At 41.4% G+C, this 50,746-nt stretch carries 43 protein-coding genes and 2 riboswitches; of the genes, 35 read left to right on the top strand and 8 right to left on the bottom strand.

The features are described from left to right. From TY15_RS14420 to TY15_RS14405, 4 genes are all read left to right on the top strand, one after another. A partial coding sequence (locus tag TY15_RS14420) for a carbohydrate ABC transporter permease (RefSeq protein ID WP_042374905.1) occupies window positions 1-614 on the top strand: 614 nt, incomplete at its 5' end. Between the two features lie 12 nt (window positions 615-626). Beyond that, entirely contained in the window at window positions 627-1,463 is an 837-nt protein-coding gene (locus TY15_RS14415; RefSeq protein ID WP_040205212.1) for a carbohydrate ABC transporter permease, read from the top strand. Between the two features lie 36 nt (window positions 1,464-1,499). Then, entirely contained in the window at window positions 1,500-1,907 is a 408-nt protein-coding gene (locus tag TY15_RS14410; RefSeq protein ID WP_040205211.1) for a hypothetical protein, read from the top strand. Window positions 1,908-1,960: 53 nt separating this feature from the next. Then, window positions 1,961-3,766: a glycoside hydrolase family 2 protein gene (locus TY15_RS14405; RefSeq protein ID WP_040205210.1), complete on the top strand. Its 1,806-nt coding sequence runs from the start codon at window positions 1,961-1,963 to the stop codon at window positions 3,764-3,766. 135 nt (window positions 3,767-3,901) lie between these two features. On the opposite strand, the gene TY15_RS14400 is transcribed toward TY15_RS14405, so the two are convergent. Then, complete coding sequence (locus tag TY15_RS14400; RefSeq protein ID WP_040205208.1) at window positions 3,902-5,092, bottom strand: ROK family transcriptional regulator; 1,191 nt, start codon at window positions 5,090-5,092, stop codon at window positions 3,902-3,904. 317 nt (window positions 5,093-5,409) lie between these two features. Between TY15_RS14400 and lacZ the strand changes: the two genes are divergently transcribed. The 20 genes from lacZ to TY15_RS14300 all read left to right on the top strand — a co-directional run bounded on the left by lacZ (window position 5,410) and on the right by TY15_RS14300 (window position 34,526). Beyond that, window positions 5,410-8,469, top strand: a complete 3,060-nt coding sequence (lacZ, locus tag TY15_RS14395) for a beta-galactosidase, LacZ type (protein ID WP_455326434.1) — start codon at window positions 5,410-5,412, stop codon at window positions 8,467-8,469. 165 nt (window positions 8,470-8,634) lie between these two features. Beyond that, complete coding sequence (locus TY15_RS14390; protein ID WP_040205206.1) at window positions 8,635-9,807, top strand: galactokinase; 1,173 nt, start codon at window positions 8,635-8,637, stop codon at window positions 9,805-9,807. A 40-nt stretch (window positions 9,808-9,847) separates the two neighbouring features. Continuing rightward, on the top strand, window positions 9,848-11,335 hold the full coding sequence (gene galT, locus TY15_RS14385; protein ID WP_040205204.1) for a UDP-glucose--hexose-1-phosphate uridylyltransferase: 1,488 nt from the start codon (window positions 9,848-9,850) through the stop codon (window positions 11,333-11,335). Between the two features lie 33 nt (window positions 11,336-11,368). After that, window positions 11,369-12,427 (top strand): aldose epimerase family protein, encoded by a 1,059-nt coding sequence (locus TY15_RS14380; RefSeq protein WP_040205202.1) that lies wholly within the window; start codon window positions 11,369-11,371, stop codon window positions 12,425-12,427. Between the two features lie 3 nt (window positions 12,428-12,430). Beyond that, entirely contained in the window at window positions 12,431-13,420 is a 990-nt protein-coding gene (locus TY15_RS14375; RefSeq protein ID WP_040205199.1) for a LacI family DNA-binding transcriptional regulator, read from the top strand. Between the two features lie 225 nt (window positions 13,421-13,645). Further along, entirely contained in the window at window positions 13,646-14,647 is a 1,002-nt protein-coding gene (locus tag TY15_RS14370) for a sugar-binding protein (RefSeq protein WP_040205196.1), read from the top strand. Further along, a complete protein-coding gene (locus TY15_RS14365; protein ID WP_040205193.1) occupies window positions 14,647-16,128 on the top strand; it encodes a sensor histidine kinase in 1,482 nt (493 codons plus the stop codon). Before TY15_RS14370 ends, TY15_RS14365 begins: the two co-directional genes overlap by 1 nt. After that, the gene (locus TY15_RS14360; RefSeq protein WP_040205190.1) at window positions 16,103-17,698 is read left to right on the top strand and encodes a response regulator; all 1,596 of its coding nucleotides are present in this window, start codon (window positions 16,103-16,105) and stop codon (window positions 17,696-17,698) included. The genes TY15_RS14365 and TY15_RS14360 overlap by 26 nt, the downstream gene beginning before the upstream one ends. Window positions 17,699-18,041: 343 nt before the next feature. Continuing rightward, window positions 18,042-19,106 carry a galactose/glucose ABC transporter substrate-binding protein MglB gene (gene mglB / locus TY15_RS14355; protein WP_040205465.1) on the top strand — a complete coding sequence of 355 codons (1,065 nt, stop codon included), beginning with the start codon at window positions 18,042-18,044 and terminating at the stop codon, window positions 19,104-19,106. Window positions 19,107-19,316: 210 nt separating this feature from the next. Further along, window positions 19,317-20,822, top strand: coding sequence for a galactose/methyl galactoside ABC transporter ATP-binding protein MglA (gene mglA / locus TY15_RS14350; RefSeq protein WP_040205189.1), 1,506 nt, complete (start codon window positions 19,317-19,319; stop codon window positions 20,820-20,822). 12 nt (window positions 20,823-20,834) lie between these two features. After that, complete coding sequence (gene mglC / locus TY15_RS14345) at window positions 20,835-21,857, top strand: galactose/methyl galactoside ABC transporter permease MglC (protein WP_040205187.1); 1,023 nt, start codon at window positions 20,835-20,837, stop codon at window positions 21,855-21,857. A gap of 331 nt (window positions 21,858-22,188) precedes the next feature. After that, window positions 22,189-23,364 carry an ABC transporter substrate-binding protein gene (locus TY15_RS14340; RefSeq protein ID WP_040205185.1) on the top strand — a complete coding sequence of 392 codons (1,176 nt, stop codon included), beginning with the start codon at window positions 22,189-22,191 and terminating at the stop codon, window positions 23,362-23,364. A 257-nt stretch (window positions 23,365-23,621) separates the two neighbouring features. Next, entirely contained in the window at window positions 23,622-24,854 is a 1,233-nt protein-coding gene (locus TY15_RS14335) for a Zn-dependent hydrolase (RefSeq protein ID WP_040205182.1), read from the top strand. A 375-nt stretch (window positions 24,855-25,229) separates the two neighbouring features. Beyond that, window positions 25,230-26,669, top strand: coding sequence for a GntP family permease (locus TY15_RS14330; RefSeq protein ID WP_040205179.1), 1,440 nt, complete (start codon window positions 25,230-25,232; stop codon window positions 26,667-26,669). 47 nt (window positions 26,670-26,716) lie between these two features. Then, a complete protein-coding gene (locus tag TY15_RS14325) occupies window positions 26,717-27,502 on the top strand; it encodes a 3-hydroxybutyrate dehydrogenase (protein WP_040205178.1) in 786 nt (261 codons plus the stop codon). Window positions 27,503-27,639: 137 nt separating this feature from the next. Further along, window positions 27,640-29,052 carry a sigma-54 interaction domain-containing protein gene (locus TY15_RS14320; RefSeq protein ID WP_040205176.1) on the top strand — a complete coding sequence of 471 codons (1,413 nt, stop codon included), beginning with the start codon at window positions 27,640-27,642 and terminating at the stop codon, window positions 29,050-29,052. Between the two features lie 177 nt (window positions 29,053-29,229). Continuing rightward, entirely contained in the window at window positions 29,230-30,855 is a 1,626-nt protein-coding gene (locus TY15_RS14315) for an ATP-binding protein (RefSeq protein WP_040205172.1), read from the top strand. A 178-nt stretch (window positions 30,856-31,033) separates the two neighbouring features. Next, complete coding sequence (locus TY15_RS14310; protein WP_040205169.1) at window positions 31,034-32,788, top strand: ABC transporter ATP-binding protein; 1,755 nt, start codon at window positions 31,034-31,036, stop codon at window positions 32,786-32,788. Between the two features lie 17 nt (window positions 32,789-32,805). Next, a complete protein-coding gene (locus TY15_RS14305; RefSeq protein ID WP_040205166.1) occupies window positions 32,806-33,480 on the top strand; it encodes a response regulator transcription factor in 675 nt (224 codons plus the stop codon). Next, window positions 33,477-34,526: a sensor histidine kinase gene (locus TY15_RS14300; RefSeq protein ID WP_040205165.1), complete on the top strand. Its 1,050-nt coding sequence runs from the start codon at window positions 33,477-33,479 to the stop codon at window positions 34,524-34,526. The genes TY15_RS14305 and TY15_RS14300 overlap by 4 nt, the downstream gene beginning before the upstream one ends. A gap of 81 nt (window positions 34,527-34,607) precedes the next feature. Here the strand turns inward: TY15_RS14300 and TY15_RS14295 are convergent, their stop codons facing one another. The 5 genes from TY15_RS14295 to TY15_RS23690 form a co-directional block, all read right to left on the bottom strand. Next, window positions 34,608-35,750 (bottom strand): glycosyltransferase family 4 protein, encoded by a 1,143-nt coding sequence (locus TY15_RS14295; RefSeq protein WP_040205163.1) that lies wholly within the window; start codon window positions 35,748-35,750, stop codon window positions 34,608-34,610. Between the two features lie 21 nt (window positions 35,751-35,771). Next, on the bottom strand, window positions 35,772-36,302 hold the full coding sequence (locus TY15_RS14290; protein WP_081799422.1) for a phosphatase PAP2 family protein: 531 nt from the start codon (window positions 36,300-36,302) through the stop codon (window positions 35,772-35,774). Further along, window positions 36,286-37,632, bottom strand: a complete 1,347-nt coding sequence (locus tag TY15_RS14285) for a UDP-glucose dehydrogenase family protein (RefSeq protein WP_040205160.1) — start codon at window positions 37,630-37,632, stop codon at window positions 36,286-36,288. The genes TY15_RS14290 and TY15_RS14285 overlap by 17 nt, the downstream gene beginning before the upstream one ends. A 197-nt stretch (window positions 37,633-37,829) precedes the next feature. Next, the gene (locus TY15_RS14280) at window positions 37,830-38,063 is read right to left on the bottom strand and encodes a hypothetical protein (protein ID WP_040205159.1); all 234 of its coding nucleotides are present in this window, start codon (window positions 38,061-38,063) and stop codon (window positions 37,830-37,832) included. Between the two features lie 114 nt (window positions 38,064-38,177). Then, a complete protein-coding gene (locus TY15_RS23690; RefSeq protein WP_074432815.1) occupies window positions 38,178-38,336 on the bottom strand; it encodes a DUF3934 domain-containing protein in 159 nt (52 codons plus the stop codon). A gap of 288 nt (window positions 38,337-38,624) precedes the next feature. Between TY15_RS23690 and TY15_RS14275 the strand changes: the two genes are divergently transcribed. The 4 genes from TY15_RS14275 (at window position 38,625) to TY15_RS14265 (ending at window position 42,303) form a co-directional block, all read left to right on the top strand. Continuing rightward, entirely contained in the window at window positions 38,625-39,200 is a 576-nt protein-coding gene (locus TY15_RS14275) for a LemA family protein (protein ID WP_040205158.1), read from the top strand. Then, window positions 39,178-39,276, top strand: a complete 99-nt coding sequence (locus TY15_RS25350) for a hypothetical protein (protein ID WP_420835602.1) — start codon at window positions 39,178-39,180, stop codon at window positions 39,274-39,276. Before TY15_RS14275 ends, TY15_RS25350 begins: the two co-directional genes overlap by 23 nt. Next, the gene (locus TY15_RS14270; protein ID WP_420835603.1) at window positions 39,233-39,952 is read left to right on the top strand and encodes a TPM domain-containing protein; all 720 of its coding nucleotides are present in this window, start codon (window positions 39,233-39,235) and stop codon (window positions 39,950-39,952) included. Before TY15_RS25350 ends, TY15_RS14270 begins: the two co-directional genes overlap by 44 nt. A 131-nt stretch (window positions 39,953-40,083) precedes the next feature. Further along, window positions 40,084-42,303, top strand: a complete 2,220-nt coding sequence (locus TY15_RS14265; RefSeq protein ID WP_040205156.1) for an alpha-galactosidase — start codon at window positions 40,084-40,086, stop codon at window positions 42,301-42,303. A 61-nt stretch (window positions 42,304-42,364) separates the two neighbouring features. On the opposite strand, the gene TY15_RS14260 is transcribed toward TY15_RS14265, so the two are convergent. Further along, on the bottom strand, window positions 42,365-43,207 hold the full coding sequence (locus tag TY15_RS14260) for an aldo/keto reductase (protein ID WP_040205155.1): 843 nt from the start codon (window positions 43,205-43,207) through the stop codon (window positions 42,365-42,367). A gap of 131 nt (window positions 43,208-43,338) precedes the next feature. Continuing rightward, on the bottom strand, window positions 43,339-44,538 hold the full coding sequence (locus TY15_RS14255; protein WP_040205153.1) for an MFS transporter: 1,200 nt from the start codon (window positions 44,536-44,538) through the stop codon (window positions 43,339-43,341). Between the two features lie 199 nt (window positions 44,539-44,737). Here TY15_RS14255 and TY15_RS14250 point away from each other — a divergent pair, with 199 nt between their 5' ends. From TY15_RS14250 to TY15_RS14225, 7 genes are all read left to right on the top strand, one after another. Next, entirely contained in the window at window positions 44,738-45,109 is a 372-nt protein-coding gene (locus TY15_RS14250) for a winged helix-turn-helix transcriptional regulator (RefSeq protein ID WP_040205152.1), read from the top strand. Between the two features lie 172 nt (window positions 45,110-45,281). Continuing rightward, window positions 45,282-45,328: riboswitch (PreQ1 riboswitch) on the top strand. A 125-nt stretch (window positions 45,329-45,453) separates the two neighbouring features. Beyond that, the gene (queF, locus tag TY15_RS14245; protein ID WP_040205150.1) at window positions 45,454-45,954 is read left to right on the top strand and encodes a preQ(1) synthase; all 501 of its coding nucleotides are present in this window, start codon (window positions 45,454-45,456) and stop codon (window positions 45,952-45,954) included. Window positions 45,955-46,013: 59 nt separating this feature from the next. Continuing rightward, window positions 46,014-46,113, top strand: a riboswitch (purine riboswitch). Window positions 46,114-46,265: 152 nt separating this feature from the next. Continuing rightward, window positions 46,266-47,273 carry an adenosine deaminase gene (add, locus tag TY15_RS14240; protein ID WP_040205149.1) on the top strand — a complete coding sequence of 336 codons (1,008 nt, stop codon included), beginning with the start codon at window positions 46,266-46,268 and terminating at the stop codon, window positions 47,271-47,273. 184 nt (window positions 47,274-47,457) lie between these two features. Next, entirely contained in the window at window positions 47,458-48,432 is a 975-nt protein-coding gene (locus TY15_RS14235; RefSeq protein ID WP_040205148.1) for an efflux RND transporter periplasmic adaptor subunit, read from the top strand. Then, entirely contained in the window at window positions 48,432-48,602 is a 171-nt protein-coding gene (locus TY15_RS24305) for a hypothetical protein (protein WP_157042262.1), read from the top strand. The genes TY15_RS14235 and TY15_RS24305 overlap by 1 nt, the downstream gene beginning before the upstream one ends. Further along, a complete protein-coding gene (locus tag TY15_RS14230) occupies window positions 48,580-49,746 on the top strand; it encodes an ABC transporter permease (protein ID WP_081799421.1) in 1,167 nt (388 codons plus the stop codon). The genes TY15_RS24305 and TY15_RS14230 overlap by 23 nt, the downstream gene beginning before the upstream one ends. 48 nt (window positions 49,747-49,794) lie before the next feature. Then, complete coding sequence (locus TY15_RS14225) at window positions 49,795-50,361, top strand: PepSY-associated TM helix domain-containing protein (protein WP_040205146.1); 567 nt, start codon at window positions 49,795-49,797, stop codon at window positions 50,359-50,361. Window positions 50,362-50,746 lie beyond the last annotated feature (385 nt).

The following is a 50,746-nucleotide window of genomic DNA, read 5'->3' as shown; positions in this document are numbered from 1 at the left end:
TTATAGTCCCACTATTAGTAGCTACTGCCTTAGCCGCAAAACCAAAAATGAATCGTCTATTTCAATCAGTATTTTACTTACCTTCTTTATTTGCAATTTCGGCTGTCATGATTATCTGGCAATTTCTTTTGAGTGTTTCTTACGGTCCACTTGAAAATTACTTTGATATCTCAACCAATATGCTAGATAATCAGCCGCATGCATGGATATCACTGGTCATTGTCACAGTATGGTGGACAATCGGCGGCAACATGGTTATTTATTTGGCGGCATTAAATGGCGTTCCGAAAGATTTAATCGAAGCGGCTGAATTGGACGGAGCAGGTGTTATGAGTAAGTTTTTTAGAGTAACACTCCCGAGTATCAAATATCAAATTCTATTTACCACAGTCATGACAACGATTGCCCAATTTAATGTCTATGGACAGCCATTAATGCTGACAGGTGGTGGTCCAAGTGATTCAACCCATGTACTCCTCATGTACATTCAGGAAAATGCCTTTGGATCAGGGCTATCCATTGCTGGTATCTCCTCCGCAATGGCCGTGATGTTGGGTGTCTGTATCATGGTTGTCTCAGCTATTCAATTTTTCTTATTACGGGATAAGGATTAGAGGTGAGTAAAGATGAAACAAAGTAAATCTACAAAAATAGTAGCTTTCATTTTTTTACTGTTGATGGCTATTATCTGGGTATTTCCACTTATCTGGGGAATCTTTACCTCTTTTAAATCGTCTGAAGAAATTCAATCAGCAGCGGTGAGTTTTTTACCGATTCATTGGACCTTAAGCAATTATAGCGATTTGCTGTTTAATAATGCCTCCAGCCCCGTTATCAAATGGTTCATGAATTCTTTGATCATCTCGGTCAGTCATACAGCATTGGTTCTAGTGGTTGTCTCATTAGCTGCTTATGGCTACACCCGTTTACAGTTCAAAGGGCGTGACCTTTTGTTTGGAATTTTGCTGGGATCGATGATGTTCCCAGGAATCGTCAACTTAATTCCATTATATAGCATCATGGATAAGCTAGGATGGGTAAATAATTTGCTGGCTGTCATTGTTCCCGGTGCTGCTGGAGTTTTTAATATTTTTCTTGTCCGCCAGTTCGTTTTAGGTATACCAAAAACCTTTGATGAATCTGCCAGAATAGATGGGGCGAATGAATTCCAAATATTTTACTTAATCATTCTGCCACTCATTCGCCCTGTTTTAACTGTAGTTGCATTATTTAGTTTTACAGGATCATGGAATGACTTCTTATGGCCGTCCATTGTCCTTAATGATATTGATAAGCTGCCGATTACACCTGGACTACAGTTACTCCAAGGTCAGTACCTTACTTATCCGGAAATTGGGACAGCTGGAGCTTTGATTGCCTTAATACCAACCTTCCTACTCTACTTGTTTGCCCAAAAATATTTTATGCAGTCCATGTCGTTGTCATCTGGTGTAAAAGGATAAACCTACACAGAGAAATCGTCAGGAAGGAGTGGAAATATGAGCAGATCCTTTGAACGTAAACTGATTTATATAGCGAGTGGATGGCAATTCATAACCGGTTTAATCACCATGTTTTACTATTCACTTTATATAAAAAAACAAGGGGTAGACGTAGCGAACGTATCATTACTTGAACAAAAGGGGCTCCAATCCCTGTTCGACAGTCTGTATAGCTTCACTGTCACCTATGGCCTCCTATTTATTGTTATTGCAGGTCTGAACATTATCTTTGTCAAAAGGCTATTGAAGGATGATACGCTGCAGTACAAGCTTCCAATTTATTGGATCCTCTTAGCTGCTGCATTCTACTTTTTAGCGGATTTTATCAGTTTGACTCTCTGCTTGGCAGCAGCTGTTATGGCATTAGCAAAAAATAAACCGATAAAAGCTGCATTAGGCTTATAAAGGTATTGCATTTTTAAAATATGATATCTGTCACTTATTAAGGAGAGAGAAATATGAATTTTAGACCAGAATATCCAAGACCTCAATTGGTTAGAAAACCATGGCTAAATTTAAACGGCGAATGGGATTTCGCTTTTGATGATAACAATGCAGGCGTGAAGGAAAAATGGTTTCAACAAGCTGCATCATTTGATAAAAAAATCAATGTACCGTTTGCCTATCAATCAGAGCTCAGTGGAATTAATGATCCAACCTTCCATGATCATGTTTGGTATGCCCGAGAATTTACCGTCCCAGAGGATTGGACCGATCAGCGCGTCATCCTTCATTTTGGCGCGGTAGATTATCGTGCATGGATTTATGTGAATGGACAATATACCGGTTTCCATGAAGGCGGCCACGTTTCGTTCTCCCTAGATATTTCCGATCATTTAACAGGGGAGAATGAGCGAATCGTGGTTAGAGTAGAAGATCCCTCGACGGATGAAACAATCCCTAGAGGAAAGCAATTTTGGATGGAAAAGTCTGATGCGATTTGGTACACCAGAACGACAGGTATATGGCAAACAGTCTGGCTAGAGCCAGTAAGTCCGACAAGTATATCTAAAGTAAGATTTACTCCAGACATTGATTATGGAGATGTTACGATTGAATTTGATGTCTTAGGTGACTATCTTCACAAGAAAGTAGACATTGAGATTGATTTTCAGGGTGAAATGGTAGCAAAGGATACGATCGAGTTATATGAATCCTATAATAAGCGCTCCATTAACCTATATAACCGACAGATTTTCAGAACTTCATTTCATCACATTGGCTGGAATTGGTCACCAGAGAATCCCAATTTATTTGATATCAAGATCACTTTAAGAGATGAAAAAAATCAAATGAATTTAGATGAAGTTGACTCTTATTTCGGGATGAGAAAGGTTCATATTGAAAATGGGATGGTTTATTTAAATAACAAGCCATATTATCAAAAATTAGTTCTCGATCAGGGCTATTGGCCGCAAGGGTTATTAACGGCTCCAACGGATGAAGATTTTAAGAAGGATATTGAATTAGCATTACAAATGGGCTTTAACGGATGCAGAAAGCATCAAAAGGTTGAAGATCCGCGCTTCCTTTATTGGGCTGATCGATTAGGTTTCTTAGTATGGGGGGAATGTGCAGCATTTCCTTCCTATAGCGAGGATGCGGCTTCCAGGTTAACAAAAGAATGGCTTGAAATTATCAACCGGGATTATAACCACCCATCCATAGTTGCTTGGGTTCCGGTCAACGAGAGCTGGGGCGTGCCTTATATTAAAGGAAACAAACAACAACAGCACCATTCTTTAGCCATGTACCATCTCATCCATTCACTTGATACAAGCCGCTTAGTGATATCTAATGATGGCTGGGAGCTTACAGAAACGGATATTTGCGCCATCCACAATTATAATCATGGTTCAAACGATGAAAAGGCAAAATATGAAGCCTTCAAGGAATCCTTATCAACAAAGGAGTCGCTCCTTAGCTCGAAACCGGCTAATCGTGGAATTTATGCCGATGGGTTTGAACACAGAGGGGAACCCATATTATTAACAGAGTTTGGCGGAATCGGATTTAAAGTCGGTGCAGATAGCGGCTGGGGTTATACATCTGTGAAAAATGAAGATGAGTTTATTGAAGATTATCGTCGAGTAATGGAGGCGGTATATGCTTCTAAAGGTTTGCATGGTTTTTGTTATACACAGTTAACAGACGTAGAACAAGAGATCAACGGATTATTATCCTATAATAGAGAACCAAAATGTGAACTGACAAAAATAAGAGAAATTAATGATATGTGGCATTCAACTATCGTGAAGTTCTAAGTTGAACTGCATTACAGAAGGTGAAGGTTTTTATTAAAAAGTGTATTACCCCCTTTTATATAGTGATTCAAAATAAGCGAACGGTGTCAGGCACCGTTCGCTTTTAGCGTTTATTCCTCCTCAGTCAGGAGTCGTTTATAAGCATTCATCAGTTTTAAACATTTTTTGTAAAACCAAGGTTACAGCTCCTAATAACATACCGGTTTTTCCTAGGTTGGAACAAACAACAGAAATGTCCTCATGAGGACTTTTAAAAGTATACTTCTCGATCATTTCTTTGAGTGGAGATAAAACAAACTCTCCCTCTTCGAAGATAGTCCCTTCCACTATCAATTTTGAGGGCTTTAGAAGATTAATCATATTGGCTGCTGCTAATCCAAGAGATTGACCGGCTTCTTCCAAAATCAATGCGGTAAATTGATCCCCTGCCTTAGCAGCCTCAAATAGCATTTTTATTGAGAGTTCATTCTCACCATTCTTCAACCATGTATGAAGAATGGTGTCATGATTATTTTTCATTCCACTTCTTACGCGGCTTAGAATGGCTACTTCAGATGAATAGGCCTCTAAACAACCATTGTTCCCGCACTGGCATGTTGGACCGTTTACATCTAAGATGGTATGTCCAATTTCTCCTGCCGTATTAAATGAACTCTTATAAATTTCATTATTAATAAAGATTCCTGAACCAATCCCACGGGCAACACTAAGGCAGATAAAATCAGTAACCCCTTGACCTTGTCCAAACCAACTTTCCGCAATCGCTAAAGCCCTTACATCATTTTCGATAATAACAGGGATATTGAATTCTGTTTCGAGGCTTTCTTTAATTGGTATGTTCTCTAAATGTAAATGCGGAGAAAAAATAGCCAAGCCTTTATCTGGGTCTACTAGCCCGTGCATGGCAAAACCAATCCCAAGGATTATATCTCTTTTTATTTGTGTATTATTTAGGACTTGGTGGATACTCTCTTTGATCATGCTCATAAATTCCGTTTTAGAAGGGAGCTCAGAAATATCTTCACTAAAATCGGATACAATCTTTCCGTCCATTGAAGTCAAGACAACTCGGATGACCTCCGCTGCCGCATAGACACCAATGATATAATGGGCGGAATAATTAATTCGAAGCATGATTGGTTTTCTTCCGCCTGAAGTTGAGCTGGTAGATTGCTCTTCTGTAATAAGATTTTTTTCAATCAGCTCAGCAACTAGGGAACTTACTGTCGGTGGAGTCAGCTTTGTTAATTTAGCGATTTCTGCTCTTGATATGGGTTCTTTTAAACGAATCATATTTAATACGGTTGATTGATTTAATGATTTCATTCTTTCGAAACTTCCGGTTTTACTATCGTAGCTCAAATACCATCACGCCTTTTTCTAATTAGCTTTTATATTATGAGGAAACGTTTTCTTTGGGGGTGGTTTAGTCTGTTCGTGCTATGGAAAAATACATTAATATTATATTAATAATAGCACATACAATGTTTTAAACATACCAGCGATTACTTTCAATGTGATGTTGGATACTTGGTGACTTCTAACTAATTTGCCCGCCTTTTTTGATACTGCAAAAACATTTTGTTGCAGGGATGATGGGGTCTGTGAAATAGTAGAAATAAAAAGTTGCTAGGAGTGAACAGATGATGACAATGATCCAGAATAAAATGAAAACGGTCCCAACCCTTGATTGGTTATCCGATCTAAGTGTATTTGCTGTTAATCGTCTTCCTGCCCATTCTGATCACCATTATTATGAAACGATGGTGGAGGCAAAAAATGCCGGAGCAATGAAGTGGCGCCATGAATTGAACGGGAATTGGAAGTTCACCTATAGTGTAAATCCTTTCAATCGCCCAGCTCATTTTTTTCAGTCGGAATTTGATTGTTCGGGCTGGGGAGATATCTTGGTTCCCGGCCATATTCAACTCCAAGGCTACGGAAAACCACAGTATGTCAATACGATGTATCCGTGGGATGGTCACAACGATATCAGGCCTCCAGAAATTCCCGCTGATCACAATCCTGTTGGCAGCTATGTAAAGATGTTTACGGTACCTGCACATATGCAAGATAAACCCTTGTTTATTTCTTTTCAAGGGGTAGAGTCTGCTTTTTATGTCTGGTTAAATGGGGAGTTCATTGGCTACAGTGAAGATTCCTTCACTCCATCAGAATTTGAACTCACTCCGTACTTACAAAAAGGTGAGAATAAACTTGCCGTGGAGGTGTATCAAAGGAGTACAGGCAGTTGGCTGGAGGATCAGGATTTTTGGCGGCTTTCCGGCATTTTTCGTGATGTCTACCTTTATACAGTACCAGAAATTCATGTGGTTGATGCGCATATTCATGCAGATTTAGACACTGCCTTTACTAAAGGGACACTTCAAGTAGATCTAAAGCTTTTGTCAGTAGATAGGTCCCCTGCAAGGATTGCTTTGGTGCTGCACGATGCGAAAGGCAACTTAATTGCTGGAAGTAATGGCGTTTCAAGTGAAGGGAAGGGAACCATTTCTGTTCTGGTCGACCAGCCAGAACTTTGGAGTGCAGAAAATCCCTATTTATATCAGTTATTTATTCAAGTTTATAATGAGTCCGGTAGTTTACTAGAGGTGGTTCCACAAAAGGTTGGCTTCAGACGGTTTGAGTTGGTCGATAAGGTAATGCGCCTCAATGGAGAACGGATTGTCTTCAAAGGTGTGAATCGCCATGAATTCAATTGTCGAACGGGACGTGCCATAAACAAGGAAGATATGATCTGGGATATTAAAATGATGAAACGTCATAGCATTAATGCTGTACGGACTTCGCATTATCCTAATCAAAGCTATTGGTATGAGTTATGTGATGAATACGGAATATATGTAATCGATGAAATGAATCTAGAAACACATGGATCGTGGCAAAAGATGGGGGCAGTAGAGCCATCTTGGAACATTCCCGGAAATAAGCTAGAGTGGGAGGATATTGTCATGGACCGGGCGATCTCAATGGTGGAACGGGACAAGAATCATCCGTCTATCTTGATTTGGTCTTGCGGCAATGAATCGTATGCGGGAGAAGTGATTCTGAATGTCTCCAATTATTTCCGAAAGGCTGACCCAAGCCGTCTTGTGCATTATGAGGGGGTTTTCCATAACCGCAAGTATAACGATACGAGCGATATGGAAAGCCGCATGTATGCGAAACCGGCTGAAATTGAAGCGTATTTGAATGAAAACCCCGACAAACCCTATATTAGCTGCGAATACATGCACGCCATGGGGAATTCACTTGGCGGTATGGACAAATATACAGATTTAGAGCAAAAATACCCTATGTATCAAGGTGGGTTTATCTGGGATTACATTGATCAAGCGATTATGAAGAAGGATCGTTACGGAAATGAATTCCTTGCTTACGGTGGAGATTTTGATGATCGCCCTACAGATTATGGATTTTGTACAAATGGAATTGTGTATGCGACGCGTGAACTGTCACCAAAGATGCAGGAAGTAAAATATTTGTATCAAAACATCAAGTTGGTGCCTGATGGAAAGGGTGTGACGATCTCAAATGATAACCTCTTCACAGATACGGTCCAATATGATTTGGAATACACCCTATATCAAGAGGGTAACCGATTGTGGGAAGAAAGGGTTCAGGTGGTTGTGAAACCACAGAGTAAGGGACGGGTAGAATTTGCGTTCCCAAAGGAAATCGCAAGTGCTGCTGGTGAGTACTGTATTCATACTAGCTTTAAGCTCAAGGAAAGCACTCGCTGGGCAGATGCTGGATACGAGATAGCTTTTGGCCAGTATATCTACCATGTCAAAACGAATGAAGTGAAACCAGCTATTGCAGGAGCTTTACGAGTCGTAGAGGGGGATGCCAATATTGGCGTCCATGGAAGTGATTTTACAATTATGTTCTCAAAGCAGGCGGGGAGTTTAACCTCGCTTAACTATGCAGGTCGTGAGATGATCGCCCTTCCTCCTGCACCGCTTTTCTGGAGAGCCACTACGGATAACGATAGAGGTTTCTCACAGGGATTCCATTCAGGGCTCTGGTATGCGGCGAGTCTTGCACGTAAATGTGTTGCGACTACTATTACGAAGGAGGCTGGAGCAACCTGTATAGCCTTTACCTATCAATTTTCGATTCACTCAGAAATAAGGGTCGTGACAAGTTATACGGTCTTAGTTGATGGTAGCGTGCATGTTAAGTCAGTTTACAATGGTGTAGCTAATCTGCCGCAAATCCCAACCTTTGCTCTATCGTTTAAGATCCCTGCTGACTATAACCAATTGGAGTGGTATGCAATGGGACCTGAAGAGAATTACTCCGACCGGATGAGGGGAGCAAGACTTGGCATCTTTAATAATCAAGTAGATGATCAACAGGCTGGCTATCTTATGCCGCAGGAATCTGGAAATCGTACCGGAGTACGGTGGGTCTGTGTCACAAACAAAAAGGGACAGGGAATGAGAATTTCCTTCGTTTCAGAGCCAGTAGAATGTAATTTTTCACCATATACGGCTTTTGAACTTGAACATGCTCATCATTTATTTGAGCTTCCGAATGTCCACTACACGGTGGTGACAGTAGCAGGCAAGCAAATGGGGGTTGGTGGTGACGACAGCTGGGGAGCACCAGTTCATGATGAATACCTTATTCCTGCTGACCAATCGATAGAATTTGAATTTATGATTCAAAGAATTTAATACAAGAGTGGCGCATGATTTGCTCATGCGCCATTTTTGTTAATTATTTAGTAATATTTTAGTAAAACAATTGAATAGTTTTACTAAAGAGATTAAAATATGTGTAACAGGTTTTATTGAATCACGAAAAATGAAAGGGATTACATTTACAGGAGGGACTATAAAATGAATGTTACAATGCTAAAAACAACATTTAAGGAAATATTTGAAGCTTCACCAGAGCAAGCTTTCTTTGCACCAGGCAGAATTAATCTTATTGGGGAACATACCGATTATAATGGCGGCCATGTGTTCCCATGTGCGATTACCTACGGTACGTATGCTGTAGCGAGGAAACGCAGTGATAATCTTGTCCGCATGTATTCAATGAACTTCGCAGACATAGGAATCATTGAGTTTACCTTAAATCAACTAGATTACGAGAAGGAACATAACTGGGCTAACTATCCGAAAGGGATGATTCGCTACATTCTTGAAGCAGGCTACCAGCTTCCGAGTGGATTTGAATGTGTCATCGATGGGAATATTCCAAATGGAGCAGGTCTATCCTCTTCGGCATCGATTGAATTATTAACAGGGGTACTTGTGGCGGGACTATTTGGCATAGATATTCCCCGTCTTGATGTTATTAAGCTAGGCAAGCAGGTAGAGAATCAATTTATTGGTGTGAATAGTGGTATTATGGATCAATTCGCCATTGGAATGGGGAAAAAGAATGCAGGAATTTTACTAGATTGCCAAACGCTTCACTATGAATATGCACCGATAAAGTTAGAAAATCACAAAATTATCATTATGAATACAAACAAACGTCGGGAGTTAGCCGATTCAAAATATAATGAACGCCGTGGGGAATGTGAAGAAGCATTAGCACAACTGCAGGAAAAACTCCCAATCGAGGCACTTGGACAGCTTTCCGAAGCGGAGTTTGATGAAAATCAACAGCTTATTACCAATGAAACGGTGCGTAAACGGGCGAAACATGCTGTTTATGAAAATGTTCGCACCGTAAAGGCGTTAGCAGAACTGAAGACTGGAAATATTGAGGCCTTTGGTCAATTGATGAATCAATCTCATCAATCATTACGAGATGATTACGAGGTGACTGGCATCGAGCTTGATAGCTTAGTAGAAGCTGCTTGGGCACATCCGGGAGTCCTTGGTGCTCGCATGACGGGAGCCGGCTTTGGCGGCTGTGCAATTGCCGTTGTTGCGAATGAAGAAGTGGAAAATTTTATTGCAAATGTTGGGGCAGCCTATCGTGAAAAGATTGGTTACAATGCCGATTTTTACGTCGCCAGTATTGGTGATGGTGCGAAAGAAATCACCATGGAATAGATAGTTTCACACTGCAACACCGAGATAGGGGGGGACTAAAATGATTTTTCAACATGTACAACAATTAATCAATCAAGCGCTTGTTACACAATTAATGAAGCCAGAAGATGAGATCTATGTACGGAATCAAGTACTCTCACTACTGCAGTTAGATGAATGTATGGAAGTAGCCGGAGGAGAGGCGACCGAGGATATTCCTGATTTACTGGAGCATTTGGTCGGATACGCGATCGAGCAAGGAATTATTGAAGATTTATTTGATCAAAAGGACATTTTTTTAAGTAAGATCATGAATTGCTTTCTGGCACGCCCGTCGACGATTAATCAAGAATTCTATGAATATTATCAACAAAGTCCAATTAATGCGACACAGTATTTTTACGATTTAAGTAAAAATAGTAACTATATCCAGATGAAGCGGATCCGCCAAAATATCGAGTATAAGGCTGCGACATGGTATGGTGAGTTAGACATTACGATTAACTTATCGAAGCCGGAAAAAGATCCGAAAAGCATCGAACTAGAGAAAATGGCGAAGAAATCTAGTTATCCGAAGTGCCTGCTTTGTGTTGAAAACGAAGGGTACGCGGGGAGAATCGGTCATCCTGCTCGCTCCAACCATCGGATGATTCGCGTGAATTTGCTGGATGAGAACTTTTATTTGCAATATTCACCATATGTGTACTATAACGAGCATTGTATTGTGTTATCAGAATCCCATACCGATATGAAAATCAGTCAAGCGACATTTGCCAGATTGCTAGCCTTTGTGGAGCAATTTCCGCATTACTTTTTAGGCTCGAATGCCGATATCCCGATTGTTGGCGGCTCGATTTTATCGCATGAGCACTATCAAGGTGGGAATTATCAATTTGCGATGGCAAAGGCTGAATCAGAATGGACGTTTACAATTGAACGATTCCCGGGTGTCGCTTGTTCCGTTGTTAAATGGCCAATGTCTGTCATTCGTCTCCGTGCCGAGCAAAGTAGTGATTTGGTTGAGGCAGCGGCGCATATTTTAGTCAAGTGGAAAAATTACAGTGACGAGGCCGTTTGTATTAGGGCGTGGACGGATGAGACCCCACACAATACTATTACGCCGATTGCCCGCAAAAATGGTGATCATTTTGAACTGGACTTGGTACTTCGCAACAACCGTACGAGTGCCGAGCATCCATTGGGGATATTCCATCCGCATGCCGATGTCCACCATATTAAGAAGGAAAATATAGGCCTTATTGAAGTGATGGGATTGGCCGTTCTTCCAGCCCGTCTTAAGGATGAGCTTGAAGAGGTAGAGAAGTATATTTTAGGGAAATCACATCTAGTTGCCGACTATCATATTGAGTGGGCTGAGGAATTGGAAGCTCGTTATGGAACGATGGCAACTGAATCAAATGTTGAAGGATTAGTAAGGGAAGAAGTAGGGAAGAAATTTTTACGTGTATTAGAGGATGCAGGGGTATTTAAGCGGAATGAGCAGGGAACCGCAGGTTTCCGCCGATTCATCGAGGCATTAGGTGAATAATTACCCCGCTAAATATGAAGGATGTGGATAGAAATGAAAATGGAAGATCGTTTATTCGGACGTTATGAAGGTGAACAGGTAATCGAGTATTCCCTAATCAATGATGCGGGGATGACAGTTTCGGTTCTAAATTTCGGTTGCGTTATTACGAAAATTCTTGTCCCTGACCGAAACGGGAACATAGAGAATGTCGTTCTGGGGTTTGAACAATTTGAGGACTATCCGAAATGGTCGCCGTATTTTGGGGCAGTAATCGGTCGTGTGGCCGGAAGAATCAAGGATGCATCCTTTGAGTTGGCTGGGAAGGAATACCGCCTTCATGCCAATGAGTCACCTAACCATTTGCACGGTGGTAACAAGGGATTTAACTCCGTCATATGGGAAGCTGAGAAAGTGGAGGAGGAACACGCAGTCGGTGTGAAGTTTTTCTATCAAAGCCCTGATGGTGATGAAGGCTATCCAGGTAATTTAGACACGACTGTTACCTATTTGTTGACCAATGACAATGAACTTATCATCACATTTGAAGGAAAAACGGATCAAACGACAGTGGTTAACTTAACGAATCATTCGTATTTCAATTTAAGTGGGAATCTAAAAAGAGATTGTTCAGATCATCGGCTTCAATTGGAGGCTGACTCGTTTTTAGAGTTGGGACCAGATTTAATTCCAACTGGAAAAATGATCGGCACAGCCCATACCCCATTTGATTTTAAATCTGGGAGGCTGTTACATGAAGGGATGAATTCATCCCACCCACAAAATGTGCTGGCAGGAAAGGGCTATGACCACCCAATGATTTTTTCAAAAAAGGGTGAAAATCGGATTGTTCTAAGTGACGAGGCAAGCGGCCGAACCCTGGAAGTGACGACGAATCAGCCGTGTGTGGTGCTCTATACCTCCAATCAATTAGAAGGACCATTTTCGATCTCTGGAGTCCAAGCAAGAAATTATCTGGGGGTTTGTCTTGAAACACAAGGCTTGCCTGATGCCATTCATCATCCGGAATTTCCGCCTACCATTTTAGAGCCTGAACAATTATACTATTCCAGAACGAAGTATCGCTTTTCCGCTAAGAGAATAGGAGATTGATGCATGGCTACAATTAAGGACATTGCCCAAATGGCTGGGGTATCAATTGCGACTGTATCCCGTGTGTTGAATTATGATACGAGCCTTTCTGTCAGCGATGAAACGAAAAAGCGAATTTTTGAGGCTGCTGAAGAATTGTCATATAAAAAGAAGCCGGCCCGCAAGCAGGAGTCAGGAAAAATTGCTCTACTGCAATGGTATACTGAGCAAGAAGAGCTAGCAGATTTATATTATATGTCGATTCGGCTAGGGGTAGAAAACCAATGCCGCCAGCAGGGGATTCAGGTGGCCAAGTATTTTCAGGATAACTATGAAGAGTTGAATGAAGAAGAGATTCAAGGGCTAATTGCCATCGGGAAATTTAGCAAGAAGCAAGTAAGTGAGCTTCGAAAGCTGACGAAAAATATCGTTTTTGTAGACACTTCACCAGATGAAGAAAAATTTGATTCGATTGTAATCGATTTTGAACGGGCAACAAAAAAGGTGCTCGATCATTTTATTCTTACTGGTCATGAAAAGATTGGTTATATTGGCGGTAGAGAAGTGTTTAAAGATAAAACGTCTATTATTGAGGATCAAAGGGAAACGACGTTTAAGAGCTATTTAACAGAAAAAGGGTTATTGAATGAGTTGTTTATGTATGTAGGGAACTTCTCGGCTGATGATGGTCATGCATTGATGAAACGGGCGATTCACGAACACGGGGATCTCCTTCCGACCGCCTTTTTTGCGGGGAATGACTCGCTTGCAGTAGGGGCATTGCGAGCGTTATTGGAAGAAGGGATTGCTGTTCCGGATCGTGTCAACATCATTGGCGTCAACGATATTAGCATCTCTAAATACGTTTTTCCGTCTTTAAGTACGGTTAAGGTCTATACCGAAATTATGGGCGAAACGGCAGTAGATACACTGTTGGAGCGGATTGCTGGCAGAAAAATAGCCAAAAAAATCTTCATCGCTACAGACCTCATCATCAGAAATAGCAGCTTCTAAACTAAACTCACCAATCTATGTTGGTGGGTTTTTTGTGTTGCCGGAAAGGTGTCCACCTGGAATGGACAAAATGGAGGATGTGTCTTTTCTTGGTGCCTGTCACCAATTATCTATCACTTATCACTTATCACCCGTTTACACTTTATACCATTTAGGATTGTCGGATTTTGGGTTGTTCCGTATAATATGGTTATCTAGAATGGTACTAGGAATTTAGGAGGGTTTATGAGCAAATTATCCATCATGGCTTATACGTTTGGAATCGTGTTTTTTCTTGTAAGTTGCTCATTTGCTAGTTTTTATGGCTATAAGGTGGTCACGCATGATTTGCCAAAAGAGGAGAAAATAGTAAAAAAGTATCAATATCATTTTGTGATGGTGCCTGAGGAGCTAGATAATGATTATTGGAGATTGGTAGAAAAAGGGGCAAGAGCCGCCGCAGATAAATATGGCGTACAGTTAGAATATGTCGGGCCAAAGCAGGCGAATATTGAGGATCATGTCAAAACGATAGAAATGTCGGCCGCCTCTAAAGTAGATGGGATCATGACCCAGGGGTTAAGTGATGAGCAGTTTACCCCGCTGATCAACCGGGTTGTGGAAAAAGGAATCCCTGTTATTACGGTTGATACAGATGCCGCAAATAGCAGGCGAGAAGCTTATATCGGTACGGATAATTATTATGCTGGCTATTTAGCAGGGAAAGAATTGATAGCGGATACAAAAGGAAAGGCCAATGTTGCCATTATTACTGGAACCTTCTATGCCAACCATATGCAACAGCGTGTTAAGGGATTTCAGGATGCCGTAAAAGAGGAGAAGGGAATCCATATTATTGCTGTCGAAGAGTCTGAAATTAGCAGAGTGAAAGCAGCTGAAAAAGCCACTCAAATCCTGAAGGATCATCCAGAAGTTACGGCTTTCTTTGGGACCAGTGCATTAGACGGGATTGAAATTGCCCAAATGGTGGAGAAATATCAAAAGCAGAATCAAATTTATATCATTGGCTTTGATACCTTACCAGAAACAATTGAATATATACGAAAAGGGACGATTAAGGCTACGGTTGTGCAAGAGCCCTATCAAATGGGCTATGGTGCGGTCACGATGATGATCGACCTCATTAATGGAAAAAAAGTTACACCTGTTGTCCATACGGAAACGCGGATATTACGCCTAAAAGATTTACCCTTGAGCTATCAGGACAGAAAGGTGGAAATCCGCTGATGTTATTTCGAATAAAATCAAAATTACTCCTGTATTTTATTGTCCTGGTGGTGTTGTTAACCACGGTCGGCTTTATTTTTTATAACAGCAGCGAAAAGTTAGTGACAGAATATGATGAAAGCTTCGAACGGTTTCTCTTACTGAATGATATCTCACAAAGAAGTAATTTACTGACAGAAAAGCTGCATGGCTATATTTTAGATAAGGAAAATTCACATCTGAAAGACTATCGAAGGGAAAAGCTCAAGCTGATTAAAGATCAAAACCGACTCTACAAGGTCATGAGCACTCAAGAGGTGACACTGACAAATTATAAAAATATGATTGATAGCTTTTTAGATGAGGGCGATGCAACGATCGGCGCTTTTCAGCAGGATGAGATCAATCAATATTCGAATCACTTTAATGAAGTATTAAAAATAAATTCCTTTCTTCAGGAAAGTACGCTTGACTTGTTGAATAATAAATTAACAGACTATCAAAAGTTTTATGATCAAATGGAACAGCAAAATCATTATTACAAGCTGATGTCTATTTCCTTGTTTGCGGCAGCCTTTTTCCTTAGCACCCTGCTGGCTTTGTGGATATCCGGTGGGATTACCAAACCAATTAGTCTCTTATCAAAGGCTGCAAAGGAAATCTCCACAGGAAACCTAGCAGGAGAGGATATCAAAATAACAACAAAGGACGAATTAAAACCGTTAACGGAAACCTTCAACCAAATGCGCGCCAACATTAGGCAGCTTGTCACAGAAATCAAACAACAGGGTGAACTCGATAAGCTTTTAAAGGAATTAGAGCTAAAGAGTTTGCAAAATCAAATTAATCCTCACTTTCTGTTCAATACTTTGAATACGGTTTCAAAGATGGCCTATTTAGAAGAGGCAGAGCAGACATCACGGCTTATTGAGGCGGTAGCAGCTTTACTACGATACAATCTGAGTGATTTAGATAAGGCGTCAACTTTAAGAGATGAAGTGAAAATCGTGAAAGAGTATTTTTTTATCCAGCGGACACGATTTGGTGAACGGATTCAATTTATCACAGAAATTGAGGATGACTGTTTGAATATCGAGATTCCCAGCTTAATTCTCCAACCACTTGTTGAAAATGCTTTTATCCATGGCGTCGAGGAATACGAAGAAAATGCCGTAATCAGTCTCCGCATTTATCGATATGACGACCGAGTGTATGTCGAAGTGATTGATAATGGTGAAGGGATGGACGAGGCCACCAAACGAAAACTGTTGAATTATGCAAATGGAATGGAGACAGAGGAGGTGGTCGAAGCGGACCGACCAAAAGGACATTCAAACGGCATTGGAGTGAAAAATGTGATTAGAAGGCTGCAGCTCTACTATCAGCGAAATGATATTGTTGAAATCGAATCAAAATGGAAAAATGGGACCATTTTTAGACTGACGATACCTGCCGTGGCCAAAGGGGGAAGAGAACTTGTTAAAAATACTTATAGTGGATGATGAGGTTCTAGAGCGGAAAGCCGTAGCCCAAATCGTTACTAGCTCTATCGAGAATGTGACGGTAGTGGGTGAAGCACCCAATGGGAGAGTGGCGATAGAAATGGCCCAGGAACACCGCCCTGATATTATCTTTATGGATATAAAAATGCCGGGGATTGACGGAGTCCAAGCTGTGAAGGAAATCAAAAAAATGGACGCGGATATTCGCTTTATCATGGTTTCTGCCTTTAATACATTTGAATATGCAAAAGAAGTGATGCAACAGGGAGTGAAGGAATACATCTTAAAGCCGAGCAGTAAGCAGGATATTGTAACGAGCTTACAACGAGTAGCAAATGAAATCCACACCGAGCGCAGACAAAAAGAAGAGCAGCAAAGCCTGCGGGAAAACCTGAGCCGGGCCGTCTCGATTGCCCAAAAAGAGTGGGTTTCCTCGCTCTTAATGAACCAGGTACAGGATATATCCTTTGATGAATGGGGACAGCTGATAGGCGGAGAAATCACATCAGGATATATGATGCTCATTTATTTGGAGCCGAAGGGTAAAAAAACATTCACGCCCGTTGAAAAACAAAATTGGTATCACTGGCTTAAGGAAGGCCTCAAAAATGTGGTGAAGAAGCACGAAATAGTCATTGGCCCCACTACGGATACGCAAGTGCCAATCCTTTTTCTCTGCCGAAAGTCAACCGAAAAGGACTATTTCAAAACCAATGCACAAGCAACGGTAGAAGGTCTCAACCGGCTATGGCAGACAGAAGGTCTGGAGATGGATGCGGTTTTTAAGGTGGGCATCGGCAATCCATATAGTCATGCACAAGAACTTAATAAGTCCTATCATGAAGCTGCGTTAGCACTGGAGCAGCTGTTAGAAACAACGAATCGCTTATTCTTATTTTCCAATAAGCCAGGAGAAGTCTTTGAACTGCCTACTGAGAATGGCCATTTTGAGATAGAGAAGAAACTGTTAGACTCCATCAGGCAAGGTGATGTGAATCAAGTGATGTTTATTTTTGATTCGTACGTCAAGAGGCTTGAAACGACTAAGAACTTGAATTTAGAAGTACTGAAAAAGTCTTTCGATGAATTGTTTATTCTCATTTCACGCATGCTTCATGATCTAGGTATCAATTATGGAAGGACTCCACTAATTGATCGTTCAGATGATATCGGCTTTATTTTTGAAAAAGGCAAAGCACATTTGCTGGCGGTGGTGCAGCATGTACAGCTTTGGCGGAACAATCATGCCAAGGGGATGCTCCAAAAAGCAAAAGATTATATCGAGGTGCATTATGCCGACTCGATCACTTTGGAGTCAGCTGCAGAATATGTGGAACTTAGTCCGTTTTATTTTAGTAAGTTATTTAAAGATCGGTTTGGGATGACATTCATTGATTACGTAACGGAAATTAGGATCAAGCATGCGAAGGAAGAGATGCTTGATCCAGGAAAAAGTTTAAAGGAAATCTGCTATTCGATCGGGTACAAGGATCCGAATTATTTTAGCCGGGTGTTTAAAAAGCAAACCGGATTATCGCCGACGGAATTCCGAAAGGTGACCGTAAACTAAAACTTGAAAAGGCCAATTCGCAAATGCGGGTTGGTCTTTGTTTATGACTGTATTCGTATTGATGGCTGTTATTTTAAACGCTTCCGAAATGCCCCTCGCTTTCTGTAGACGAGCCTCAAGCATCCCGTCATGTGCTTGTTTCCCTTGGGCGGGTGCTTCTAGGCTTTTTTGCAAGCGTTTGCAAAAAAGTCTAGGTAATCGCAAATATGTGCTATAGATTAGAACTATTGTGATGGACCTTTCGATGCTACTATGTGTGTAAGGGCTTACAAGGGGGGCTAAGTTGAGAGGTTTAAAGCAGCTTACCAGAGTCTTTACAAAACAGAAAAAGGAGCATGATGACATGTTGAAAAAGAAAAAAGGATTAATTCTATCATTAACAGTTGCATCTAGTATTCTATTAGCAACAGGCTGCAGCGACTCTACAAGCGGGTCTGGCGATTCTGGAAAAAGTAAGGACAGCGATCTTCCAGCAGTGGGTGCGACCATTTACAAATTTGACGATAACTTCATGTCCTACGTTCGCCGTGCCATGGAAACATCAGCAAAAGGAAATGTAGACCTTATGTTGAATGACTCACAAAACGACCAAGCAAAACAAATTGAACAAGTCGATACGTTGATTGCAAAAGGCGCAAAATCACTAGCGATTAACCTAGTAGATCCAAAAGCAGCACAAACGATTATTGATAAAGCAAAACCAAAGAATATTCCAGTTATCTTCTTTAACAAAGAGCCAGATGAAGCCGTATTAAAGGGCTATGATAAAGCCTATTACGTTGGAACTACATCCTCAGAATCAGGCGTTCTTCAAGGGGAGCTCATTGCGAAGGCGTGGGAAGCTAACAAGGATAAATATGATAAAAACAAGGACGGCAAACTTCAATACGTTTTATTAAAAGGTGAACCAGGACACCCAGATGCCGAAGCACGTACGAAATATGCCATTGACACAGTTAAAGCAAAAGGTATTGAAGTAGATGAATTAGCAATGGATACGGCTATGTGGGATGCAACAAAAGCAACTGAAAAGATGGATGCGTGGATAGCTAAATACAACGAAAAAATCGAATTTGTTATTGCTAACAACGATGGTATGGCACTAGGTGCAATTGCCTCTCTTGAAAAAGCAGGCTACTTCTCTGGTGACAAGTTTATGCCAGTTGTAGGTGTTGATGCAATACCAGAAGCACTTGAAATGATTGAAAAAGGCAAAATGGTTGGTACGATCTTAAATGACGCGAAAAACCAAGGTAGTGCAACGGTTGAACTAGCAGCAAATGCAGCAAAGGGCAAAGATGTATTAGATGGAACAGAATGGAAGCTTGACGACAAAAAAGCCGTTCGTGTACCGTACATCGAAGTAACAAAAGACAATATCCAAGTTGGTAAAGACGCATACAAATAAGCAGAGCTAGCGCCGGTCCGGGGCTGAGGAAAACTGGCCCCTTGGCGCTCTTCGAACAAAGGAAAAGGGATCGCTTTTCTTTCGTTCGGGGTAAGACTCCAATCATGGAGATGGACACCGTTAAAAACAGCGAATGATTTTATAAATAAGTATGAGATGCATCAACTAGAACTCTCATATTTTTAAATGGTTTAACAAGGAGGTTCGCTCATGTCAGAATCTAGTTCTACCAATCTACTTGAAATGCTCAATATAACGAAAAGATTCCCTGGGGTACTCGCATTAGACAATGTTTCCTTGAAAGTGAGGCCCGGTTCGGTACATGCCTTAATGGGCGAAAATGGAGCAGGCAAATCGACCTTAATGAAATGTCTATTTGGAATTTATTCGATGGATGAAGGCAAAATTCACTTTGACGGAAAAGAGATTTCATTTGCCAACTCCAAGCAGGCTTTAGAAAACGGTGTATCCATGGTGCACCAAGAACTAAATCAAGTACGTCAGCAAAATGTCATGGATAATCTTTGGTTAGGTCGTTATCCCAAAAAGGGAATCTTTATCGATGAAAAGAAGATGTACGAAGAGACAAAGGCAATTTTTGATAGCCTTGACATCCATATTGATCCACGCAGTAAGGTAAGTACCTTGTCTGTTTCGGAAATGCAGATGGTAGAAATTGCGAAGGCCGTCTCCTATCATTCAAAAATAATCGTGATGGATGAGCCAACCTCATCACTAACCGAGACAGAGGTAAATCACCTCTTTAGAATCATTAGAAGGCTCCAAAGTGAGAATGTCGCCATCATCTACATTTCGCACAAAATGGAGGAAATCTTAAAGATTTCTGATGAAGTAACGATTATGCGTGACGGTCAATATATTGCGACCAAAAGTGCGAAGGACCTCACCACAGACGAAATCATCAAGCTAATGGTTGGTCGTGATTTATCACAGCGTTTCCCTGAAAAGGTCAACAAACCTGGTGATGTCATTTTAAAAGTATCGGATTTGACTGCTGAAACACAACCTTCTTTTTCAAATGTTAGCTTCGAATTGAAGAAAGGTGAAATCATAGGAATTGCGGGATTAGTCGGGTCAAAACGAACGGAAGTCGTGGAGGCATTATTTGGGATCAGGGCGTTATCATCGGGATCGATTGAATTAAATGGTAAGTTGGTTAATAACCCTACGCCACAGCATGCCATTAAAAATGGATTTGCCCTTGTAACAGAAGAACGAAGATCAACAGGAATTTTTCCAGACCTAAGCATTAGTTTTAACTCCATCATTTCTAACATGAAGCACTATAAAACAAAAAGCGGGTTCCTTTCTAACAGCAAGGTAGCCGATGATACAAAATGGGTCATTGATTCCATGAACGTGAAAACCCCGTCACAAAAAACGCCAATTGGAAGTCTTTCAGGTGGGAACCAGCAAAAGGTGATTATCGGGCGCTGGCTGTTAACAAAGCCTGAAATTTTATTACTAGACGAACCAACAAGGGGTATTGATGTAGGGGCAAAGTTCGAAATTTATCAGTTAATCAACGAATTAGCCGCAGATGGCAAGGGAATTATTATGATTTCTTCCGAAATGCCAGAGCTTTTAGGTGTTACAGACCGAATTTTAGTAATGAGTAATGGAAAAGCAGCTGGGATCGTCGATACGTCCACAACTTCCCAAGAAGAAATTATGCGATTAGCAGCTTTGTATTAGGAGGAGATGCACATGAAAAATTCAGCTTCACAAACAACCAATATAACCAAATGGCTCTTCGATAATGTAATTTATGTTTTCTTGATTTTACTAGTTGTTGGAATTGTTATCGCTTCTCCAGACTTTCTATCAGTGACAAACCTTATCAATATATTAAGTCAATCCTCTTCCCGGATTATCATTGCCCTCGGGATGGCAGGGATCCTCATTACAGCTGGTACCGACTTATCGGCAGGACGGATGGTTGGACTTGCCGCTGTTGTCTCGGCCTCGATGCTGCAAGCTGGTGACTATGCATACAAAATGTATCCGAATCTACCAGAATTACCATTGATTGTTCCAATTCTGATTGCAATGTTGGCAACAGGCTTAATTGCGACACTAAATGGTGTGATTGTAGCGAAGTTACACGTTCCTCCTTTTATTGCAACACTTGGGATGATGATTGGCGTCTATGGAATGACATCTATCTATTTTGACCGTCCTCCATATGGGGCACAGCCAATTGGAGGACTAAGTGAAAAATTTACTACTTTTGCTCAACGTGGGATTCCAATCGGATCATATGAAATTCCATATCTTGTTCTATACGCGATTATTGCGACAGTAGTGATCTGGGTCATATGGAATAAGACACAGCTTGGTAAAAATATGTTTGCCATCGGAGGTAACCCTGAAGCAGCAAAGGTTTCCGGTGTAAACGTTGCAAGAAATCTTATCATTATTTACATGATTGCCGGTCTACTATATGGCTTCTCTGGTACACTTGAAGCAGGTCGTGTAGGTAGTGCGACAAATAATACAGGTAATATGTATGAACTTGATGCGATCGCAGCTTGTGTGGTCGGTGGTGTATCATTATCTGGTGGTATTGGTTCAGTTCCAGGGGTTGTAACTGGGGTACTCATTTTCCAAATCATCAACTACGGTCTAGCTTTCCTAGGTGTTAGTCCATACATCCAATTCATTGTAAAAGGACTCATCATTGTCGTTGCTGTAGCCTTCGACATGCGTAAACATGCTAAGAAAAAATAAAGACTAGTAAAAAACAGTCTCCAATGGGGACTGTTTTTTTATATAGATATCCTAGGATATTTTTGTGGGGAGAATGCTATAAATCAAAAATAATATTGAGTGTTCCAATTATTATTTCGCAAATAGTTTGTTCTATCCTCAAACTATTTGAAACTATTAATTTCAGAAAAATTAAAATTAATAAATAATATACTAGACGAGAGACAAAAATAGTATTAAAATAGTTTCATTCATTCATTTAATAACGAACCAAAACATTTTATCTTTAACGGGACAGGTTTTTATGTCTCTAAATTTCAGAAAAATCGGATAATAAAAGGGGAATTTCAACATGAAGAAGAATTTTGCAAAGATGTTTATGGCATCGACATTATTGGCAGGAGTATTAGCGGGATGTTCAGGAGCGAAAGAGAGTTCTGGCGAAAGTAAGACAATCAAAGTCGGGGTTAACTTAGAGCTTTCGGGTGGCGTTGCCTCTTATGGTGAGTCACTTGCCGCAGGAATCAATCTTGCCGTCGACGAAATTAATAAAAAAGGTGGAGTAGATGGTAAAAAGCTCGATGTTGTAAAAGTCGATAATAAATCAGATGCTGCCGAAGCTACCAATGGTGCCATCAAGTTAACCAGTCAGGATAAGGTAACCGCGATTATTGGGGCTGCCACTAGCGGGGACACAGTTGCCCAGACGGAAATTGCTAATAGTAATAAAACAGTTTTGTTAACTCCTTCTGGAACAAGTCCAAATGTAACGGTTACGGAAAAAGGGAAATTGAATGAATTTGTTTTCCGTACATCGTTTATTGATCCGTTCCAAGGAACGGTTGCAGCAAACTTTGCTTCCAAGGAATTAAAGGTAAAGAACGTTGCTATTTTTGCGGATAGTGCCAGTGATTATGCAAAAGGACTAGCAGCCTCATTTAAAGAAACGTTCAAAGCGGCAGGAGGTAAAATTGTGGCGGAAGAAGCCTATGTAGCGAAGGATACGGACTTCCGTGCTACCCTAACTCGGATTAAATCAAAAAATCCAGAGTTTATCTTTATCCCTGGATACTACGAAGAGGTGGGCCTAATTGTAAAACAAGCACGCGAAATGGGAATTACAGCACCATTAATGGGCGCTGATGGCTGGGATTCACCTAAGCTAGTAGAGTTAGCTGGAGCTGATGCGTTAAATAATACATTTATTACGAACCACTACTCTTCTGAAGATCCTGATAAAAAGATTCAAACGTTTGTGTCAACTTTTAAAGATCAAAACGATGGTGCATCACCAAATGCCTTCAATGCCCTTGGCTATGATTCTGTTTATCTATTAGCCGATGCCATCGAGCGTGCTGGCAGTACAGATTCAAGTAAAATTAAGGATGCCTTAGCAAAAACGAAAGACTTATCCTTAGTAACTGGGATTGTCACGATTGATAAAAACCATAACCCAATTAAATCAGCAACTGTGTTAGAGTACAAAGATGGCAAGCAAGTCTTTAATACAAAAGTAAATCCAGAATAAACGGCAAAAGTGAAATGGGAGAGAGTGGATCCCCATTTCACTTTTTTTTATAACAAAGGGAAAAATCATACAAAAGAGCAAATTATTCATGGGAGAGATTTTATGTTTTGTCTAATGACAGGCAGGGGTGGTGGTGTATAATAGAAATGTTAACTGAATATTTAGAAAGAATATCTACACTTTTGTACTCTATGAGTTTATTAAACATACTTGATGACCAGGCAGGATCAGTATTTTAAAAAGGAGAGTGCTTACTAATGCAACGACAAAAGTTATTGATCAATGGGGACAGATTGAAGCAGACATTGGAGCAATTTGCTGACTTTGGGCAGACAGAGAATAATGGAGTAACCCGCTTGTCCCTTTCTGAGGAAGATTGTCGCGTCCGAGATTACTTTCGCACCTGCTGTGAGGAATTAGGCTTAACTGTCAAAGTAGATGACATGGGCTGCATGTATGCAACACTTGAAGGGATCGAAAACAAACCGCCGATTTTGATTGGCTCACACTTGGATTCAGTTAAAAAGGGGGGCCGATTTGATGGTGTCTTAGGAGTGTTAACAGGATTAGAGGTTGTACGTACCTTGGTAGAAAACAAGATCAAACCGCAAATCCCGATTACACTTGTCAATTTTACCAATGAAGAAGGAGCTAGATTTGAACCTTCGATGATGGCATCGGGCGTACTCTCAGGAAAATTTGAAAAAGCGGTCATGCTGCAAAAGGTCGATGCAGACGGAGTGACCTTTGAGGAAGCTTTAAAGAAAAGTGGGTATGAAGGGCAAATAGAGAATCGTTTGCAGGAAGGGACAGCGTTTTTAGAGTTACATATAGAACAGGGTCCGATTCTTGAAAAAGAGGCACTTGCCATCGGGGTAGTAGAATGTGTGGTCGGAATGGCGTGCTATGAGATTGAAGTGACCGGGGAATCGGACCATGCCGGCACAACACCGATGAGTATGCGGAAGGATGCCCTGTTTGCCACCAATAATTTGATTAATGAAATTCGTAAGCATTTGGGCTCGCTAGACGAGGAGCTTGTTTTTACGATTGGTCGTGTGAACGTGTATCCGAGTATCCACACGGTGATTCCGAATAAGGTAATTTTTACCCTAGAGGCACGGCATAAAGACATGGAAATCGTTAATGCTGTCAAGGATTTCATCCAAGGACTTCCGTACTTAGGCGTAAACGAGGGCTGTGAGGTGAAGACGACTAAATTATGGGATCGTGATACGGTTTGGTTTGATCAAGAACTATTACAGCACTTTGACCAATCAGCCCAATCCCTTGGCTATTCGAATAAACGAATGGTAAGTGGGGCCGGACATGATGCCCAATTTATTGCGAGCTATGTTCCTACTGCGATGTTATTTGTTCCAAGTATAAATGGGAAAAGCCATTGTGAGGAAGAACTGACGACATGGGAGGACTGTGAAAAAGGGGTAAATGTGGTGCTGGATACGGTTCTTGCCCTTTTATCGAAATAACAAAAAAGCTTAGTTTGGTGACATATGTGCAGCAGGGTTGGAGACCTTTTCGCTTAGCGGAAGGTCTTTTTCAGTTGATGGAATTGATTCCGCAAAAACGGAATATTCCGCCATTACGGAATTGGCAATTCAGCTTATATTCCGGAATAGCGGAATTAATTCCTTCTCTTTTAATCCTATAATAAATGTTCCGATAGTAATAAAGTTAGAAATTCGTAATTTGCTTGTATGGAATTAAGAGAATATTCATTTTTTTGTAAAATTGGCACAATAATTGCACAACAGAAACAGTGTAACTTCCTGTTTGCAAGCGCTTACTTTTTGTTGGAGGAATAAGGAATTGGAAGTTTACAAACACGACAAAGGGGGATATCCATGCAACTACTTATTATTCTATTGTCATTGGGGCTACTAATGTTTGTTGCCTACCGAGGCTTTTCCGTTATTTTATTCGCTCCGATCTGTGCACTTTTAGCTGTTTTATTGATTGATCCAAGTCATGTGTTACCTTTCTTCTCTGGTGTCTTTATGGAAAAAATGGTCGGGTTTATTAAATCGTACTTTCCAGTATTCTTATTAGGGGCCATTTTTGGGAAGGTAGTGGAAATGTCCGGAATTGCCGAATCCATTGCGAAGACGATTGTTCGACTCATTGGTGCTAAACGGGCGATGCTGACGATTATTCTTTTAGGGGCGATTTTAACCTATAGCGGTGTCAGCTTATTCGTTGCCGTGTTTGCCATTTATCCGTTTGCGGCGCAATTGTTTAGAGAAGCCAATATTCCAAAACGTCTCATTCCAGGAACAATTGCACTAGGTGCCTTCACCTTTACGATGGATGCCCTTCCAGGAACACCGCAAATTCAAAACGTCATTCCAATTGCCTTCTTTAAAACCGATATCTATGCAGCACCGGCACTTGGAATAATCGGGGCCATTTTTGTCCTTGGGCTTGGATTATTGTATCTGGAAACCAGAAGGAAAAAAGCCGCAAAAGCGGGCGAAGGTTATTATGGATTTGCGACAGAGGATGCCGCAGCAGTGGATAGGGCAGTCGCGGTCGAAATAGAACAGCCAGTTCCTGATTTAACCACTAGTCAATCTGTTTTACGACAAATTATGGCGTTTGTCCCACTCGTGTTGGTCGGGGTAACCAATAAATTATTTATTACCTACATCCCCAAATGGTATCCGAATGGCTTTGATTTTTCAGCAATTGGGTTAAAAACCTATAGCGTTGATGTCACAGCATCCGCTGCCATATGGGCAATTGAAATGGCATTGGTTGTTGGGATCATCACAACCTTAGCGTTTGACTGGAAACGGGTAACTGTGAATTTTAAAGAAGGCTTAAACCTTAGTATTGCCGGAGCCTTGCTCGCGACGATGAATACGGGTGCTGAATATGGTTTTGGCGGGATCATTTCCTCACTCCCAGGGTTTGCCAAGGTTAGTGACGGTATCTCCAGCACCTTTACGAATCCGCTTGTGAATGGTGCTGTGACGACAAGCACTCTTGCTGGGATTACGGGTTCCGCCTCAGGGGGAATGGGGATTGCCTTAGGGGCAATGGCTGATAAGTACAATCAAGCAATTGCTGCTGCCAATATTCCGCCAGAAGTCATGCATCGTGTTGTTGCTATGGCCTCCGGTGGGATGGATACCCTTCCGCATAATGGTGCGGTCATTACCTTACTCGCCGTGACAGGCTTGACCCATAAACAATCCTATCGTGACATTTTTGCTGTAACCATTATTAAAACATTAGCGGTGTTTTTTGTAATTGCCCTTTATTCTATTTTTGGGATTATATAAAAAGAAAGTTTAATAGGAAGGTCTAGCCATTTAAGGAGGATTCTCGGGTGAGTAAGCTATTAGAAGGAAAAACAGCATTTATTACAGGGTCTGCAAGTGGAATTGGTTTGGAAATAGCGAAGACGTTTGCAGAAGAAGGTGCAAACGTGGTCATCTCTGATTTACACGCTGAGAAATGTGAGCAGGTGGCAGCTGAGTTAACCAGGAATGGATTTACCGCTCTATCGGCTCCATGTGATGTGACCAATGAAGCGGTGTTCACGAATAGCCTCCAGCATGCCTATCAAACATTTGGAAGCCTAGATATTTTAGTCAACAATGCGGGGATGCAATATGTCGCACCGCTCGAGGAATTCCCGACGGAAAAATTTGAATTACTCATCAAAATTATGCTAACGGCACCGTTTATTGGGATAAAAAATGTCTTCCCAATCATGAAGAAACAAGGCTTTGGCAGGATCATTAATATGGCGTCGATCAATGGAGTGATCGGCTTTGCTGGCAAGGCGGCCTACAATAGTGCAAAACATGGGGTGATTGGGTTGACGAAAGTAGCGGCATTAGAAGGTGCAGCCGATGGTATCACTGTTAATGCTTTATGCCCAGGGTATGTTGATACACCACTGGTGAGAAATCAGATGGGCGATTTAGCGAAGACGAGAAATGTCAGTGTGGATCGTGTGCTCGAAGATGTTCTTTTCCCACTAGTACCACAACGGCGACTTTTAAGTGTCACGGAAATTGCCGATTACGCTGTCTTTCTAGCCAGTGACAAAGGGCGAGGCGTAACAGGGCAAGCTGTTATTTTAGATGGTGGCTATACAGCCCAATAATTCCAAGAAGAATCCTATTTGGTTCAGCTAAATAGGATTTTTTTTGTAAATAGGAAAGCATAACTCCTTTAAGGAGGCCTAACTATTACCTGCCTTTGCTATAATAAAGTTAACTAATACGGTAAGGTGGGAATCAAATGAATCAGGAAATGAGAGCGATTCCACAAGAGTGGCATGAACAAATCATTAGTCTTTTAGCCGAACGAATCGTGGTCACTGATTGCAGTGGAATCATTCTCTATATCAATGAAGCCTATTGTGAATTTTTGGGGACAACTGTTGATCAAGCTATTAATCGTCCCGTTCAAGATGTCATTGAAAATACACGGATGCACATCGTTGCTAAAACCGGGAAAAAAGAGCTGGCAGCCATTCATCCCATCAACGGAAGTGAAATGATTGCGAATCGTTTCCCACTTGTCATCGATGGAGAAATCGTCGGCGCATTAGGAACAGTTATGTTTCGCAGTCCTGAAGAATGGCGCATGTATAAAAGTAAGATTCAGCACCTCGTCGAAGAGCTAAAGTATTATAAAACAAAAGTAGAAAAAGAGTTGAAGAGTAAATATCATTTCCAAGATTTAATCGGTGAAAGTCCGAACTTTCTTGCAACTAAAAAACTGGCAGAAAGAATCTCCGCCAGTCATTCCTCTGTTTTATTGATCGGGGAATCGGGTACGGGGAAGGAATTGTTTGCTCATGCCATCCACAACAACAGCCAGCGTGCGTCCTTCCCGTTTGTCGCGATCAATTGTACATCGATTCCCGAGCATTTGCTCGAATCGGAATTGTTTGGTTATGATGATGGCGCATTTACTGGTGCGAAAAAGGGTGGAAAAAAGGGACAATTTGAAATTGCTCATAATGGGACGCTTTTTCTGGACGAAATCGGTGACATGCCACTTTCGATGCAAAGTAAACTATTGCGAGTTCTGCAGGAGAAGGAAGTTCAGCGGGTTGGCGGTCAGAAATCCATTCCAATCGATGTTCGAATCGTTGCAGCCACACATCGGGATTTGGAGAAAATGGTAAAGGAAGGAACGTTCCGCCAGGATTTATACTACCGGCTTAATGTGATAAAAATCGAGATTCCACCACTTAGAGAACGAGAGACAGATATCCCGTTAATTTCTAGAACTCTATTGAAAAAATTAGGAGGTAAATTTTTCAGAAAAGGGATTGAGCTAGGCGGTGAGGTACAGCAACGACTAATAGAGCATGCTTGGCCAGGCAATATTCGTGAACTTGAGAATGTGTTAGAGCGGGCGATTAATGTGTTGGATGGGAAAACCATTGAAGTCTCTCACCTGCCTCTATATTTACGAGATCAAGAGGTTGGGCATGAACTTCAAAGTCAAGCCAGGGTCGATCAGACTGAGAACCACGCAGTGCAAGTTCTCCCCTTAAAGGAGACGCTAGCCAAAGTAGAAAAAGAAGCCTTGATACAAGCGTTGGCTGTGACAAGGGGAAACAAGCGGGATGCGGCAAAGCTTTTGGCAATAGGGAAAACTAGTTTTTACGAAAAGTGTAAGTTGTATGATATCCGATAGTTATAGGGAGAGAGCTTAATAGGGGAGTTGGACGACCATGACCGCATATTTTGAGGCATTTTGAGTGTTTGTCCTAAAGGGCTAACGAAAAGTTTATCTCTTATCTAGAAATAGTGATAATTGTAGTTTAAGATAAAAGGGAATATTGCAAATATTATACATATGGGTGGGAGTCCGTTGATCCTTTTAGATTACTTTATTAATCTCGCTATTTTTTCCCTATTAATTAGTACACCGTTAGTCATCGGCTCATTTATTAATCTAAAACCCCTGAAGCGGGTCCGTTTTTGGGTCGGGATCTATGGAGGAATTGTTTCGGTTATTCTCGTAATGCAAGCTTTCCAGCAAAATGGCTATTCTTATGATATTCGTTATGCACCGGTTATTTTGATTTTTGCCTATTTTGGGCCAATTCCTGGGATGATTACAGGGGCATTTGCATTGGTTTCGAGGCTGTTCTCTAGTGGTCAATGGTCACCCGCGATTATCGGCTGGGTGAGCATAATGACCGTTTTTTCGCTCACACATTTGTTTACGAAGCATCTTTCTTACATAAAAAAATGTATCCTTCTATATGGATTTTATTTAATGATTTATGTGGTTACGGTTCCACTTCTTTTCAATGTATTTAGAGACCAGCCCTTCTTTCATCTTCAGTACCTATTGTTTGTGATGTTAGGGGTTATCGTAGGGGTATTATTGATAGAGTCCTATATGAAACTCTATCGATTAAATAATCGGTTATCTGATATGTACAAGCTAGTCGAAGCAAGTGAATCGAAATACCGTCTCATCGCAGAGAACACCTCAGATCTTATTATGGTGATGGATAAAGAACAATCGATTACTTATTTCTCCCCTTCCCATGAACATGTTTTAGGGTTTCAATGCTGTGAATTGGAAAGGTTCGATTTGTGTATGTTTATTCATCACGATGACGTGACAATGTTTAGAAGTAAAATTCTGAGGATAGTTGAACTGAAAAAGTCACTATCAATGGAATTTCGCCTGAAACATAAGGAAGGGCACTGGGTTGAATTCGAGTCCCGTTGTATGCCTGTTAAGGGTGAGACGGATAGTATTGAGAATATCGTGATTATCAGCCGAGATATTTCGGAACGAAAAAAATCTGAGGAAATTCTGTTGCAATCTGAAAAGCTTTCGATCGTAGGGGAATTAGCCGCGGGAGTAGCCCATGAAATCCGCAATCCTCTTACGACGATCAAGGGTTTTGTCCAGCTTTATAAAGCGGAAAACAGTTCGATTAAATATAATGATTTACTCTTAAATGAATTAGAGCGGATTGAAACGATTACGAGTGAACTGCTCACATTGGGGAAACCACAGGCGGTGAACCTGAATCGGACGAATGTGGGTGAGTTAATTGAAAATACGCTCGAGTTACTATCCCCGCAGGCCCTTTTAAATAATATTCAATTTAAACTAAAGATAGAGGATCCACCTCTTATGATTACGGGCGAGAGGAATCAATTAAAACAAGTATTCCTAAACGTTTTAAAAAATGCGATTGAGGCCATGCCTCAAGGTGGTGAAATAGTAATAAGCCTCCGTAAGGGTGCGGTAGAAGAGTGTATTATTTCTGTTCAAGATCAAGGCTGCGGAATTCCTGAGGAGCTCCTGCCCCGCTTAGGTGAACCTTTTTATAGTTTGAAAGAAAAAGGAACAGGGCTTGGTATCATGATTTGCCATAAAATCTTGAAACAGCATCATGGCAGCATCACCTATACAAGTAAAATCAAAGAAGGGACCAGAGTTGAAATCAAACTACCATTAGTAAGCTGATTAAGGTCATATGGGTGTCAGGCACCACCCGTGGACACTGTCCACGGATGGTGCCTGACACCTTTTTTTGTGGCTGTTCATATTGAATTCATAAACTGTTTGTATAATCGGTAAGGTAAAAGCAATGGCATATTTTAGATAATAAATGCTGTGAATAATAGAGGAGATGTTTTTTAATATGGGAAGTATGAAGAAAGAAAAAGGATGGCGGCAATTTCTTCGATTGGTTCAACAAACGAATCCATCCAAGTTGCTTATAAGTATCGCTCTTCTTTTTAGTGTAAGTACGACATTAGTGGGATTAACCGTGCCGTTATTTACGAAAAATCTCATAAATGATTTTTCGATTAGTTCATTAAGTACGGGAAAAGTAATATTGCTTATTTCCGTCATGCTCATTCAAGCATTGGCTAGTGGCTTCTCCATCTATTTACTCAATCATGTTGGTCAATCGGTTGTAGCGGGAATTCGGGAGCGATTATGGAAGAAGCTTCTCGGCATGCCAATCCCATTCTACGATGAACATCAAACAGGTGATACCGTTAGCCGCATGACCAATGATACAGCCGTGGTTAAAGGGTTAATTACTGATCATTTGGCCAATTTCCTTTCAGGAACGATCTCTATTATAGGTGCGATCGTGGTGATGATTATTTTAGACTGGAAGATGACGCTGGTCATGTTTATTGCCATCCCCCTCTCTGCTATCATCCTAGCTACCCTCGGGAGAAAAATGCACCAGGTGTCGAAGGGACTTCAAGATGAGACGGCACAGTTTACGTCTGTTATCCAGCGTGTATTATCTGAAATTCGACTTGTCAAAGCATCTAATGCCGAGCCGGTCGAATATCGGAATGGAAATAAGGGGATAAGCAGTTTGTTTCAATTTGGTTTAAAAGAAGCCAAGATCCAAGCGATGATTGCTCCGTTAATGGGGTTGGTGATCATGGTATTACTTGTGGTCATTTTAGGCTTTGGGGGAATGCGTGTTTCTTCAGGAGAACTAACGCCAGGCGATTTAGTAGCCTTTATTATGTATATGTTCCAAATTGTCATGCCAATGGGTCAGTTGACAGCCTTTTTTACGCAATTTCAAAAGGCGACTGGTGCAACAGAACGAATTATCTCCATCATTCATTCAGAGGAAGAAGATCATGCTTCTCATGGTCATCACGATGTTGATAATATGGACCAAACGATTACAGTGGATCAATTGAACTTCGCTTATCGCAATGGAGAAACCATTCTTAACGATATTAGCCTTTCTGTCGAAGCTGGGAAAGTAACGGCAATTGTCGGTCCAAGTGGAAGTGGAAAAACCACGCTCTTTTCACTGCTGGAGCGTTTCTATCAACCGAGTCAGGGGGACATTCGGCTGGGGGATACGTCTATCAGTCAATTTTCGTTGAAGTCCTGGAGAAGTAAAATTGGCTATGTTTCACAGGAAAGCCCGATTGTGGCAGGGACAATTCGTGATAATATTTGTTATGGGCTAGAAAGAACAGTTGATGATGAGGACATCCGTCGTGTGGCTAAAATGGCCTTTGCCGATCAATTTATTTCCGAGCTGCCAAAAGGATATGATACAGAGGTGGGCGAAAGAGGGATGAAGTTATCTGGAGGACAACGCCAAAGGATCGCGATAGCCAGAGCCTTTTTACGGGATCCTAAAATCTTAATGCTGGATGAAGCGACGTCGAGTCTTGATAGTAAATCTGAGCATGTTGTGCAAGAGGCATTACAGAACTTAATGAGAGGCAGAACGACACTTGTGATTGCCCACCGTTTATCAACTGTTATTGACTCGGATCAAATTATTTTCATGGAGAAGGGGCAGATTACGGGGAGTGGTACACACGAACAGCTATTGCAGACGCACTCCTTGTATCGAGAATTTGCTGAACAACAATTACGAATGAAAGAAATTGTTTAAGTGGGGAGAGGAGAAGGATGACCAAGCTTTTAATTGTGGATGATGACGCCTATATTCGCGAACTGCTCCACCTTTTTTTAAAAAAGGAGGGGTTTGAATTGTTCGAAGCGTCAGATGGAATACAGGCGTTGGATGTGATGGATAAAGTAAAGATAGATTTAGCTATCATTGATCTGATGATGCCGAATATGGATGGTTGGGAATTATGCCAAGAACTGAGAGCGTATAGTGATTTGCCCATTCTTATGTTAACAGCCTTGGGGGAAACAGGGCAAAAGGTGAAGGGCTTCGAGCTTGGAGCGGATGATTATCTTGTGAAACCCTTTGAGCCGTTAGAATTGGTGGCAAGGGTTAAGGCTTTGTTAAAAAGGTACAATATTACCGTTTCGCAAACGATCGAGATAGCTGATTTCATGCTTAATCGTAATACCCATCAGATTGCATTTGCGAATCAGGATATCACGATTCCCTTAAAAGAGTTCGAGCTTTTATTTAAATTAGCGAGTTATCCAGGAAAAACCTTTTCTAGAGAGCATTTAATCGAAGATATTTGGGGGTTTGATTACGAAGGGGACGAACGAACGGTGGATGTTCATGTAAAGCGGCTCAGAGAACGGTTCTCCGAAGCAGAATTTCCGTTTCGAATTAAGACGATTAGGGGATTAGGATACCGCTTTGAGGTAAAAGAATGAAGATAAAAAGATTTCTCAAGCATGTATACGGTATTTTTATTGTTTTTATGATGATGATTCTGAGCTTTTCGGCCGCCTATTTTATTGAGGACTACCTGCATCGCTTGCTTGGTTTTTTTCAATCCGATTTCATTCGTCATCTGCTTACCACGATTCTCGGCTTTTTTATCCTAGGATTTATCGGTTATTTCTTTTCAAGGATTGTTCGTTCCAAGCAACGGAATCTTTTTAAAGAGATTATTGATGCCTTGAAACGGATTGCAAGAGGGGACTTTAACGTCCAATTGGAGACATTGAAGCAAGATGACCCCTTTACGACACTGGTCGACCATATTAATCACATGGCGAAGCAACTGAAGGAAATGGAAGACATGCGCCAGGAGTTCATTTCGAATGTTTCCCATGAGATTCAATCACCGCTAACCTCCATCAGCGGATTTGCACGCGCCTTACAATATGATCAGCTTAGTCCAGAGGAACGGTCCCATTATCTCAGCATTATTGAAACGGAAAGCAGACGGCTATCAAAATTAAGTGATAATCTGCTAAAGTTAACGGCACTTGAATCAGAGCATCAACCATTTGAGCGCAAAAGTTACCGGTTAGATAAGCAGTTGAGAGAGATCATCTTGACTTGTGAAGTGCAATGGGTGGAAAAAGACATAGATATGGATGTTTCGTTAGAGAAGGTGACGATCGTTGCTGATGAAGCATTAATGAGTCAGGTATGGACGAATATGATACACAACAGTATTAAGTTTACGCCAAGTGGGGGTGAGGTTTTTGTCCATCTCGAACAGGTTGGTGATCAAGCGATCATTAAAATTTCTGATACAGGGATAGGTATTTCCAGAAAAGATCAGGTTCATGTGTTCGAACGCTTTTATAAAGCCGATAAGGCAAGGGAACGATCAAAAGGTGGAAATGGGCTAGGGCTTTCTATTGTGAAAAAAATCATTGACATGCATGAAGGTACGATATGTGTTGAGAGTGAAGAAGGCAAGGGTACTACCTTTACCATCACCATGACGATAACGAACATGTAGATGTTATTTAGGGTGTCAGGCACCGCCCGTGGACAATGTCCACGGACGGTGCCTGACACCCTTTTTATTATTACCATGCTCTTAAGCGTATTTTTCGCTTTTTTGTTCGTCTAGTACTTGCGTGTATTGGTAGATGAGGTCTGTCCATATTTGTTCCCAATTCTGGGTGAGGGAGTAGGCTCGTCCGGCGCTGCCCATTTGCTTTCGTAATCGTTCATTCGTTAGGAGTTGGACAATCGCCGCAGAAAATGCCTGAACATTTCCCGGTTCACACAATAAACCTGTTTCCCCTTGTCTAATAATATTTCGGACCCCACCCGAATTTGCTCCAATCACAGGGGTTCCACTCGCAAGTGATTCAAGCACGACATTGCCAAACGTTTCCGTGGGTGAGGGAAAGATAAATAAATCGGACGCTGCATAGCATTCAGCTAATGGTTTTCCGTCGAGGTATCCCGTGAACGTCATATTAGTAGGTGCTTGGGCTTCCAATTCTTCCCGCATCGGTCCATCGCCAATGATAAGCCAATGGATTTGCTGATTTAGTTTTGCGGGCAATGAATTTGCGACCGATAGCAGCGTATGCAGGTCTTTTTCCGGCGCCAGCCGGCCAACATATGTTAATAAATAAGATCCTTGCGAACCGTATTGGCTTTTAATCGCTTTCTGATCATAATCAGGATGAAACTGCTGACAATCAATACCTCTAGGCCATAAGGAAAGATTCGTAAATCCATGCTGTTTTAACAATTGTAGCGTGGTGGGGGAAGGGACGAAAATCTTTTTACAAGTTCGGTGAAACCAATGCATGTATTTCCAATGAATGGTAGAAAGAAAGGTGAGGTGATAGTACTGGAGATAGTGGTCGAAATTAGTGTGATAAGAGCCCACAAGTGGAATAGTTAATTTTTTTGAAAAATAAACACCACAAAGACCAATATTAAAAGGGGTAGCGACATGAATTAAATCAGGTGCAAACCGCTGTAATTCTTCCTTAAGCTCGCTAAGATTAGGAAACGCTAAGCGGCATTCCGGATACAGGAAAAATGAGAGGCTCTTTAAACGATAGATATGTTCAGATATATATTCTTGAAAAGGGACTTCCGGTGCAAAAATTTTAAATGCAATGTTCTGTGTCTCTAAATATTGAGTTAACCTCTTCAGTGTATTAGCTACTCCGTTCACATCAGGATAAAAAGTGTCTGTAAAGATGGCGATTCGCATATCATCCCTCCATACTCAATCTCACCAACATAATAAGCAAAAACACAAGAGTCCTGTGACTGTCCCAAGAATCGCTCCGGCAAGCACATCTGATGGATAGTGGAGGCCTAAATACACTCTTGAAAGCCCTACACACAGCCCCATTGGGATGAGCACCAATGCGAGCTGTGGGATATATAAGCAATAGGGGGTCACAACAGAAAAAATCGCGGTTGTGTGCCCCGAAGGGAAGGAATGATCCTGTAAGGGATTTGCCGGACATTTGGTCTTTTCAATCATTAAATACGGTCTTTTTCGAGGGAAAAGCTGTTTCATGATATGAACAGGAATATGGCTTGCCGATAATGCCAGCGCACTGGCAATCGCCGTTAACTTCGGTTCGCCGAATGAACAAAGAATGAGAAGAAAGGTTGCTGCAATCGTTAAGTCGGCACCACCAAGATTTGTGACTATACGGAAAAATAGATTTAATGGCCTTTTATCAAAATGACGGTTTAGTTGTTGCAATAGCCAGCATTCAAAGCCATAAAACGTTTCAATCCATCTCATCATGTTGAGTTCCTTTCAGATAATCTTCCTTCCAAATCGTAGGTCTGCCGATTGAACGATAGGTGATCGGATAGCGCCGTATCGCCTCCAGTGAATAACAATTCCGCCCATCAATAACAATCGGCTCGCTCATGTTGGTGACATACATTTCCAAAGGGAGGAGTTTAATGTGTTCCCAATCTGTCGCGATAATCACCAAGTCTGCACCAGTAAGGGCTTTGTGAATGTCTTGTGCATACTTAATTTCGTTACCTAAAATTTTCTGGGCATTGGCGAGGGCGATCGGATCATATGCTGTGACAATTGCGCCAGCCTCCAGCAATTCCTTTGCAATCGTTAATGCGGCTGATTCCCGAACATCGTCTGTGTCCGCTTTAAAGGCTAATCCCAGTAAGGCGACCTTCTTGCCATGTAAGGAACCGATTGTTTGTTGTGCCATTTTAACAGCTAGCGAATGTTGACGATTATTGATTTGAATGACGGCTTCCAATAATTCAAGCTGATGCTTACGATCTGTACCAAACTGGACAAGCGCCTTTGTATCCTTAGGGAAACAGGATCCGCCATAACCAAGTCCGGCTTTTAGAAAATGTGGACCAATCCGCTTATCTTGACCGATTCCATAGGCGACTTCATCAATATTCGCCCCAATCTTTTCACATATATTGGCCATTTCGTTGATAAAACTAATTTTCGTTGCTAAGAAAGCATTGGAGGCGTATTTAATTAACTCAGCACTTCTAATGTCAGTGATAAAAATCGGAATCTGCAATGGTCGATAAAGTTGTTCGATTTTGTCGGTCAGATCCGCTTGTCTAGTACCAATGATAATCCGGTCTCCATGAAAGAAATCGACAATGGCTGAGCCCTCACGCAAAAACTCAGGATTGGCAACCACCTCCACGCAAAGATTCGGAGGTTTTCTGCTTTCGATGATGTGTTGAATGAGTTCGTTTGTGCCGACGGGGACCGTGCTTTTTGTACAAATGATGGTATCCTGGTCGATATAGTGAGCGATCGTATGGGACACCACATGTATGTATTTTAGGTCGGCTGATCCATCATGTTTTTCAGGTGTCCCGACAGTAATAAAAATGATTTCTGCACCTGAATAGGCCTCGTGAGGATTGGTCGTAAACTGGAGCTGCTTGGTTTTCATATTTTTTTCTAAAAGTGATTCTAAACCGGGCTCATAAAAGGGGGAACGGCCGCTTTGAAGCATAGTAATTTTCTCTTGTTGAATATCTATGCACGTTACCTGATGTCCTATTTCAGCCAAACACGCACTAGTAACCAATCCAACATATCCTGCTCCAGCAACAGTAACCTTCATCCAATCCCTCCATAGTGTTTGTTTACTATATTGTATAAGGAAATGAAGGATTTTTTCTTAACCCAGTGTAAAGAAAGTGTTAAGAGTGTGTATAGTAAACAGAACAATTCGATGAAGAGGGCATTATTGCGGAAAACTAAAATCCCCGAGTCATGATTTTTGGACTCGGGGATTTTCAATATATTAGGATCGTACACTTAACGATCAAAAAAACCAAGGGCATACTTAATTCCCTCTTCAACCTCGTTTGTTTCATACCCTTCTAAATCCTCATGGGTAATCTCCATTTTCGTTTTTTCTAAGGAATAACCACTGTCCAAATTGATATTAAGCATGACCTCAAAGCCATTCACAGTTTGTGTAATGGCAATAATGTCATAATCACGAATAGCTGTGCCAATTTCGTATTCTAAAGGCTCAAGTTCTGACATACAACTTCCTCCTATTTTTCGCGATAGCTTCCTACCAACATTCTGAACTAGCTTATGCAAAAAATAAAACCGCTAAACATGTGGAGCGGTTTATTAAAGAATCAATCGTTGAACTTAGTCCTCAGTGTTCGTTTCGTTTGCATTAGGCTTTTTTACCCCTTTGCTGACATAAGGCTTGGCACTCTTTGCCTTATTCGCGCCAGCTTTCCAGCGATTCCAGCCCTTCTTGCCTGTACCTCTACCTATTCCACTTTTCCCCTTAGCTTTACTCATATATATCCACTCCATTAAGATTCTAATTTCTAATACAAGTCGTGGGTTAGTTTACCATAAATGATAGAGACCCGTCCCGAAAATATATTAATTATGCTGCCCATTCAAAAAACTTAACATTTATATCTTCTTCGAAAGGGAGAAAATAATGTAAGGTGCCTGACACTTATTATTGAAAAAACGAGAATTTGTTGATTGAATTTTTAAAGCTTGGTTTAATGTTGGCTAGAAAAGGGAACTTATTTTTCAAGTGATATATACTATAGGTGAGAAAGGAGAGTGGATCGTATGAAAAAGGCATGGTTAGGAATCGGGATAGTGGTTGCTGTGATTGTTATTATTGGCCTGATGTTTATGTCTAGCTATAACAGCTTTGTCAATCTTGAAGAAAATGTGGATCAGTCACATGCGCAGATTGAAAACCAACTGCAAAGAAGGCTTGATCTAATCCCAAACCTAGTGAATACCGTAAAAGGGTATGCTTCTCATGAAAAAGAAGTCATTGTTTCGATCTCAGATGCCCGTGCCCGACTTGCTGGTGCGAATACGCCGCAAGAAGAGGCAACGGCTAATGCGGAATTATCTAGTGCATTAAGCCGATTGCTGGTGGTCGTGGAAAATTATCCAAACCTGAAAGCAGATCAGCAGTTTACGCAATTAATGGATGAGTTGGCTGGAACGGAGAACAGAATTGCTGTAGCACGAAAAGATTACAATGATCAGGTTGCCGTTTTTAACAAAAAAGTGAAGCGTCTTCCAGGGTCTATCATAGCAGGCATCGCAGGATTTGATGAAAAAGAATATTTTAAAGCTGACCCTAAGGCTGGGGAAGCTCCAAAGGTTGACTTTGGGGGCAATGGATAATGAAAACGAAGAGGATCTTCAGCGTTATTTTGGTGTTTTTCACTTTATTTCTATGTGCAACAACGGCACTTGCTGAGGATGTCCAAATTCCGGCTCCGGTGGGAGACATTTATGTCCAGGATTTTGCCCAAGTATTATCTGAAACTGAACAAGCTGAACTACGCTCATTAGGCAGAAGTCTGGAAGATCAATCAACGGCACAGGTCGTCGTGCTAACTGTCGAGACCATTGGAGACCGAACGATTGAAGAATATGCGAACGCCGCCTTTCGCCAATATGGAATTGGCAGTAAGAAGGAAAATAATGGCGTCCTGCTGATTGTGGCTATGAATGAACGAAAAGCAAGAATTGAGGTTGGCTATGGGCTTGAAGGAAGAATTCCTGACGGGAAGGCTGGTAGAATTCTTGATGAGTATGCCATTCCATATCTAAAAGAACAGCAGCCGAATAAAGCGATAACAGAAACCTATAAAGCACTCACAAAAGAAGTTCGCGCCGAATATGGGCTTGAAGGTGGAGCGAACACCGTGCCAACGGATGTGCCAAAAGATAAAGGGATGGGGATTCCCGCATGGCTCCTGATCATTGTGGTGATCATCGTGGTCATCCTCGATTTTAAATTTTTCGGTGGGACGCTCACCTATCTTCTTCTGTCGATTATAACTCGAGGTGGAGGAAGAGGAGGCGGAGGCGGATCCCGCGGCGGCGGTGGAGGTTCCTCTGGTGGCGGAGGTGCCAGCCGGGGCTGGTAAATAGAAGATGCTCTCAATTTGAGGGCATTTTTTTAATGCTATAAACGCGGTAATTTTTCAGGACATGCAACCATACTTTGGGATAGAGGCGAATATAGTAGAAGGAACCTTTTTCTAAGGAGTGAGTTTTCATGCCGATTGATTGGAATGAGTCAAACCAAGTGTTTCATTTGTATAACAGCAGGATCAGCTATTTGATTCAGCTTGTTCATGGAAAATATCTTGCCCACTTATATTGGGGAAAGCGAGTCCAGGTGTTGCAGCCACAAACGATTCTCACAAATAAGGGCAGGGCATTTTCACCTATGACCGAACCGACAGACCCGAAGTTTTCGCTTGATACCTTGCCACAGGAGTATCCTGCTTTTGGTAATGGCGACTTTCGAACACCTGCCTATCAGCTTCGGACACAAGACGGATCAACCAATACAGAGTTTGTCTATGATTCTCATGAAATCGTGAAAGGGAAGCCTCCACTGAAAGGGTTGCCGTCAGCCTATATCGAAGACCCTTCCGAGGCAGATACAGTAGTTATTACCCTGGTCGACTCCTTGCTAGGGATAGGACTGAACCTCCAATATACCATTTACCGGGACCATGATGTCATCGCTCGATCGGTCTCGTTCGAGCATCGTGGCAGCAGCACGATTGAAATACATAAATGTATGAGCCTGTCGGTGGATTTCCACGATTCCGCGTGGGACTGGCTTCATCTGCAAGGAACATGGGCAAGAGAGCGTCACATCGAACGTCAGCCACTATCACATGGGAAGCAGTCAATCTCCTCCGCAAGAGGCGCCAGCAGTCATCAAGTTAATCCCTTTGTCGCCTTACTTTCAAAAAATAGCACCGAAGAATTTGGGGATGTGTATGGAGTGAGTCTCGTGTACAGTGGGAATTTTCAAGCCTCCCTTGAGATAAGTCCTTTTGAAACAACAAGACTGAGTATAGGCATCAATCCGTTTGATTTCATTTGGGTGTTAAAACCAGGGGAAACGTTCCAAACTCCAGAAGCATTGATGGTCTATTCGGCAGAAGGTCTGGGCGGGATGTCGCGAACCTTTCATCACTTACTACGATCGAGGGTATGCCGAGGGGTTTATCGTGATAAAACAAGGCCGATTTTAATCAATAATTGGGAGGCCACTTATTTTCATTTTACGGAAAAAAAACTAAAGGAGCTGGCAGATTCCGCGGCAGGGCTGGGGATTGAGTTATTTGTTCTAGACGATGGCTGGTTTGGACGTCGCGATAATGATAAAAGTTCATTGGGGGATTGGTTCGTGAATAAACGAAAATTACCAAATGGACTTGCGGGGCTTGCTGATTATATCGGGAGGAAAGGGATGCGATTTGGCTTATGGGTGGAACCGGAAATGGTTTCGCCTGATAGTGAGTTGTACCGTGAACATCCTGATTGGTGTCTGCATGTCCGGAATCGCCAGCGGACGACATCAAGAAATCAACTGATATTGGATTTAAGCCGGGAGGATGTTTGTGAATGGTTAATGGATACACTCACGGATGTTTTCCGCAATGCTTCAATTAACTATGTGAAATGGGATATGAATCGAAATATGACCGAGGTGGGATCGGCAGCATTGCCGCCAGAACGACAGAAGGAAACCGCACACCGTTATATGCTTGGCTTGTATCGGGTTTTAGAAACTTTAACGGAACGATTCCCCCAGATTTTATTTGAAAGTTGTTCCGGTGGGGGTGGACGCTTTGATCCCGGGATGTTGTACTACATGCCGCAGACATGGACGAGTGATAATACCGATGCGGTTGAAAGGCTGAAGATTCAATATGGAACAAGTCTTGTCTATCCAGCCATTACGATGGGGGCGCACGTGTCGGATGTGCCGAACCACCAGGTCGGAAGGGTAACTCCCTTGCCAATGCGCTGCCATGTTGCGATGGCCGCTAATTTGGGGTTTGAGCTAAAGATCGATCAGTTAAGCATGGAAGATAAGCAGGAGGTAATGAAGCAAATTCAAAGCTATCATCAATTCAAGGATCTCGTCTGTTTTGGCGATTTGTTCCGGTTATTGAGTCCATTTGAGGGAATGGACACGGCCTGGATGTATGTGAGTCAGCAAAGGGAGCGAGCAATCGTTTTTTACTTCAAAACGCTGGCGACACCGAATCCACCGTTATTTCGGTTGAAATTACGCGGCTTAAATCCAAAGGTAGAATATCAAATCAATCACAGTGAACAAGCCTATAGTGGTGCAGAATTAATGCAAATTGGGTTAGGACTGCCGTTGGTAAAGAAGGATTTTTCATCAGAGCTATTTTTTATTAAAGCCGTTAATGGTATGGAATTAGCAGTAGAAGGAATTCAATAGGGCCCCTTACAGCATAAATCAAAGAGGCAGAGTGCCCAATTGCACCCTGCCTACTGGTTTATTAAAAGTCGAAGTTGTCTGGGTCTGGACCGACGCGGTGGTTTTGGTTCAAGCCGTCGATAGTTTCCATATCTTTTTTTGTTAATTGGAAATCAAAGACGTTAGCATTTTCAACGATGCGATGTTCCTTTGTTGATTTAGGGATTGTGATCACACCATTTTGAATATCCCAACGCAAGATGACTTGGGCAACAGACTTATTGTATTTCGCGGCGATTTCCTTCAGTTCAGGCTGATCCAATAATTCACCTTGCATTAAGGGGGACCAAGCTTCTAATTGAATCCCATGCTCTAAGCAGAATGCTTTTACTTCTTTTTGTGATAAACGCGGGTGGTATTCCACTTGGTTGATAACAGGTTTAATTTCCGCATCCTTTAATAATTCCTCTATATGATGGACCTGGAAGTTACTTACGCCAATTGCTTTCACTTTGCCTGCTTTATAGAGTGCTTCCAATGCACGCCATGCATCCTTGAATTTCCCTTCCACAGGCCAGTGAATCAGGTATAAATCTAAATAATCAAGACCTAATTTTTGTAGGCTTGTTTCATAAGCTGCAAGGGTTGATTCGTATCCGAGGTCAGCATTCCATACCTTTGATGTTACAAACAAATCTTCTCTTGAAATCCCCGCTTCGTCGATTCCTTCGCGAATCGCTTGGCCAACGCCTTCTTCATTTCCATATATAGCGGCAGTATCAATACTGCGGTAGCCATGCTTAATCGCAAATTTAACGGCATTGACGAGTTCTGGACCTTCCTCTACCTTAAATACTCCAATACCGAAGCCAGGCATTTTTATGTCATTATTTAATGTAATGGTGTCTTGTAAGTTGTTTATCATGAGTAAGTAAACCTCCATTTAGTTTTTTTATATAGGTGAAAATCTATTATATCCATACTAGGATTCTCTGTAATTTGTGGTTTAAACCACCTCCTTTAAATTTCAGTTGGGAAAGATCTGATGTGAGGGGTTTAAGCATTAGTCCCTGACTCACGATCTTTTCTTTCGAGACTGCGGCTCCAGCCTGTTAGGATGACTGCGCCAACGACCATGAGGGCTCCAATCCATGAGGTATGGATCAGTCCGATTGAATCGGTAATGACACCGCCTAAATAAGATCCAATCGCAATTCCGGCATTAAAGGCAGCTATATTGATGGCAGACGCAACGTCTACTGCGGCTGGAACAAAGCGTTCTGCTAGCATAACAACATACACCTGCAGCCCTGGTACATTCATGAAAGCAAGCAGTCCCATTAAGAAAATCGTAATCAGGCCAGCGACTTTAAATGGCGCCGTGAACACCAAGATAAAGAGGATGATAGCTTGGACAATGAACATATAAAATAAAGCCTTAATCGGGTTATGATTCGATAGCTTTCCGCCAACCATGTTCCCAATCGCAATCGCAATCCCGTAAACAAGTAAGATCACCGCAACGGTTCCTGCCTTAAATCCTGTAATATCCTGAAGAATAGGGGATAAATACGTAAACACCACAAAGGTTCCGCCATACCCTAACGCGGTAATAATAAATAACAGTAATAATCGACCATTTGTTACTAATTTGAACTGATCACGAAACGTGGTTCTTGTTCCTTTTCGTAAATCGGAAGGCACAAGGATACTATTGGAAATAAAGGCAATCACTCCGATGATAATGATAATGACAAACGCCATCCTCCAGCCGAATTGCTGTCCAATGAAGGTCCCAAATGGTACTCCCGTTACAGTCGCTACCGTTAAGCCAGAGAACATGATGGAAATGGCACTAGCCCGGCGATTTTCTGGTACTAACTCGGCAGCAATCGTCGAACCAATCGACATAAACACCCCATGTGAAAAAGCAGAAACGACACGGGCGACTAGGAGCACCCCAATGCTTGTGGCACTAGCGGCAATCCCGTTTCCAATGATAAAAATAACCATAATCCAAAGTAATAATGACTTCCGTGACATACTAGACGTCATTGACGTTAATACGGGTGCCCCAAAGGTTACGCCTAACGCATATAAAGAAACTGTTAAACCGGCTGTTGTCACTGATATTTGTAAATCTTCTGCGATGAGTGGCAGTAACCCCACACTAATAAATTCCGTTGTACCTATAGCAAAAGCACTAACTGCTAAGGCCAGCAGTGCGAACGTGCTTCGTTTTTTCTCTATCGACATTTTTTCTCTCCTCCTAAATAGCTGTGTATGTTTATACTTACATCAAGTAAACTAGTTGAATAAGTGAATATGGGATTTATCGACCGGCAAATGCTATTATGGTGTATATGGAGATTATTGAGAAGTACGTACTTTAAAGTGCGATAGTTACCGAAAAGTTACATAGGTACTTTTTTGTACCTATAAAAGGAGTGAGATCATGAAGAAGAAAAAGTACAATATATCCGTCGAAGCTACCTTAGAGGTAATTGGGGGTAAATGGAAATGTGTGATTCTTTGTCATTTAACCCATGGAAAGAAACGGACGAGTGAACTGAAGCGCCTGATGCCGGATATCACGCAAAAGATGCTGACACAACAATTACGGGAATTAGAGGAAGATGGTGTGATTAATCGAATCGTCTACAATCAGATTCCGCCAAAAGTGGAGTACGAGCTAAGTGAATATGGACAAAGCCTCGAAAGTATTCTAAACGCCCTTTGCAATTGGGGAGAAAATCACATTACCCGTGTATATGGTGATAAATTCTCTGTTTTAGAAGAGAATATCTTAAACGGACATTTAAAGTAATGGCGATGATTGAATGTAATCAAGACTTGAGAAAAATACCAACAAAATGTCATTGTGAATGAGAGCCATTTGTATCGACCTCTTTAGTAGATAGGATTATTTGGTAGGCAAAATTTATTTGACGTCTGCTAGTCTGTTCATTATGATAGGTAAAGAGAATACCCGTACTTGAACGGGAGAGGTTCATAGCTGATACCCTCTATAAAAAACTATGGATACATGACTTAATGCCATGTCCATATCGGACGTGGCTTTTTGTTTCTTATCCAACCGTTTGTATAGAGTATTCAGAAAGACTCTCTTTTAAGAAGTGTGGGGACACATGTTAACAGGGGGTTTTTTTTATGTCTGGCCGCAGCCACGAAGAAGGATTAAAGGATTTAACACTATTAGGAAATCAAGGGACAACCTATTCATTTGAATATGCACCAGAGGTATTAGAGGCAGTCGATAATCTTCACCCAGATCGTGATTATTTCGTAAAGTTTAATTGTCCGGAGTTTACGAGCTTATGCCCGCTAACCCGTCAACCTGATTTTGCGACGATGTATATTTCGTACGTACCTGATAAAAAAATTGTTGAGAGCAAGTCATTGAAATTATACCTGTTCAGCTTCCGCAACCATGGTGATTTCCATGAGGATTGTGTTAATATCATCATGAATGATTTAATTAAATTACTTGATCCACGCTATATTGAAGTTTGGGGTAAATTTACGCCACGTGGCGGTATTTCGATTGATCCTTGGTGCAACTATGGGAAACCTGGAACGAAGTATGAAGAAATGGCTCACTTCCGATTGATGAATCATGATCTTTATCCAGAAAAGGTAGATAATCGCTAAGCGGAGCAGTTAAACACTCCGCTTGACAATAACGATGAATTTTACTATTCTGTAAGCAATGAAATTGAATAGGTAGTATTCGTATAACTCCAAAGATATGGTTTGGAGGTCTCTACCAGGAACCATTAATTCCTGATTACGAAGAATGTACATGTGCGCGTGTATTTTCTTCGTAATCAGGAATTTTTTTTTGCCGAAAGGAAAGTATAACTTTCCTTTCAGGCATAAGTGCAACTACGCTTCTGGCTTCGCCCTTAGGGGCTCGCCAATCAGCGAGTTTTCTTTACCATTTTTTATGAGGGGGATAAATCATGAACTTTTCTATATTGCCAAAAATTGAACTGCACTGCCACCTAGACGGTAGTCTTCGACCTAAAACGATTATTGATATAGCAGAAAGAGAGGGAGTTCGGTTACCTTCTATAATAGAAGAAGAATTGCTAAAGGACTTGATTGCTCCATTAGACTGCGAATCGCTAGATGAATACTTAAAGCGATTTGCCATTCCGAATTTGGTGATGCAGTCCAAAGAGAACCTGAAAAGAATTAGCTTTGAACTTTTTGAAGACGCCGCTAAAGAAAACGTGAAGTATATGGAGGTCAGATTTGCCCCATTGCTTCACACGGCCAAGGGCTTATCTGTCGCAGAGATTATCCAAAGCGTGATCGACGGCATGAGGGCGGCCGAATCTCAATTTGATATTAAAGGAAATATTATATTGTCATGTATGCGGACGATGTCCGTTGAAAGTGCGTTTGAAGTAGTCGAAGGCGGGAAGTCCTTTTTGGGCAAGGGAGTGGTTGCGATTGATTTATGTGCCTCAGAGGTAGAAGGCTTCAGTGAACGATTTGTCAAACCGATTGCACTTGCAAGGGAGTATGGTTATCGAGTCACGATCCATGCTGGTGAAACAGGTATTGGTAAGAATGTGCTAGAGGCGGTTCAATTATTAGGTGCAGAGAGAATTGGCCACGGTGTCTTTATTAAGGATTGTCCGGAGGCATATGCGATCGTAAAGGAAAAACAGATTGTTCTTGAAATGTGCCCGACTAGTAATGTACAAACAAAAGCAGTACCCAATTTTAGTGACCATCCCATTTATCACTATCATCAAGATGGCATCAAGGTTACCGTAAATACCGACAACAGAACGGTTTCAGATACAACCATGGCAAATGAATGCACCATTGTATTTAATGAATTCCAGATAAGTGAACAAGATTATCAGCAAATCTATCTAACAAGTGTGGACGCAAGCTTTGCTGATGCAGAGACAAAAGAAAAGCTAAAGGAATATATCAGTACCCATTCTATATAGAAAGTTTTTCATTTTGCTTCTTTCATAATGGTGCCTGACACTTGATACGTTTTTTCGTATTGAGTGTCAGGCACCTTTTTTTCTTAAGGATAACTTAAGGCTGTCCATTGATAATGGGTTCAAGAAGGAAATTTGCCCATGATGTAGGTCCGGACTACCCATGGCCCAAAAGGAGCTTATGAAAATGAAAAAATGGATTTGGATTATAATCAGTGTTCTCGTCATTGGATTTGTTGGCTTTCAATGGTATAACTCGAAAAACATCAGTAGTGAGGTAACCACACAGGTTAGAACTACAACAGTACAAAAAGGTAAATTAGAAGTGAAAATTAGTGGGTCAGGCTCGATTGAACCTGTAACCAGTGAGGATATAAAAGCAACTGAAAATAATGATGAAATTGATGAAGTGTTAGTGGCTGCTGGTGACAAAGTGAGTGCAGGCGATGAATTAGTCACCTTTACGGATGATAGTGATCCAATCACCGCATCTGTAGATGGAACCATTACATCGGTGGAGGTTAAAGCGGGCGAACGCGTTACAAATGGTTTGGTCGTTGCTCATGTTACTAATTATGAAGATTTACAAACAGTTGTCCAAGTGGATGAGTTAGACATACCTAAAGTGAAAAAAGATCAGACAGTAAGTTTAACAGTAAGTGCTTATGCCGATGAAACGTATACAGGGAAAGTGACAGATGTGGCAGAAGAGGGTACATCAGCAAACGGGACCTCGACTTTTGATGTCACCATTCACATTGATAAACCAACGAACCTTAAAGTGGGTATGAGTACGGAGGCAAGCATTTTAACTGATAGCAAGGAAGATGCTTTATATGTTCCTGTCGATGCGGTGCACACAAACAATAACGAAAAATATGTCATTACGACTACTGCAGGTGCCAGCGCAGATAGTTCTGCTGCCACTTCAGCGCAAAAAACGGTTAAAACAGGCTTAGCAACAGATGAATATGTGGAGATCACAGAAGGACTATCAGAGGGAGAAGCCATTCAATTACCAGAGCTTTCTTCAGGCAGTACCACATCAACCCAACAAGGCCGGATGATACAAGGTATGGGCGGCATGGGTGGAATGTCAGGTGGCGGTATGGCTCCAAGCGGTGGTGGACAAGGAATGTCGAGTGGAAGGAGCGGTAATTAATGAACCCTTCACTAACACATAGCAATTATTCTCTGCTTATCAATCGCCTAGAAAAAGAAACAACTGATGCATTAATACAGGAAAAACAAACAAGAAAAATGGCTGGAATTCTGGAGGGACTGCTTATTGGAATAGGAGGTGGGCAGCTTGGGTATTTCACAATCCGTTAAAATGGCACTTCGAAGTATTACAAGTAATAAACTTCGAGCCGTCCTTACCATGCTTGGGATTATTATTGGCGTTTCATCTGTCATCGTCCTCGTGTCAATTGCCCAGGGGTCGACGAAAGATGTAACAAGCCAAATCAATCAATTAGGAACGAATCTGTTAACCGTTAATACGTATAGCACTGATATAGAATTAACCGATACTAAAATAAGTGAATTGGGCGAGTTAAACGGCGTAAAGGCGGTATCTCCAGTCGTTTCAGGCCGTGTCAATTTGAAAAAAGACAGGATATCTTCTCAGGTTACCATAACGGGTACCAATGCTGCCTATACAGAAGTTCGGGATGCTGAGGTTAGTCAAGGGAGATTTATTACGGACTTAGATCTAGAGTATCGACAAAAGGTAGTTGTCCTCGGATCCGATACGGCAGCAACCTTTTTTGGGACAGATAACCCTATTGGTCAATATATACAAGTAGAAGGCACCTCTTTTAAAGTCGTTGGTGTTTTAGCCTCGAAAGGAAGTTCATTGGGGCAAAGCGGTGATAATGTCATCATCGTACCGCTTAGCACCGGCCAGCGTTTAGTTGGAAGCACAACGATTAGTACGGTTTATTTACAAGGAAAAAGTGAAGAGCAAATGGATTTTGTAATGAACGAAGTCAAAATGACAATGGCTAGTTTGTTCCCTGGAAAAAGTGATGATTATGGTGTCACGAATCAACAAGATGTGATGGATACGATGAGTTCCGTAAATGACACCATGACGATGATGCTTGGTGGAATTGCCAGCATATCCTTGCTTGTTGGTGGGATTGGCATCATGAACATCATGCTGGTATCTGTAACAGAACGAACAAAAGAAATTGGCATTAGAAAAGCGATTGGTGCGAAAAGAAGGGATGTTCTCTTACAATTTTTAATTGAGGCAATCGTTCTAAGCGCAATGGGTGGATTAATCGGGATCCTTTTTGGAGTTGGTTTAGGAAAAATTGTGGCAACGCTTATGGATATGAGCATCTCTTATTCCATATCTGTCATCTCGTTATCATTCCTATTCTCACTAGCAGTCGGAGTCATCTTCGGCGTCTTCCCAGCCAACAAAGCATCCAAACTAAATCCAATCCAAGCATTGAGATATCAATAAGTGATTCGGAAATAAACAACCAAATGAAAAGAGTGAGGAGAATAATATATGAAGAAAACAAGGAAAGCACACCTGTGGATTGGATTAATTTGTTCCATCTTTATCTTGATGGAGTCGATTACGGGCTTAATAATGAATGAACCATGGCTGATTGGTCAGTCACAAACTGAAGAAAGAGGAGAATTTCAACCTGGACAAATGGGTTTCCGCCAACAACAAGGAACCACAGATTCCAGCCAACCATCAGCTGGAACTCAAGGTCAGTCAGAGTCAAACAATCAAGGGAACGCCAATAGTCAAACGAATGGAACGACGCAAACCAATCCAAACGGTCAAACCCAAGGAACAATGGGAGACAATGGCAACGGCCAAATCCTTGGCTTTAGGGGACAAGCTGGTGGACCGGGTATGGAAGGGTCCTCACAAGGATCATTTATGAGTGTTATTAGAGATCTACATGAAGGCAAAATTGGGTCAACAAATGTTAAGTGGCTAATTGACCTTATTGCAATTGCGATGATTTTCTTAACTGGAACAGGAATATATTTATCGTTGAAGGTAATAGCAGCCAATAAGAAAAGGAAAAAGGCAAACATGGAAAGGGAAATAGCATAGACTTTCACTTCTCATCAAAACAATTAAAGATTTATGATCGATAGGAGAGTTACTGAATTTTAGTGACTCTCCTTTTTAATGCAGAAATTATATAAATAGTAGTTGACTTCGGTTTAATATGATAGTAATATAGTAATCCTGGTGAGGGGAAATAAGAGAAAAAGTTATTTCTTTTAAAAACTTCATCATTATATTGACAAGGATAGTTAGTTGTGAGATAATAATTTTTGTCGCTAAAACGAACGAAAAAAATATTTTAAAATAGTATTTGACATTCGGATGGCGAAATGTTACAATAATATTCTGTCTTAGAAAAATTGTTCTTTGAAAACTAAACAAACAAAAACGTCAACAAACAATAAATTATTAGTTTCTTCATTGAAAC

It is taken from the genome of Neobacillus jeddahensis (genome assembly GCF_000612625.1).
GTDB classification, from domain to species: Bacteria; Bacillota; Bacilli; order Bacillales; family Cytobacillaceae; genus Neobacillus; species Neobacillus jeddahensis.
The sequence above is the reverse complement of the archived record's forward strand: the minus strand, read 5'-3'. Positions and strand labels throughout refer to the sequence as shown.

Bases quoted from the DNA above. Each gene is read 5' to 3' on its own strand.
- TY15_RS14415 (WP_040205212.1), top strand. From the start codon at position 627: ATGAAACAAAGTAAATCTACAAAAATAGTAGCTTTCATTTTTTTACTG.
- TY15_RS14410 (WP_040205211.1), top strand. From the start codon at position 1,500: ATGAGCAGATCCTTTGAACGTAAACTGATTTATATAGCGAGTGGATGG.
- TY15_RS14405 (WP_040205210.1), top strand. From the start codon at position 1,961: ATGAATTTTAGACCAGAATATCCAAGACCTCAATTGGTTAGAAAACCA.
- TY15_RS14400 (WP_040205208.1), bottom strand. From the start codon at position 5,092: ATGAAATCATTAAATCAATCAACCGTATTAAATATGATTCGTTTAAAA.
- lacZ (WP_455326434.1), top strand. From the start codon at position 5,410: ATGATGACAATGATCCAGAATAAAATGAAAACGGTCCCAACCCTTGAT.
- TY15_RS14390 (WP_040205206.1), top strand. From the start codon at position 8,635: ATGAATGTTACAATGCTAAAAACAACATTTAAGGAAATATTTGAAGCT.
- galT (WP_040205204.1), top strand. From the start codon at position 9,848: ATGATTTTTCAACATGTACAACAATTAATCAATCAAGCGCTTGTTACA.
- TY15_RS14380 (WP_040205202.1), top strand. From the start codon at position 11,369: ATGAAAATGGAAGATCGTTTATTCGGACGTTATGAAGGTGAACAGGTA.
- TY15_RS14375 (WP_040205199.1), top strand. From the start codon at position 12,431: ATGGCTACAATTAAGGACATTGCCCAAATGGCTGGGGTATCAATTGCG.
- TY15_RS14370 (WP_040205196.1), top strand. From the start codon at position 13,646: ATGAGCAAATTATCCATCATGGCTTATACGTTTGGAATCGTGTTTTTT.
- TY15_RS14365 (WP_040205193.1), top strand. From the start codon at position 14,647: ATGTTATTTCGAATAAAATCAAAATTACTCCTGTATTTTATTGTCCTG.
- mglB (WP_040205465.1), top strand. From the start codon at position 18,042: ATGTTGAAAAAGAAAAAAGGATTAATTCTATCATTAACAGTTGCATCT.
- mglA (WP_040205189.1), top strand. From the start codon at position 19,317: ATGTCAGAATCTAGTTCTACCAATCTACTTGAAATGCTCAATATAACG.
- mglC (WP_040205187.1), top strand. From the start codon at position 20,835: ATGAAAAATTCAGCTTCACAAACAACCAATATAACCAAATGGCTCTTC.
- TY15_RS14340 (WP_040205185.1), top strand. From the start codon at position 22,189: ATGAAGAAGAATTTTGCAAAGATGTTTATGGCATCGACATTATTGGCA.
- TY15_RS14335 (WP_040205182.1), top strand. From the start codon at position 23,622: ATGCAACGACAAAAGTTATTGATCAATGGGGACAGATTGAAGCAGACA.
- TY15_RS14330 (WP_040205179.1), top strand. From the start codon at position 25,230: ATGCAACTACTTATTATTCTATTGTCATTGGGGCTACTAATGTTTGTT.
- TY15_RS14320 (WP_040205176.1), top strand. From the start codon at position 27,640: ATGAATCAGGAAATGAGAGCGATTCCACAAGAGTGGCATGAACAAATC.
- TY15_RS14310 (WP_040205169.1), top strand. From the start codon at position 31,034: ATGGGAAGTATGAAGAAAGAAAAAGGATGGCGGCAATTTCTTCGATTG.
- TY15_RS14305 (WP_040205166.1), top strand. From the start codon at position 32,806: ATGACCAAGCTTTTAATTGTGGATGATGACGCCTATATTCGCGAACTG.
- TY15_RS14300 (WP_040205165.1), top strand. From the start codon at position 33,477: ATGAAGATAAAAAGATTTCTCAAGCATGTATACGGTATTTTTATTGTT.
- TY15_RS14295 (WP_040205163.1), bottom strand. From the start codon at position 35,750: ATGCGAATCGCCATCTTTACAGACACTTTTTATCCTGATGTGAACGGA.
- TY15_RS14290 (WP_081799422.1), bottom strand. From the start codon at position 36,302: ATGATGAGATGGATTGAAACGTTTTATGGCTTTGAATGCTGGCTATTG.
- TY15_RS14285 (WP_040205160.1), bottom strand. From the start codon at position 37,632: ATGAAGGTTACTGTTGCTGGAGCAGGATATGTTGGATTGGTTACTAGT.
- TY15_RS14280 (WP_040205159.1), bottom strand. From the start codon at position 38,063: ATGTCAGAACTTGAGCCTTTAGAATACGAAATTGGCACAGCTATTCGT.
- TY15_RS23690 (WP_074432815.1), bottom strand. From the start codon at position 38,336: ATGAGTAAAGCTAAGGGGAAAAGTGGAATAGGTAGAGGTACAGGCAAG.
- TY15_RS14275 (WP_040205158.1), top strand. From the start codon at position 38,625: ATGAAAAAGGCATGGTTAGGAATCGGGATAGTGGTTGCTGTGATTGTT.
- TY15_RS14265 (WP_040205156.1), top strand. From the start codon at position 40,084: ATGCCGATTGATTGGAATGAGTCAAACCAAGTGTTTCATTTGTATAAC.
- TY15_RS14260 (WP_040205155.1), bottom strand. From the start codon at position 43,207: ATGATAAACAACTTACAAGACACCATTACATTAAATAATGACATAAAA.
- TY15_RS14255 (WP_040205153.1), bottom strand. From the start codon at position 44,538: ATGTCGATAGAGAAAAAACGAAGCACGTTCGCACTGCTGGCCTTAGCA.
- TY15_RS14250 (WP_040205152.1), top strand. From the start codon at position 44,738: ATGAAGAAGAAAAAGTACAATATATCCGTCGAAGCTACCTTAGAGGTA.
- queF (WP_040205150.1), top strand. From the start codon at position 45,454: ATGTCTGGCCGCAGCCACGAAGAAGGATTAAAGGATTTAACACTATTA.
- add (WP_040205149.1), top strand. From the start codon at position 46,266: ATGAACTTTTCTATATTGCCAAAAATTGAACTGCACTGCCACCTAGAC.
- TY15_RS14235 (WP_040205148.1), top strand. From the start codon at position 47,458: ATGAAAAAATGGATTTGGATTATAATCAGTGTTCTCGTCATTGGATTT.
- TY15_RS24305 (WP_157042262.1), top strand. From the start codon at position 48,432: ATGAACCCTTCACTAACACATAGCAATTATTCTCTGCTTATCAATCGC.
- TY15_RS14225 (WP_040205146.1), top strand. From the start codon at position 49,795: ATGAAGAAAACAAGGAAAGCACACCTGTGGATTGGATTAATTTGTTCC.